This window comes from Okeania sp. SIO2B3, assembly GCF_010672525.1.
GTDB lineage: Bacteria > Cyanobacteriota > Cyanobacteriia > Cyanobacteriales > Microcoleaceae > Okeania.
Genome location: NZ_JAAHGH010000007.1, coordinates 44691 through 102361 on the forward strand (window position 1 = coordinate 44691; position 57671 = coordinate 102361).

General features: G+C 37.2%; 35 protein-coding genes (1 of these 35 only partly in view). 14 read left to right on the forward strand and 21 right to left on the reverse strand.

Features of this window, described 5'->3' with window-relative positions:
* The 3 genes from F6K15_RS08605 to F6K15_RS08615 form a co-directional block, all read right to left on the reverse strand.
* The coding region (locus tag F6K15_RS08605; RefSeq protein WP_293059778.1) for an SdrD B-like domain-containing protein at nt 1–1021 on the reverse strand (1021 nt) is incomplete at its 3' end.
* A 1873-nt stretch (nt 1022–2894) separates the two neighbouring features.
* Nucleotides 2895–4556, reverse strand: a complete 1662-nt coding sequence (locus F6K15_RS08610; protein WP_293059781.1) for a bifunctional UDP-sugar hydrolase/5'-nucleotidase — start codon at nt 4554–4556, stop codon at nt 2895–2897.
* A gap of 418 nt (nt 4557–4974) precedes the next feature.
* Nucleotides 4975–6333, reverse strand: coding sequence for a cytochrome P450 (locus tag F6K15_RS08615; protein ID WP_293059784.1), 1359 nt, complete (start codon nt 6331–6333; stop codon nt 4975–4977).
* A gap of 1176 nt (nt 6334–7509) precedes the next feature.
* Between F6K15_RS08615 and F6K15_RS08620 the strand changes: the two genes are divergently transcribed.
* Together F6K15_RS08620 and F6K15_RS08625 are read left to right on the forward strand one after the other, a co-directional pair.
* Nucleotides 7510–10050 carry a glycogen/starch/alpha-glucan phosphorylase gene (locus F6K15_RS08620; protein WP_293059787.1) on the forward strand — a complete coding sequence of 847 codons (2541 nt, stop codon included), beginning with the start codon at nt 7510–7512 and terminating at the stop codon, nt 10048–10050.
* A gap of 461 nt (nt 10051–10511) precedes the next feature.
* Nucleotides 10512–11312 carry a class I SAM-dependent methyltransferase gene (locus F6K15_RS08625; RefSeq protein ID WP_293059790.1) on the forward strand — a complete coding sequence of 267 codons (801 nt, stop codon included), beginning with the start codon at nt 10512–10514 and terminating at the stop codon, nt 11310–11312.
* Between the two features lie 365 nt (nt 11313–11677).
* Here the strand turns inward: F6K15_RS08625 and F6K15_RS08630 are convergent, their stop codons facing one another.
* Together F6K15_RS08630 and F6K15_RS08635 are read right to left on the reverse strand one after the other, a co-directional pair.
* A complete protein-coding gene (locus F6K15_RS08630) occupies nt 11678–15376 on the reverse strand; it encodes an AAA-like domain-containing protein (RefSeq protein ID WP_293059793.1) in 3699 nt (1232 codons plus the stop codon).
* 230 nt (nt 15377–15606) lie between these two features.
* The gene (locus F6K15_RS08635) at nt 15607–18996 is read right to left on the reverse strand and encodes an AAA-like domain-containing protein (protein ID WP_293059796.1); all 3390 of its coding nucleotides are present in this window, start codon (nt 18994–18996) and stop codon (nt 15607–15609) included.
* Nucleotides 18997–19548: 552 nt separating this feature from the next.
* On the opposite strand from F6K15_RS08635, the gene F6K15_RS08640 reads away from it, so the two are divergent.
* Together F6K15_RS08640 and F6K15_RS08645 are read left to right on the forward strand one after the other, a co-directional pair.
* Nucleotides 19549–19815 (forward strand): hypothetical protein, encoded by a 267-nt coding sequence (locus F6K15_RS08640; protein ID WP_293059799.1) that lies wholly within the window; start codon nt 19549–19551, stop codon nt 19813–19815.
* A gap of 81 nt (nt 19816–19896) precedes the next feature.
* Nucleotides 19897–20148 (forward strand): DUF2059 domain-containing protein, encoded by a 252-nt coding sequence (locus F6K15_RS08645; RefSeq protein WP_293059802.1) that lies wholly within the window; start codon nt 19897–19899, stop codon nt 20146–20148.
* Between the two features lie 582 nt (nt 20149–20730).
* On the opposite strand, the gene F6K15_RS08650 is transcribed toward F6K15_RS08645, so the two are convergent.
* Both F6K15_RS08650 and F6K15_RS08655 read right to left on the reverse strand, forming a co-directional pair.
* Nucleotides 20731–22704 carry an AAA-like domain-containing protein gene (locus tag F6K15_RS08650; protein ID WP_293059805.1) on the reverse strand — a complete coding sequence of 658 codons (1974 nt, stop codon included), beginning with the start codon at nt 22702–22704 and terminating at the stop codon, nt 20731–20733.
* Nucleotides 22705–23692: 988 nt separating this feature from the next.
* Nucleotides 23693–24220 carry a DUF4330 domain-containing protein gene (locus F6K15_RS08655; RefSeq protein ID WP_293059808.1) on the reverse strand — a complete coding sequence of 176 codons (528 nt, stop codon included), beginning with the start codon at nt 24218–24220 and terminating at the stop codon, nt 23693–23695.
* A gap of 1012 nt (nt 24221–25232) precedes the next feature.
* Here F6K15_RS08655 and F6K15_RS08660 point away from each other — a divergent pair.
* On the forward strand, nt 25233–26087 hold the full coding sequence (locus F6K15_RS08660) for a M48 family metallopeptidase (protein WP_293059811.1): 855 nt from the start codon (nt 25233–25235) through the stop codon (nt 26085–26087).
* A gap of 414 nt (nt 26088–26501) precedes the next feature.
* Here the strand turns inward: F6K15_RS08660 and F6K15_RS08665 are convergent, their stop codons facing one another.
* The 5 genes from F6K15_RS08665 to F6K15_RS08685 form a co-directional block, all read right to left on the reverse strand.
* A complete protein-coding gene (locus F6K15_RS08665; RefSeq protein ID WP_293059814.1) occupies nt 26502–27314 on the reverse strand; it encodes a DUF2063 domain-containing protein in 813 nt (270 codons plus the stop codon).
* Nucleotides 27315–27921: 607 nt separating this feature from the next.
* The gene (locus F6K15_RS08670) at nt 27922–28839 is read right to left on the reverse strand and encodes a DUF692 domain-containing protein (RefSeq protein WP_293059817.1); all 918 of its coding nucleotides are present in this window, start codon (nt 28837–28839) and stop codon (nt 27922–27924) included.
* Between the two features lie 647 nt (nt 28840–29486).
* Nucleotides 29487–29771: a DUF2282 domain-containing protein gene (locus tag F6K15_RS08675; RefSeq protein WP_293059820.1), complete on the reverse strand. Its 285-nt coding sequence runs from the start codon at nt 29769–29771 to the stop codon at nt 29487–29489.
* A gap of 476 nt (nt 29772–30247) precedes the next feature.
* Nucleotides 30248–31576: a Rieske 2Fe-2S domain-containing protein gene (locus tag F6K15_RS08680; protein WP_293059823.1), complete on the reverse strand. Its 1329-nt coding sequence runs from the start codon at nt 31574–31576 to the stop codon at nt 30248–30250.
* A gap of 221 nt (nt 31577–31797) precedes the next feature.
* Nucleotides 31798–32154, reverse strand: a complete 357-nt coding sequence (locus F6K15_RS08685) for a helix-turn-helix domain-containing protein (RefSeq protein ID WP_293059826.1) — start codon at nt 32152–32154, stop codon at nt 31798–31800.
* A gap of 575 nt (nt 32155–32729) precedes the next feature.
* Between F6K15_RS08685 and F6K15_RS08690 the strand changes: the two genes are divergently transcribed.
* From F6K15_RS08690 to F6K15_RS08725, 8 genes are all read left to right on the forward strand, one after another.
* Nucleotides 32730–33575, forward strand: a complete 846-nt coding sequence (locus tag F6K15_RS08690) for an enoyl-CoA hydratase/isomerase family protein (protein ID WP_293059829.1) — start codon at nt 32730–32732, stop codon at nt 33573–33575.
* Between the two features lie 32 nt (nt 33576–33607).
* A complete protein-coding gene (locus tag F6K15_RS08695) occupies nt 33608–33733 on the forward strand; it encodes a hypothetical protein (protein WP_293059831.1) in 126 nt (41 codons plus the stop codon).
* 97 nt (nt 33734–33830) lie between these two features.
* Nucleotides 33831–33983 carry a hypothetical protein gene (locus F6K15_RS08700; RefSeq protein WP_293059834.1) on the forward strand — a complete coding sequence of 51 codons (153 nt, stop codon included), beginning with the start codon at nt 33831–33833 and terminating at the stop codon, nt 33981–33983.
* Nucleotides 33984–34021: 38 nt separating this feature from the next.
* Nucleotides 34022–34990 carry an LLM class oxidoreductase gene (locus F6K15_RS08705; protein ID WP_293059837.1) on the forward strand — a complete coding sequence of 323 codons (969 nt, stop codon included), beginning with the start codon at nt 34022–34024 and terminating at the stop codon, nt 34988–34990.
* A gap of 13 nt (nt 34991–35003) precedes the next feature.
* Nucleotides 35004–35801 (forward strand): SDR family NAD(P)-dependent oxidoreductase, encoded by a 798-nt coding sequence (locus F6K15_RS08710; protein ID WP_293059840.1) that lies wholly within the window; start codon nt 35004–35006, stop codon nt 35799–35801.
* A 44-nt stretch (nt 35802–35845) separates the two neighbouring features.
* On the forward strand, nt 35846–36709 hold the full coding sequence (locus tag F6K15_RS08715) for a DUF4437 domain-containing protein (protein WP_293059843.1): 864 nt from the start codon (nt 35846–35848) through the stop codon (nt 36707–36709).
* A 309-nt stretch (nt 36710–37018) separates the two neighbouring features.
* On the forward strand, nt 37019–38038 hold the full coding sequence (locus tag F6K15_RS08720) for a zinc-binding alcohol dehydrogenase family protein (protein WP_293059845.1): 1020 nt from the start codon (nt 37019–37021) through the stop codon (nt 38036–38038).
* An 835-nt stretch (nt 38039–38873) separates the two neighbouring features.
* Nucleotides 38874–39728 carry a class I SAM-dependent methyltransferase gene (locus tag F6K15_RS08725; protein WP_293059848.1) on the forward strand — a complete coding sequence of 285 codons (855 nt, stop codon included), beginning with the start codon at nt 38874–38876 and terminating at the stop codon, nt 39726–39728.
* Nucleotides 39729–39888: 160 nt separating this feature from the next.
* Here F6K15_RS08725 and F6K15_RS08730 read toward each other — a convergent pair whose 3' ends face one another.
* The 3 genes from F6K15_RS08730 to F6K15_RS08740 all read right to left on the reverse strand — a co-directional run bounded on the left by F6K15_RS08730 (nt 39889) and on the right by F6K15_RS08740 (nt 44158).
* Entirely contained in the window at nt 39889–40833 is a 945-nt protein-coding gene (locus tag F6K15_RS08730; protein ID WP_293059851.1) for a Spy/CpxP family protein refolding chaperone, read from the reverse strand.
* A 528-nt stretch (nt 40834–41361) separates the two neighbouring features.
* On the reverse strand, nt 41362–42897 hold the full coding sequence (gene trpE, locus F6K15_RS08735) for an anthranilate synthase component I (RefSeq protein ID WP_293059854.1): 1536 nt from the start codon (nt 42895–42897) through the stop codon (nt 41362–41364).
* An 832-nt stretch (nt 42898–43729) separates the two neighbouring features.
* Nucleotides 43730–44158 carry a photosystem I reaction center subunit II PsaD gene (locus tag F6K15_RS08740; RefSeq protein ID WP_293059857.1) on the reverse strand — a complete coding sequence of 143 codons (429 nt, stop codon included), beginning with the start codon at nt 44156–44158 and terminating at the stop codon, nt 43730–43732.
* A 1320-nt stretch (nt 44159–45478) separates the two neighbouring features.
* On the opposite strand from F6K15_RS08740, the gene F6K15_RS08745 reads away from it, so the two are divergent.
* On the forward strand, nt 45479–45808 hold the full coding sequence (locus F6K15_RS08745) for an STAS domain-containing protein (protein ID WP_293059860.1): 330 nt from the start codon (nt 45479–45481) through the stop codon (nt 45806–45808).
* 16 nt (nt 45809–45824) lie between these two features.
* Here F6K15_RS08745 and F6K15_RS08750 read toward each other — a convergent pair whose 3' ends face one another.
* The 6 genes from F6K15_RS08750 to F6K15_RS08775 all read right to left on the reverse strand — a co-directional run.
* Nucleotides 45825–47903 carry a DICT sensory domain-containing protein gene (locus F6K15_RS08750; RefSeq protein WP_293059863.1) on the reverse strand — a complete coding sequence of 693 codons (2079 nt, stop codon included), beginning with the start codon at nt 47901–47903 and terminating at the stop codon, nt 45825–45827.
* Between the two features lie 602 nt (nt 47904–48505).
* Nucleotides 48506–48823 carry a DUF2973 domain-containing protein gene (locus tag F6K15_RS08755; RefSeq protein WP_293060176.1) on the reverse strand — a complete coding sequence of 106 codons (318 nt, stop codon included), beginning with the start codon at nt 48821–48823 and terminating at the stop codon, nt 48506–48508.
* Between the two features lie 258 nt (nt 48824–49081).
* Nucleotides 49082–49399, reverse strand: a complete 318-nt coding sequence (locus F6K15_RS08760; protein ID WP_202223823.1) for a DUF2605 domain-containing protein — start codon at nt 49397–49399, stop codon at nt 49082–49084.
* A 1134-nt stretch (nt 49400–50533) separates the two neighbouring features.
* Nucleotides 50534–51352: a sensor histidine kinase KdpD gene (locus F6K15_RS08765; RefSeq protein ID WP_293059874.1), complete on the reverse strand. Its 819-nt coding sequence runs from the start codon at nt 51350–51352 to the stop codon at nt 50534–50536.
* Between the two features lie 793 nt (nt 51353–52145).
* Complete coding sequence (locus tag F6K15_RS08770; protein WP_293059877.1) at nt 52146–53552, reverse strand: 1-acyl-sn-glycerol-3-phosphate acyltransferase; 1407 nt, start codon at nt 53550–53552, stop codon at nt 52146–52148.
* A gap of 851 nt (nt 53553–54403) precedes the next feature.
* On the reverse strand, nt 54404–57671 hold the 3' portion of the coding sequence (locus F6K15_RS08775; RefSeq protein WP_293059880.1) for a DUF2157 domain-containing protein. The gene runs 1034 nt beyond the window's last position; the window shows 3268 of its 4302 coding nt (coding positions 1035–4302); its start codon lies off the right edge, out of view — the gene reads right to left on this strand; its stop codon occupies nt 54404–54406.

Consider the following 57671-nt stretch of genomic DNA (forward strand, 5'->3'; position numbering starts at 1 on the left):
TGGCAAACGGAAACGGTTGGCTCAGATTATCAAGAACAAAACCGTCTTCTTCATAGTTAAACCCATGGTCTTGTGTATTTGCATCCTCATGTTTGAGGGATTCAAAGTCTATTATAACTGTTTCCCCATCTCCAGAACCAGGGTATGTTTGCTCCCATCCTGGTTGAAGTTCTTCTGCAATGGTGTAAGTTCCGGGGCTTAAATCATCAAAGCTATAGTAACCATCTCCATCGGTGACAGTGGACATTTCGCCATCATCGAGTTCACCATTATTGTTCTCGTCTATGTATATTGTCCACCCTTCGAGTCCCTGTTCATTGTCGTCCCAGATGCCATCGCCATCTAGGTCATTCCACTTGTAACCCGATATGGAACCCGGTTCTTGGTCTTCAGGTGTATAGACCAAGTCATCAATGACAAACTGTGAAAAAGATGAAAACTGGATTTCATCAACATTAATAAAATTGAAATCAAACAGAGTTGGACCGGAGGTACTGACATTAACAGTCTCGGAATACAACTGGACTCCATCGTTCAAACCTATTACCTCAATATTCATGCCATCTGTCCACGCTGAAGTCAAATAGGCACTGTTGAATGTAAAGTCTTCCTCTGAAGTAATGCTTACTGGGAGCGCACTCCAATTAAACCCAGTGTACGGTGGAGAAACGGTCCCATTCTCATATCCACTACCTGGGTGATGATCTCTATGAATAACTCCCCACGACTCACTCCAGAAAAAATCTCCAATTTGTTGGCCTCCAAATTGTTCTAGATCAAAAGTATCTGAGATTTCATCAAAATCAAATACCTGCTGTCCCTCAGCAAGTACAAGTGGCTCTACGGCGATCGGGGTATTATCGGCGGCGGGAAATTCATTTTCAATTTCCCCATTTACACCAATACCAGAAGGGTCTTGTATCGTTAACCCTGACACTTCTTCTATGTTGTTGTCCTCCAAGTCCATATCTAAAAGACTATCTGAGGTAATTACATCTGCTGCTGCTTCTATTTTGTCCATAACAATATTCCCCTGATTATGATTATTGCTATTTTTATGAATACCTAATGCAAGCTCTTGCTTTATAGCGTCGGTGATTAATTCTATTTCTACGAAGAACCTCGGTTATGCAGTTTTGAATTTAGATACTTACTAAATTTCTAAAATTTTTAAAGCAATGATGGACATCTAAAGTAGAGGGTACTGTTAACGATGTACCATACGATATTGCAATGCGCGCTGGCATATTTAGACACTACATCAATTACAATAATGTAGTATGAAGGCTGCTACATGAGGTACTTTTTTCACAAATTATCCGATCGCCAAACCTCAAAATTTTACAGCAATTCCCGATGTTATGAGGTACACATTTAGTGGTGCACGAATCTAGGCCACAAGAGTTTTACTATTCGCTCCTTGTGGCTCATTTCTCCGAAATATGCTGTATTTACTTTAAGTTTAGCTTTGAATATTTCAGGCAACTCAAAACTTATAGTTTCTTAATTTGGCGTTGCTGAAGAGCGTGTATAATATTAACTTTAATTACTTAGGAGTCAACCCACCCGCGCGCCCAACCCACCCCCGCCCCTCCCAGGAGGGAAAGTCAGGAGGGAAGAAAGAAGAAGAAAGATGAATAGAAGGAGAGGCGTTGCATATTTGTGGGATGAATTGTATGCTTGGACAAATAAAGAAGTATTAAGTATTAAGGATGAGATTTACCTGTTCAAAAAAGATTCATCCCGCCCCTCAGCAACGCCCTTAATTTTCAGCCCTCGTATCAAATCCGGCCAGTGTTTAATTTTAGATGTCTGAGGAGGAGGTACACTGATTAGCAGCCTTGATTCCAAATTATTGTAAAGTCTATACTTGCCTCAGTCTTTAGATATAAGGCTAGACGCGCTAGTACTAACAAATCCGCAAATCAGGATATGAAGTTAAATGATGCTTTACAAAAAAAAATGTAGATTGACCCTGAAAGCTATGAAGTGAAAGCGGATAAAAAGTTATTGAGCTGTGTATTTACTACAACTTTACGGATGGCGCAGCGATATTTTTAACTCTAGTAACATGAGGATTTTCTTGATACTAGGTAAGCATAGAGAATTTTATAATTGGACGCTACTTGGATTCTTTTCTATGGCTGATTCGCTACTTATAGCACTCATAATTTTCTTGAACGCAATGAGTAATATAGGAATGATTGTTAGTGCCACCATCGGACAAACAATACATGAACAGGATTCACAAGCACAATTCATTGCTATCATGTGTGTCATTTTGTTATTGTTTCTAAGTAATAGATTAGTCTACAATTATATAGTATTAAAAATATAACTGCAATATTTTTAATAATTTCTTAAGATCTATTAACTTATTCTATGTTCATGGTTGTAATACTCTTCTGTTTCTTTTTCGTTCACATTAAATACTAATACTAACTAAAGATTATATAATAGGGTTTGGGGGAATTTTTGCTACAAATATCTATTAAACCAATATCTACTCCTACAGCAGTTTTGATATTATCTGTAGGAATTAGGCTAGGAACTGTTTGATATTCTCAACTAAAGCTGACATAATAACCATCAGCTTTTTTAGTTATCGTTATGAGTTAATTAGGGTTTGCGCTTCACTAGTCTTATGGGTAAGGGTAGGAGACAGCTATACTAGAGACAACCCACCCCTAACCCCTCCGGTGGAGGGGAAGATAGGAGAAATGGGAATTATAGAGGAGGTAGGAGAAAGAATAATCACTTGATTATTCTGCCCAACTATGCGCCTAATATGCGCTCTTTTTTGAACCATTAAGACCATTAAGCTTGGACTTTTTTTAACTAAAAAATGCGCTCAACCAATATAAGTCAATGCTTTTAGATTTAATCAGCAAGCCCTAATTACCAAAATATTTTTGATATAAATCTGGAACTAATTGTAATCCTCCTGAAGTAATAGTATCCGATTCAATGATCCCTTTATTCTTGACATATTCAGCAATGAATTCACGAATTTCTGTAGAAGATTGCCAAATTATTTTTCCTTCTTTAAACATCAAATAACCACCACCACCATTAGCACGATAACTATTCATAGCAACTCGTAAAACTTGATTTTGTTCAATATTTTTTCCATCTAACTGTAACTTAGTAATTCGTTTTCCCACTGGTTGAGTAATATCAACTATGTAATCAATTCCACTATATAAATCCCAGTTATAACCAAGAGAATTTTCAGCTAAAACTTCTTCAGTAAGACAGGGTAAATCATCAATATTAACTTGTTTAAAATAAGCAGCATTTTTTTCTAATGCACAACGCAAAATATCCCCATTAATTTCTAGGACTAACAAATAATTATCGTAATTATAGACACTGTAAATATCTCTCCTAGTAATTTTTCCTGGAGTAATTTTACCAGTGTTATTAAAAATAGAAGTCAGAGAAATATTTACAGGATAACCTGCTGCTTCTGCCGCTTGTATTTGTACTTGATTGATTAAATTTGACAGCTTGCTCTGATGAAAACGTGCTTTCATGCCACCATAAAATTCAGTTTGTGCCACACCAATAGGTTGATTGATATAACGTAAAGTTTGCTGATGATATGGTAAAGAAAGTTGTAAGATTTTCTGTTCCGGTTTAATATCAGTAACATATAAATTAGTAGAATCTTTAGCAAGAACTTCCCACTTTTTACCCCGACGCTCTAATACTAAAGTATACTTACTTAAAGCTTTTCCCCAAAAAGAAGGTTCTGCAATTAAAACATTATTAACTATAGCTTTAGGAACATCGTGATGTGAATGTCCTGCCATAATTAGATCGATATCTTTTACCTGTTGCGCTAATTCTAAGGTGAGATTTGAACCAGGAATAGAGCCTGTTTCTTCCCACTCTTGAATATCGGTTAACCAAGCAGAAGCCAGCCTTTTATCTTTTGGTACTTTAGAAAAACCACTATGTTGAACAATAGTAATTACATCTGCACCATCATTTCGCATTTGAGGAATATATTTTTGAGCAGTATTTATGAGATTCTCAAAAGTTAATCCAGCTATATTTTCAGATGACACCCAGTTAGAAGTTGCAGTAGTAATAAAGCCAAGAATGCCAATTTTTATACCATCAACATTTTTAATGATATAAGGCTGAAAAGCAGGAGTGTCATCACTTTTTTGGATATTCGCACAAACTATGGGGAAATTAAGCTGACTTATCCAACGGGAAAGCACATTAGTACCATAGTCAAACTCATGGTTTCCTAAAGTAGCAGCATCAAATTTGAGAGCATTCATTGTTACTGCCATCGGATGCACCGCTTCTGTGTCAATTCGATTATAGTAATAAGTTAATGGTGTTCCTTGAATAGTATCGCCGGCATCAATAAGCAATAAATTAGGATTTTTAGCTCGTTCCTGTGCAATTAAATTAGCGACTTTTGCTAATCCCCATTCTGCGGGTTGGTTAGTATAGTAATCATAAGGCATAAGGTTGCCATGAAGATCGCTAGTTTCCAGAATGGTGATGGTTTTGGTTGGGGGTTTTGATGTTATCAAGGGAATAAATATTAATACGAGTGTAAATAACCAAGGAAGACAGAGGGCAAAAGGCAGAAGGCAGAAGGCAGAAGGGAAAGAATAAGGTGAAAAGGTACAAAGTTTTTCATCAACTAATTAATTGTCCGGATTCCATATGAGGCTTTTAGCAATTATTAATTTTTAATCTGAAAATACAGGTCTAGAGCACTGCTATATCTAGCGTTGGTGATGCGTGGCTATGATTGTGCTTTAATGGCTATTGCCTAACTATTAACTGAAAAGCATTTTATATTTTGCCAAATTTAGGTTTCATAGTTTGATTCACCAACGCCGGGTTTGAAGTCGCAGATAATAGATTCTGTCTCCTGTATTCTGTCTCCTGTATTCTGTCTCCTGACTCCTTTTTCAAATAAAATAGTGGGATAGGTTCATACATTTATTCAGCAACGCCAAATTTCTGTTTAACAACCATTCGCATATTTCCTGGTGGTGCCATAGTTAACCCTCTACGGACAGGTTGGATAGATTTATGGGAAACTAACTTGAGTTCGCACTTTGATAAAATAGTTGCCAAAACTAATTTCATTTCAAATAAAGCAAAAGCTGAACCGATACAACGACGACTTCCTCCTCCAAAAGGTAAATATTCATAAGGTGAAAATTGTCTTTCGAGAAAACGTTCTGGTTTAAATTTTTTAGGTTCTGGATAAATATCCTCTCTTTGATGAGTTAGATAAATAGAAGGAAGTACTACCATTCCTGGTTCAAGTTGATAACCCATAATTTCTACAGGTCTCTGGACAACTCTAGGAAAAGAAGTTATGACAATAGGATAGAGACGCAAAGTTTCTTGACAAACCGCACTGAGGTAGGGAAGTTTAGTAATGGCAACTTTTTCTGGGTTAGTGGGAAGAGTCGCTAATTCTGCTAATAGTTTTTCCCGCACCACCGGAATTTTATCGATCCAATATAATGCCCAAGCTAAAGCTGAAGCAGTAGTTTCGTGACCTGCAAAAAGCAAAGTCAGCAGTTCATCCTTAATTTCTTCGTCACTAATACGATCGCCTACTTCGTCACGCGCTTCTAGCAGTAAACTGAGGATATCATCACGATGATTTGCTTCTTCCCTAGCAGTTTCAATTTCTGCGAATATTAGCTCATCAACTTTTTGCCTTTTTCTTAAAAATTTACCCCAGGGACTCCAAGGACCCCAGTCTTTTTGCAAGAAACGGAAGAAAAGAAAAGTGGAGGTTAAGGGAGAACTAATGGAGTCGAGGACATCAGACAAAAGTATTCTCAGTTGTTCGTAACGTTCTCCTCGGTCTAAACCAAATACCGCCCCAAGGATAACTTTTAGGGATATTTCTTGAGTAGACCTACGGATGGGGAAAGGTTTGTTTATTTGCCACCGATCCATAACATTAGAGGTAATATTGTATATTAAGTCCCCATAAGTACGCATTCGATCGCCATGAAAAGGTGGCATTAATAATTTTCTTTGACGTTGATGGCGATCGCCGTTTTGCAGAAGTAGAGAATTTCTACCCACAAGGTATTGTAAAGCACCATTACCACCACCTGAGCTAAAGGTATTAGGGTCAGCAGTAAAAATTTGTTGAATAGCTTTAGGGTTACAGAAATAGATAAAAGGAGTCTTGGAGTTAGTATTAGTCCTGAAGATATCTCCGTATTGAGAATATCGCTCCTCTATTGTTTGTAAGGGACGAAAAATAAATTTCCAAGTCCGGAGTCTTCGTTGTAGAGGGGACAATGCTGGGCCATCAGGTAATACCATTTTTGCTTTGCTGATTATCTCAAAGTTACCTCATCTATTTTGATTCATTTGTAAGTGAGATGGGAGGGTTTATAGTGCTCCGCTCAAGTCAAAATTCAAAAGTCATCCCTGACGCCCGTTTGAGCCTTTATAAATTTCCGCGCCCTTTGTTTCGACTGCTACATATAGCAGGGAACAGGCAACAGTGGGAAAAGTATTTCTCTGTCTAAGGTTTATCTTCTTTGTCTAAGGTTCATCATCAATTTATGTCAAACACCAACTCGTTTCTTGCTATAGATCCCAAATGGGTTCTATTTAAAAATATAGGAGGAGGGTGGAGAGTAGGGGAGTGGGGGAATAGGGTCAATTTATTGTCACTAGAGCAAAATTGTATCCTTTTAAATTTCGTACATCTTACTAGAATTAGCGGGACTTTGATATTTTTTAGGCTGAAAATGGCTTCAAACTCAACGGTAGCAATGAAAACACGTTACTCTAGCTAAAAATGGCTCAAATCTAGATATATCAAGAAATAGGCTATTTTGACGTTAAAGCATTATACCGCAAGGGTTTAAAACTATTTTTAAGGCATTTTTTGCTAAAGTCCCGTTAGTTAACCAAAAATATAGGGTTGTCAATATTCTCTGATAACTAAAGAATTAGCCCTGCTGCCAGGAGGGGAATTTGGGGAGATGGGGAGATGGTGAAGAATGAGGCAAATTTCCACCTATTCCCCCTATTCTATTTCTCTAGCTCCCTACATGACTCCTGACTCCTGACTCCTGACTCCTGACTCCTGACTCTTGACTCTTGACTCTTGACTCTTGACTCTTGACTCTTGACTCCTGATTCTGTCATTAAGAAACAGTAGAAATTTTATCTATATGGTAAAGCTTGAATAACTATAAAAGCAGACAGTAGGCAAATATTATAGGAATCTAAAATTCCATTAGCTAGTCTCACTGGATGAAGAAGTTTCCTATAGAATATAGCAGTCGAAGCAAAGGGTGCGGACATTCCTAAATGCTCAAACCCAGTCATAGATTACTTCTGACTTCTGTACGGGTGAATGGCCATTCGCCCCTACTGACTGCTGACCTGCGCGTAGCGCTATAACTCCTATGTGGCAAAGCTAATTACCACCTTTGTCTTTACTAATACAGAAAAATTAATAACGGTTAAATTTATGGAGGAGTAATGAATCAATATATCAACCCTACTGCTGAAAATCAAATTCGGGTAGAAGACGATCGCACCGGAATGAGTGTTACTACTCTCAGACGTGCCCTAGCAGATAACCTGTTTTATTTGCAGGGGACCTATGAGTCCATGGCAAAACAAGATGATTTTTATCGTGCTCTGGCTTATACTATACGCGATCGCTTACTCCAACGCTTTCTTTCTACAATTCGTACTTATAATGAGAAAGATGTGAAGGTCGTATATTATCTCTCTGCCGAATTTCTCATGGGTCGTCACCTGGGTAATAGTTTGATTAACCTGGGAATTTATGAAAAAATTCGTCAAGCTATCACCGAATCTGGGTTAGATTTAGATGAACTACTGGAACAAGAAGACGACCCTGGTTTAGGAAATGGTGGTTTGGGTAGATTAGCAGCTTGTTTTCTGGACTCTTTAGCTACTTTAGAAATTCCGGCGGTGGGTCATGGTATTCGTTATGAATTTGGCATTTTTACCCAAACTGTACAAGATGGTTGGCAAGCAGAAATCCCTGATAAGTGGTTACGTTTCGGCAACCCTTGGGAAATAGCTCGTCCTGCTGAAAAGGTAGAAATAAAGTTTGGAGGTCATACAGAAGGATACCATGATGATAAAGGGAACTATCGAGTAACTTGGGTTCCGGATGAAACTGTAATTGGTATCCCCTATGATACCCCTGTTCCTGGCTATAAAGTAAATACTGTAAACCCTCTACGTTTGTGGCGAGCAGAAGCTAGTGTAGACTTTAAATTTGAAGAGTTCAATGCTGGAAACTATGACGGTGCGGTAGCAGATAAAATGAGTTCGGAGACGATCTCCAAAGTTCTCTATCCAAATGATAATACTCCTCAAGGTAAGGAACTCCGTCTGAAGCAACAATATTTCTTCGTTTCCTGTGCTTTACAGGACATCATCCGTAGGCATTTATTTCACAATAAAAATCTAGACAACTTATACGAGAAAGCAGCAATTCAACTTAATGATACTCACCCTGCTGTGGCGATCGCGGAGATGATGCGCTTGTTAATTGATGAGTACGATATGGACTGGGAGCGTGCTTGGCATATTACTCAAAATACTTTTGCCTACACTAACCATACTTTGCTACCTGAAGCGTTAGAGCGTTGGGCAATTAGTTTATTTGGTCGCCTTCTCCCTCGCCACCTAGAAATTATCTATGAAATTAATCGGCGCTTTTTAACTCAAGTGCAAACTTGGTTTCCTAAAAATCCAGAATTGCTTGCCCGGGTTTCTCTAATTGAAGAGGGAGCAGAAAAATCTGTGCGGATGGCTAATTTGGCTACTGTTGGTAGTCATGCTGTCAATGGAGTAGCAGCACTGCACACAGAATTGTTGAAAAAAGGTGTGCTTAAAGATTTTTACCAACTTTTCCCAGACAAATTCTTCAATAAGACTAATGGAGTGACTCCCCGTCGTTGGGTTTTACTGAGTAACCCCAAACTTTCTGCCCTATTCTCTGAGAAACTGGGAGGAGATAGTTGGTTGCGAGATTTTGACCAACTAAGGCAACTAGAAAAATATGTGAATGATGCAGAATTTAGGAATCGTTGGCGAGCAATAAAGCAAGAGAATAAGGCTAAGTTGGCAGAGCGCATTCTCAAGCATAATCGAATTGAGGTAGATATTAATTCTCTATTTGATATTCAAGTCAAACGTATTCATGAGTACAAACGCCAACATTTGGATGTATTCAACATCATTACGATGTATAATCGCATTAAGCAAAACCCTAGCATTAATGTTACACCCCGCACTTTTATTTTTGGTGGCAAAGCTGCTCCTGGTTACTATATGGCTAAGTTGATTATTAAATTGACTAATGCTGTTGCTGATGTGGTTAATAACGATCCGGATGTACGCGGTCGCCTAAAAGTTGTCTTCTTGGCCAACTTTAATGCTTCCCTTGGTCAGATTATTTATCCTGCTGCTGACTTATCTGAGCAAATTTCTACTGCTGGAAAAGAAGCATCCGGAACTGGTAATATGAAGTTTGCCATGAATGGAGCTATGACTATTGGCACTCTTGATGGAGCTAATATTGAGATCCGCGAAGAAGTTGGAGCAGAAAACTTTTTCTTATTTGGTATGACTGCTCAAGAAGTTTTCGATCTGAAAGCTAAGGGTTATAAACCTCTGGAATACTACAATACTAATGCTGAACTCAAAGCAGTAATTGACCGAATTGCTAGCGGTCACTTTAGTGAAGGTAATCCTAATTTGTTCAAACCTTTGATTGATTCTCTACTGTACAATGACCAATATATGCTACTAGCTGATTATCAAAGCTATATTGAATGTCAGGAGCGGGTTGGTCAGGTTTTCCAAGACCAAGAAAAATGGACGAAAATGTCTATCTATAATTCTGTTCGCATGGGTAAATTCTCTTCTGACCGAACAATTATGGAATATGCAAAGGAGATTTGGGGAGCACAACCAGTCAAGATCGACCAAGAAACTTATATTCAAGATAATGCTGGTTTGAAGGTAGATTCTTAATTTACTAGATGGGGCGGGTTCATCTCAACTTAATGTTGCGCAATTAATTTAATGTGGAACCCGCTCAATACTCTAGGTTGGGTTAAGCGGCAGCGCAACCCAACAAAAATTAAGTGTCTGTTGGGTTTATCCTACAGTTAACGAAGTCATAAGTCAGAAGTTATTTTTGTAACGGGGATTTGAGCAACTCTCCAAAAATATACTGAATTTTGCCCCCCTAACCCCCCAATTCTGGGGGGAACAAGAATCTATTAACTGGTAAAAGTCCCCCAATTTTGGGGGATGCGCGGGGGCGCGTGATGTAGCAAATTAGACTTTTCAGACAACCTCTTAAAAAGTGGGGTTTTAGACCCATATTATTTTGATAACCTGCGCTAACTTTCCTCAACCCAACCAGCAAAACTATAGAGCATTTATTATGCTATAATATACTTTATTTTTATTCTAAATTCCTGAAAAAAATGCAAGACAAAATACTAGAAAAAGAAAGACAATTCCACGATATCTGGGCATCAACTATTGATATAGAAGGTATCCGAGTAGTTGATTATTTTGAAAGTTGTACGGCTCCAGAAAATAGATTTATTCTCCAACAAATGGGGGATTTAACTAATAAATATTTGTTAGATTTAGGCTGTGGTGCTGGGGAAAATAGTGTTTATTTTGCTAAAAAAGGAGCGCGGTGTGTGGCGACAGATTATTCTCCAGGAATGGTGGATGTTGCTGTTAAGTTGGCAGAAACAAATGGGGTACAAATTGAGGGGAAAGTGATGGATGCAATGGCTTTAGAATTTCCTGATAATACTTTTGATTTTGTTTATGCTTCTAACTTACTTCATCACTTACCAAATCCTAAGTTAGCAATTAGAGAAATGCACCGCGTTCTTAAACCTGGTGGTAAAGCTTGTTTTTGGGATCCGTTGAAACATAATCCTGTGATTAATGTTTATCGACGCATTGCTACAAAGGTTAGAACTGAGGATGAAATGCCTCTGGATATTAATCTTGTGAATTTTATTAAATCTCTCTATTCAGAAACAGCTTACGATACATTTTGGTTAGCAACTTTGTGGATTTTTTTAAGGTTTTATTTGATTGAAAAAATCGATCCAAATAAAGAACGTTATTGGAAAAAAATTATTATTGAACATCAAAGATTAGAACCAATGTATCGGAAATTAGAAAGATTAGATGGGGTATTAAAAAAATTGCCTTTGATGAAAAGATTTGCTTGGAATTTAGCAGTAGTTGCAACTAAATAATGCAGAAGGAAGAAGGAAGAAGGAAGAAGGAAGAAGGCGTTTAGTTATCTAAGAAAGAAGGAAAAATATGGTTTTATCTGAGTTTTAAGCTTTCGATATGTCCGCGCCCTTTGCTTCGACTGCTATACTTAATAATAAAAACCTTAAACTTTGTAGGTTGGGTTGAGCCTGAGAAACCCAACAAATACTTATATCATGTCCGGATAATTAGTTATAAAAAAACTTTCTCCTTCAACTCCAGTTCTTCTTCTTTCTTCCCTCTTTCCTCCTGACTCGGTCCTTCCCCTCCACCGGAGGGGGAGGGGCGAGGGGTGGGTTAACTACTTCCTACTCCCTACTCCCTCTTTTCTGGAGATGTCTAATTGTCAACGTTCGGAGGATATTTTAGCAACATCATCACACAAACGCTTATCAGTTTCACTAACAGTGGGGTTATTTTCTAGGTAGTCGCGCATCCAGTCGCAGGCCCACTGATGGAGGCGATCGAACGACTCTATATTTCGCCACAATTTTACTGTTTTATCAGCACTGACAGTGGCAATAGTCTTTCCATCCGGGCTAAATGCTATACCATTAACCCAATTCTGATGCCCGGTGAGAGTCTGCAATAATTTCCCCTGTTGGTTCCACAATTTTACTGTTTTGTCAGCACTGGCAGTAGCAATAGTCTCTCCATCAGGACTAAATGCTATACCATTGACCCAATTCTGATGCCCGGTGAGAGTCTGCAATAATTTCCCCTGTTGGTTCCACAATTTTACTGTTTTGTCAGCACTGGCAGTAGCAATAATTTCTCCATCGGGACTAAATGCTATACCCAAGACTGAATTATTATGACCGATGAGAGTTTGCAATAATTTTCCCTGTTGGTTCCACAATTTTACTGTTTTGTCAGCACTGGCAGTAGCAATAATTTCTCCATCCGGACTAAAGACTACACCATTGACCGAATTATCATGGCCGATGAGAGTCTGCAATAATTTTCCTTGTTGGTTCCACAATTTGACTGTTTTGTCAGCACTGGCAGTGGCAATAGTCTCTCCATCGGGACTAAATGCTATACCATTGACTGTATCCTCATGGTCGGCAAGAGTCTGCAATAATTTTCCCTTTTGGTTCCACAATTTTCCTGTATTATCACCACTGGCAGTGGCAATAGTCTTTCCATCCGGACTAAACGCTATACCTCTGACCCAATTCTGATGACCGGTGAGAGTCTGCAATAATTTCCCCTGTTGGTTCCACAATTTTACTGTTTTGTCAGCACTGGCAGTGGCAATAGTCTCTCCATCCGGACTAAATGCTATACCATTGACCCAATTCTGATGCCCGGTGAGAGTCTGCAATAATTTTCCCTTTTGGTTCCACAATTTTACTGTCTTGTCGTCACTGGCAGTGGCAATAGTTTTTCCATCGGGGCTAAATGCTACACCCCAGACCCAATTTTGATGCCCGGAAAGAGTCTGCAATAATTTTCCTTTTTGGTTCCATAATTTGACTGTATTATCACTACTGGCAGTGGCAATAGTTTTTCCATCGGGGCTAAATGCTACACCCCAGACCCAATTTTGATGCCCGGAAAGAGTCTGCAATAATTTTCCTTTTTGGTTCCATAATTTGACTGTGTTATCACTACTGGCAGTGGCAATAGTTTCTCCATCAGGGCTAAAGACTACACCATTGACTGAATTATCATGGTCGGAAAGAGTCTGCAATAATTTTCCTTTTTGGTTCCATAATTTGACTGTGTTATCACTACTGGCAGTGGCAATAGTTTCTCCATCCGGACTAAAGACTACACCATTGACTGAATTATCATGGTCGGTGAGAGTCTGCAATAATTTTCCTTTTTGGTTCCACAATTTTACTGTTTTGTCAGCACTGGCAGTAGCAATAGTCTCTCCATCCGGACTAAATGCTACACCTCTAACCGTATCTTCATGGTCGGAAAGAGTCTGCAATAATTTTCCCTTTTGGCTCCACAATTTGACTGTATTGTCAGCACTGGCAGTAGCAATAGTCTTTCCATCAGGACTAAATGCTACACCTCTGACGTTATCCTCATGGCTGGTGAGAGTCTGCAACAGGTTTCCCTGACGGCTCCACAATTTGACTGTATTGTCAGCATGGCTGGTGAGAGTCTGCAACAGGTTTCCCTGACGGCTCCATAATTTGACTGTATTGTCAGCACTGGCAGTAGCAATAGTCTCTCCATCAGGACTAAATGTTACGCCAAAGACCCTATCCTCATGCCCCTGAAGGTAGTTAAGTTCTTGATACTTTCCATCATCTGTATACATGGCTTGACTCAGAGCATCTGTAATTTGTATTTTGCTCTCAACCTGGGGTTGGAATATTAAATTAGACTTTGGTAGTTGTTTTACTGCTCTTAAAGCTTGCAGTGTTGCTTCCCAATGTTTATTTGACTCAGATAATAATTTAGCAGTAATACTGTTTCGCACTGCTTTTGCTTCTGCTACTTTGAGACTTGCTCGCCAGACTGTGACTGCAGTAATAGTTGCTGCTATAAACGATATTACTAATACTGCAAAACTTATCCGCAGTCGCTTTTCTGCTTTCCGTTTCGCCTCATCCAATATTTGATTTGCCTTTGCCTGAGCATCCAATTTTATCTGTGCTTCCAACTTTTCCAGCTCGATCGCCTGTTTCTCCACTTCCTGAGCAGCAGCTAAAAATTGATAGTCGCGATCGCTCAGACTTTGATCTACCGACCACGCTAAAGCATCTGCTAATGCCTGACCCCGCAGCAGTCGTGACTTATCTTGACATTCGGACTCCACCCAAGCTGTAAATGCCTCTGAGTAGGGGCGCAATTTTGCTAACTCCTGCTCTACCCACTGGAGGTTAAATACTTCTTGATAAATACGGTTAGCAACTTGTAAGCGTCCTTCCTGTTTTATTACTAAACCTGTGAGGCGGAGTTCCATTTGTTCAGGGTTGTCATCTGCCTGGGTGTGGAACCCACCCCTTGCCCCTCCCAGGAGGGGAATATTGGGAGTGTGGGAGGTTTGGGGAGTATCACTTCTGACTTCTAAAGTGTGGAGAGTATCACTTCTGAGTTCTGAGTTCTGAGTTCTGACTTCTAAAGTGTGGGGGATTAAAACCTGCTGATACAGACCTAATAACCGACTCGCCCGTTTTTCATTGAATAAAAGGCGATCGCGAATTGTCTTTAAATGTTCTGGGTCATCATGTACTTGCCAATTGTCTATTATTCTCTGTCTCACCAAACCTGTGACCCATTTGGTCTCTTGGTCATCAGGTACAATTTCTGGACTATTTCTGATTAACTGACAAACTTTCTGAGTCAAAAATGGTTGACCTCCAGTCCAATCTAAAATTACCTCCATCAACTTATTAATATTGGTGGTTTTTTCTACTAAACCTTTTGCTAAGGGTTCTACTTCAGCTAACCGAAAACCTGTTAATTTTATGGGTTTACCAATATTAAAAGGAGTGTGTTTTTTCTCTTTAATTAAATCTGCTGGAGTTGCGACTCCTATCATGGCAAAAGTCAACCGTTGATAATCTGAATTATTTGCCCGTTTGTTATAACAATCTCGGACAACTGCAAAAAAGTCATCAGTATTAAAAGGTAGGCTAAGTATACTATCTATTTCATCTACAAAAATCACTATTTTCTCAGAAATTGTCGGCAATAAAATTTCACCAATAAATTTACTAAATCGTTTTACATTAGAAAGTTGACTATTATTTTCCCACAGTTCTTCAATATCAAAATCATCGTCTAAATTTAAGCCAGTCAAAATAGTATCAATAATACTGGCATACCATTCTGAAGGGGTAATATCATGAGCACCAATTTCTGTCATATCAATACTGACGCAGGCAATATTTTCCTGTTGTAAGCGTTGCATGGTTTTGACCCGCAAACTAGATTTTCCCATTTGTCGGGAGTTTAAAACATAGCAAAAATCTCCATTTTTTAAACCTTGATATAAATCGTTATCAGCTTGTCTTTTGACATAAGTTGTGGCGTGAAGTGGGAGACTACCACCAAGATAATATTCGTAATTATTCATAGTTAATATAATTAATATGTAAGCATTCAGCCGTCAGCTATCAGCACTTCAGCTATTTCTTTTAGTTTAGGATAAAAGCAATATTTAATTGTCTTACTAGAAAAGTTGATTCCCTTGCCCTTAAAGTCAGTTGTTAATTTAAACACTGTCCTATATAAGATAGTCTTTTTGCTGAAGTCCGCAGCCAGTGAAACAAACCTGATAATTGATAACTGTTCACTGAAATGACCTCACTCCCCAACACCATCACACAAATGGCGATCGCTTTCACTGACATTGGGGTTATTTTGCAGATAATCCCCTATCCATTCACAACCAAGTTTGATCAGACTTTCGAGATTCAAATTCCACAAAATTACTTTGCCATCTGTGCTTCCAGAGGCAATCATCTGACCATCTGGACTAAAACAAATACTATTGAGACCACGACGATACCCTTGAAAAGTATGTAACTTCCTGCCATTAAAATTCCAAAGCTTAATAGTTCTATCCATACTCGCAGAGGCAAGAATCTGACCATCAGGGCTAAAACAGAGGCTATAAATCCTACGACTATGCCCCTTAAAAGTTTGTAGTTTAATTCCCTCAAGACTCCAAAGTTTAATAGTATCATCATCACTAGCAGTAGCAAGTAGTTTCCCAGTAGGGTCGAAAGTAACTGCAATCACTGCATTTCCGTATTCTTGAAGAGTTTGTTCTTCCTTGTTATCCAAATGCCAAAGTTTGATACTACCATCCTTACTGACAGAAGCAATTATTCTGCCATCAGGACTAAAACTAACATTAAATACTACATCTCTATGTCCCTCAAAAGTTTGTATTTCTCCACTATCAATACTCCAAAGCTTCACAGTGCTGTCATAACTAACAGAAGCAAGGGTTTGACCGTCGGGGCTAAAACTAACATCATAAACTCGTTCTCTATGTCCCTGAAAAGTTTGCAGTTCCTTGCCATCTAGACTCCAGAGTTTAATAGTTTTATCTTCACTAGCGGAGGCAATAATTTTTTGAGTCGGGCTGAAACTCACACTATAAATTCTACCTGCATGACCATTAAGGGTTTTCAGTTTTTTACCCTGAATATTCCAAAGTTTAACAGTGCTGTCATAACTAGCGGAAGCAATAGTTTGACCGTCAGGGCTAAAACTGACACTACTAACCTCATCGCTATGACCATTGAAAATATTTCGTTCTCTGCTTTTAAGTCTCCAGAGTCTAATTGTATTGTCTCTAGAAGCAGAGGCAATAATTTGACCATCAGGGCTAAAACTGACGCTATAAATTCTATTACTATGTCCCTGAAAAGTTTGTAGTTCCTTGCCCTTAATATTCCATAATTTGATGATTTTGTCTGCACTAGCAGAAGCGATAGTTTGACCGTCAGGGCTAAAACTAACCCCATTTACCCAATCTCTGTTACCTCTAAAAGTTTTAAATTCTTTGCCATCTAAATTCCAGAGTTTGATAGTTGTGTCCGTACTTGCAGATGCAATAGTTTGACCATCAGGACTAAAACTGATGCTATTAACGTGATAAGTGTGCCCAATAAAGGTTTTCAGTTCCCTACCATCTAAACTCCAGAGTTTGATAGTTTTGTCAGCACTGGCAGATGCAAGAGTTTGAGCATCTGGACTAAAACTGATGCTAGAGACCCGATTTTTATGTCCAACCAGAGTTTGTAATTCCCTGCCATCTAAACTCCAAAGTTTAATAGTTTGATCAAAACTTCCAGAAGCAAGAGTTTGACCATCCGGACTGAAACTAACACTACTAACCAGATCGGTATGTCCTGTTGTAAAACTTTGTAATTCTGTTCCGTCAATACCCCAAAGTTTAATGGTGCTGTCAGAACCCGCAGATGCAAGTATCTGACCATCAGGATGGAAACAGATGCTATGGATGCGATCGCTATTTCCCGTAAAAGTTTTTAATTCTCTACCACTGAGACTCCAAAGTTTCAGAGAATTATCCCTACTACCAGAAGCAATCAAAGTACCACTAGGGTTGAAACAAACACTATTTACTCCATCTTTATGTCCTTCCAAGCGGTTACACTCTTTAACTCCATAGACTGCCTGATGCAATGCTGTTACCACCAGCATTTCAGCATCAGCTTTTGTTCTAATTGATTTGGATAATGATTGTAGAATTTTTGCTGCCCTCAATGCTTCTAATAATGCTTCAAACTCTTGACCTGCTAGAAATAGTGTTTTTGATGAGGCAGTTTTGAGTAATACTTCTAATATCTGATTTGCCTCAGTTAATATTTGAGCTGCTCGTCTTTCTGCTGCCAATGTCTGTTGCATTTCTCGTTTATCTAGTTCTTGACTTGCCGTTAAAAATTGATAGTCGCGATCGCTCAGACTTTTATCTACCGCCCACGCCAAAGCATCTGCCAATGCTTGACCCCGTAAAAGTCGCGACTCATCTTTACATCCGGACTCTTCCCAAGCACTAAACGCTTCAGAGTAGGGGCGCAACTTTCCCAACTCTTTTTCTACCCACTGCAAATTAAACACTTCTTGATAGATACGGTTCGCAACTTGTAACCGTCCTTCCTGTTTTACTACTAAACCTGTGAGACGTAACTCCATTTGTTCGGGGTTGTCATTTGCCTGGGTGTGGGAAGAGGGGGAAGAGGGGGGAGAGGGTGGAGAGGGGGAGGCAAGGGGGATTAAAATTTGCTGATATAGACCTAATAACCGACTTGCCCGTTTTTCATGGAATAAAAGGCGATCGCGAATGGTCTTTAAATGTTCTGGGTCATCATGTACTTGCCAATTGTCTATGATTTTCTGTCTGAGCAAATCGGCCACCCATTCGGCCTCCTGACCATCAGATACAATTTCTGGACTATCCTGAATTAATTTACAAACTTTCTGGGTCAAAAATGGTTGGCCTCCGGTCCAATCTAAAATTACCTCCATCAATTTATTAATATTGGCAGTTTTGTCAACTAAACCTTGTGCTAAGGGCTCTACTTCAGCTAACCGAAAACCTGTTAATTTTATCGCTCTACCAATATTAAAAGGAGTACGTTTTTTCTCTTTAATTAAATCTGCTGGAGTTGCGACTCCTATCATGGCAAAAGTTAACTTTTGATAATCGGAATTATCAGCTCTTTTGTTATAACAATCTCGGACAACTGCAAAAAAATCATCAATATTAAAAGGTAGGCTAATGGTACTGTCTATTTCATCAATAAAAATCACAATATTTTGAGAAATAGATGGCAATAAAATTTCACCAATAAATTTACTAAATCGCCTGACATTAGAAAGTTGACTATTAGCTTCCCATAATTCTTCAATATCAAAATCATCATCTAAATTTAAGCCTGTCAAAATAGTATCAATAATACTGGCATACCATTCTGAAGGGGTAATATCATGGGTGCCAATTTCTGTCATATCAATACTGACACAGGCGATACTTTCCTGTTGTAAACGTTGTATTGTTTTGACCCGCAAACTAGATTTACCCATTTGTCGGGAGTTTAAAACATAGCAAAATTCTCCGTTTTTTAAACCTTGATATAAGTCTTCATCAGCTTGTCTTTTGACATAAGTTGTGGCGTGAAGTGGAAGACTACCACCAAGATAATATTCATAGTTATTCATAGTTAATTTGAAGAAGGAAAAGGGAAGAAGCAAGAAGTAAGAAGTGGATGGAAATTCTAACTCCAAGCTGATAGCTCAAAGCTTTTATTTGACAGCGAGTTAAAGTATTAATCTTTAGATTTCTACCAACAGACTAAAGCATCATAGCAATATTGTATGAAATTGGTATAAGTTTAGCTTCGTCTCAATTTATTAGATATGATATTCATCAGTAAGATACATCTATTTTAATTCTTTCTATTTTTATTATTTTCTGTTTCCTAAAATATCGGTAATTAAGAGGTTGTCTGAGAAGTCTTATTTGCTACATCAAAGCCCCCTAAATCCCCCAATTTTGGGGTAATTTTAGCAGCTAATGGATTCTTGTTCCCCCCATAATTGAGGGGCTAGGGGGGCAAAATTCAGTATTAAAAACTTTTCAGATATCCTCTAAATCTTGCCAAAAAATTATTATGTTATAATTATTAGAATAAAGAACAAAGAAAATATTAGAGTTAAGGTTCCATTTTTGATTATACACCTACATCTAATCAACTTAACTTCATCTGACTCATGTTTAAACAAATATTGCTAATTAGTTTAACTTCATCATTGTTTTTCCTAAATTCTGAAGTTGCTAACTCTCAAATTTTTCCTAATTATTCTGAATCTAATCAGAGAATATCCCAGAAAATTTCTACAAAAAAACAACAACTGATCGATCAATATCTGGAACTTACAGGAGGAGAAAAAACATTTCAAGAAGTAATTCGAGCTATGTTGTCTCAGATGGAACAACAATTCAGTTCTATTTTTACTTCTGAGTTGCTTGAAAATTAACAAATTTCTCCCGAAAAAAGGCAACAAGTTACAAATAAATTTAACCAAGAAATAACCAGTATTGTCCAGAAATCTAATCAGATGTTTCTCGAACGTATTAGCTACGAACAAATTGTTGAAGAAGTTTACTATCCTATCTATGATAAGTATTTTACAGAAGAAGATTTGCAGGCATTAATTGAATTTTATCAAACTCCAACTGGCAGAAAAACTATTGAAGTTATGGCACAATTGTTTCAAGAATCTATGCAAAGAACAGCTCAGGTACTCAACTCAAAAATTAAGAGTGTTATGCAAGAGATTGTCGCTGAGGAATTACAGCGTATCAACTAATAAATTAAATTCCCATCATTAAGTTTGGACTTCCTATTCACTTTTAAGTTTATAAAATATTACTTTTTCCCTCTTCCTTCTTCCTTCTTCCCTCTTCCATAACTGGCAGAAAAACTATTGAATTTATGGCACAATTATTTCAAGAATCTATGCAAAGAACAGCTCAGGTAATCAACCCAAAAATTAAGAGTGTTATGCAAGAGATTATCCCTGAGGAGTTACAGCGTATCAACTAATAAATTAAAGTCCTATCATTAAGTTTTGACTTCCTATTCACTTTTAAGTTTATAAAATATTACTTTTTCCCTCTTCCTTCTTCCTTCTTTCCTCTTTCATAACTGGCAGAAAAACTATTGAATTTATGGCACAATTATTTCAAGAATCTATGCAAAGAACAGCTCAGGTAATCAACCCAAAAATTAAGAGTGTTATGCAAGAGATTATCCCTGAGGAGTTACAGCGTATCAACTAATAAATTAAAGTCCTATCATTAAGTTTTGACTTCCTATTCACTTTTAAGTTTATAAAATATTACTTTTTCCCTATTCCTTCTTCCTTCTTCCTTATTCCCTCTTCACTTCTTCAAACATGAACTCGAAAATATTCTCTATATAAACCACACAAAGGTATCACAGCATTTCCACGAAATTTAACTAATCCCATACTGCGTAATTTAAATCCTTCAATTGTACCAATTTCCACAGGAGTTTCTGCATTAACAACTTTTGTAATTGCTGTCTGCAAATTTTCATCTTTTTGCAAGTTCAACAAATGTCGATGCAAGTGATTATAGTAAGGTCCTTCATCCATTGGTGCCAGTTCTAAAAGTTGCTCTAAAGTCATTTTTCCACTAGCAATTTCATAGAGTGCTAGACGTACTAAATAAGGATGCCCTCCTAACATTTCCATTAGTCTTTCTATTTGTTCATCAGACCAGATTAAGCCATGTCTTTGTACTAAATCTTTTACCTGTTCTAAGTTAAATTCTGGTAACTCAATTCCTAATCCCACATTGAAGGGAGACTGATTAATATTCAGAGGAATATAAACCTCCTTAGAGTGAACAATTATTAATCGTAATCTTTGCCAATCAGGATTATTTTTTCCTTGTTCATGCCAAGCTCTTAATAAGGCAAAAAATTGTGTTGCTAAATCGGGATTTTGGAAAACTTGATCGACTTCATCTAACCCCAAAACTATCTGTTTCTTAATTTCAGTCAACAGATATTTCTCAAAATATTTAGTGCATCGCTTTTTGACTCCTAAAACTTTTTTCCAATATTTATCTAACTGTTCCTCTAAATTCAATTCATCACTAACATTCGCACAAAACCACTGCAGAAATTGGTCTAAATTTTCTATAAATTCTGGATCTATAGTTTGAAAATCTAAATAAACTGTCCGATAATCTTGTTGACTAGCATAATCTAAAATTCGGGATAATAAAGAACTTTTTCCCATTTGCCGAGAAGCTTTAATTCTAATTAAAGCATCTGGCTTCAGAATAGCTTGAAAACATTCCGATTCAATAGGCGTTCGCGACAGCGGAACGGAGTTATATCGCTCGATATAAAAATGAGAATTTAGAGGAACTTGACCTGAAGGTGTTTCTAATTGTGATTCGGGAGGCTGAGTAATATTATTACTACTAATATTGCTAATAATTGGAGGGTCTATTTTAATAGTTTCTGCCTGTTCTTGCTGATGTATTAATGATTCTAAGTTTGGTTTGATATTCAATAATTCTGCCAAAGCAACTTGAGCATTTGGGTAGCGCTGATGCCAGTTAACTTTTACCATTTTTATTAATATATTGGCTAGGTCATTATTAATACCAGAAAGTAGAGTTTCACATTCTATTTCTCCAGAAATATTTTGGGGAAATTTTTGAGGTGATTTTCCTACTAAAGCTTGAATAGCAGTTACTCCAACTGCATAGATATCGCTAGCAAATTGAGGTCTACCTTGTAGTTGTTCCACAGGTATATAACCAGGAGTTCCAATAGTAATAGTGCTAGTAGGTTGCCCATCATCACCAACTACTATTGTCCTCACTTCTTTCACAGCCCCAAAGTCAATTAATACTAATTTTCTATCACTTTTGCGCCTCATAATATTGCCAGGCTTAATATCACGATGAATCACATTATTCTCGTGAACAAAAATTAGTAATTCCAGAATTTCTGCTAAAAATTCTACGACTTTAGATTCACTCCAACCGCGATTTATTTCTTTAGTTAAATCCTCACCTTCTATAAGTTCTTGAACTAGGTAAAATTCATGGTCATCTTCAAAATAAGCATATAAAGTTGGGATTTGAGGATGGCTACCTAATTTATTTAAAGTTCGACCTTCTTGCTCAAATAACCTCTGAACTTCTAAACTTTTTTGTGTCGGTTTTAGCCTCTTAACAACACATTTTGGTTTAGGAATTTCCGGTATATCTAAATCTTCTGCAAGATAAGTTTCACCAAACCCACCACCTTTGCCTAATTTGTCGATAATTTGATAACGTTGACGTAGAATTTTTCCTATAAGAAAATTATTTTCAGACATGAGTAATATCAATTTGATAAATGTTTGCTACAAATAACTAGGGTATTTCTTAGAAGTCAGGAGTCAGGAGTCAGGAGTCATATCAAATCCGGTAGCATCGGTGTAATTAGATGGTGAGTAGGGGAGTAGGGGAGTAGGGGAGATAGAGAGATGGGGAGATCGAGAAATATTTGGTAATGGTTGAAGATGGAACATTTTTTTATACCGAATTAAACGGATTTGAGATCAGAATTAATGACTTCAATGCCAGTTTTTAGGCCGGAAATTCTCTTTTTTGTCAAAGGGACATCTTCTTTAAAGTCTTTTAATCATAGTTATTATTAGTAACATTCTTTTTTCAAAATGGTACAAAAATTTTATCAAAATTTTAATTATTTCAAGAAGGAAGAAGGAAGAAGGCGTTTAGTTATCTCGGAGATAAGGTGGATTATTAATATTTGATTATTTCTCCTGCGAAGTGCTAACCAAGCAGCTATTCCATAAGTTAAGAGTAGTCATAATGACTGCTATATATAAATATTATTCTGAGTTTTTTAGGTATGCTAGAAATTTGTTAATCAAGCGATCGCTTTCCTTTTCTTCCTTTTCTTCCTTTTCTCGGTTTCGGTCATTTTCCAGAAAATTTAGATGCCTTTTCTCTCTATTAATACCTCTTAATATCTCTATTCAATTTTTTAGCTTGCTTGTTCATTCCATCGAGACTTTAATTGTAGTGATTTTTGAATAGATAGACTACAGTGACCAAAGCATTTTCCTACTCCCTAACCTAGTAGTTTACTAAAATGAATTGCGCTGTAAAATAATCTTTTTATTTTGGATTTAATACCCCACCCTCTACAGGATATTGACAATTGGTTGGGGTTTATTTCCCATCAATTTTTTCTTCCTTCTTCCTTTTTCCTTCTTCCTTCTTCAAGGTGCATTTTGCACACGCCACATATTTTGCGGAGCAAAACACACCCTATTAAACTTCTATAAAATCAGTAAATTACTCTTGTACTCGTACGTCAATCACACTAGCATTAAAATTATAATCCGCACCCTCCAACTCAATTGTCATACCAATTTTTATTTTAATATTTCCCAATACAGGACCATCATCAGTCACTCTACCTTTACCTTCCAAAGTTAACAAAAGATTCCGACTAAAAAGTTCTTTCTCTCTAGGATCGGGTAAAGCTTTTACCGAGCCATCAGGCTGAGGAACTGCCACTTTTCGAGTCAAAAATTCCACAGACTTTAGGTCAACTTTTCCATAAGGTTGATTTCTAATAATTAATTGAGTTTTCTCTCCTTCCCTTAATAACTTTTCAGGGTTGCGCCCTTTTAAACCTAAAGCAATAGCATCTACTTCCATTGGTTTAGTAATAATATTACCCACTTGAGCAACAGAAGTTTTATTAGTACCAGGAACGATAAATATTCCTAGTAATACCATTAAAATTATTAACACAGCGCCCACATCTAAGACACTGACTTTACCAAATAATCGTCCTTGAGAATCCAGAATTTTCATAATTTCATCAACTAATAATTACAAGTGATATTGGGTATCATTATATTGCCATTCTTTTGTCGCTAACCAGGATGGTTAGGTAATATAGATAATTTTCATTCAGAAAATCTCTTCTTACAGATATTACCACTTAATATCATGTTTAGCAAAGCACCAATAATAGAGTTTTATAATTGTACATTTAACACAATAAATCTCATTAAAATTTGCTAGCGTAACTATAAATAAAGATTTGTCTATCGGTCATTAAATTGACTTTATTCACGTGGTAAATTGTAGATTTTAGGTGATACTTATATATTTTTTTCGACGATAATATTATTTTCAAAATAAGCTCAATGTAAGCATTTCCTGCGGAATGCTGCGCAAACAGCTATTAGATTTCAGCTCTCAGCAAAAGGAAGGGATTTTAATGAATATAGACTTTAAAGCCAACTTTTATAGTTAAGTATAAATTCTGCCTCAATTAATAAAGTTTTTATCTAAAACTAAAAGCAATAGCTGATTGCTGATTGCTGACGGCTGAATGCTTACAGTTCAATGGATGAAGATAAGGAGGTTTTTTATTAACTAAACTCCCTTATCTTCGGTAGTAAAATCAAATTTTAACTTTGCGGAAAAGCTATCAACAACTGTTGTAGTAAATGACAAGAACAAGCAAATATCATTCGCTAATTTATTTGTAATAGCAGTTGAAGGAAAAATTAGGACATATAGCAGTCGAAGGAAAGGTTAGGACAAATCAAAAGCTTAAAATTAAGACAAGGTATAGCACTGCGTGCAGGCAACAGGCAACAGGCAACAGGCAACAGGCAACAGCTCATCTGGGGGAATAAATTGCCGATAATATAAGATTTTAGCTCTCGGACACCTCCTGTAATTTGTAAATATGCCAGCGCACATTGCTATAAGATTTTTCCTTCTTCTTTCTTTCTTCTTCTTTCTTCCTTCTTCCTTCTTCCTTCCTTCTGCAATAAATCTAAAATCTAGTATCTTTATAATCTAAAAGCTTATGTTGAAAAAACTATCTCTAATCACTCGTTCTTCCTTTCGTCAAGCATCATACCCATTAATATCTGTAATGGTCGCTGCTGGTTTATGTGCAGGTACAGCATCTCCCAGTCAAGCTATCCCCTGGAGAGAATTAATTTTCCAGAGTATTCAGATGATTCAAATTTCTAACCTGTCTGACCGCCAAGAAGTTGAACTTGGTAAACAAATTAATCAACAATTATTAAAACAGAGAAATCTTAAAATTTATCGCGATCGCGCAGCTAACGAATATATTAATAGAATTGGCCAAAGATTGGCAGCAGCAAGTCCCCGTCCAGACATTCCTTATACTTTTCAAGTAGTAGAGGATGACAGTATAAATGCTTTTGCCACTATGGGAGGTTTTGTCTATATCAATACTGGTTTAATGAAAGCTGCAGAGAACGAAGCAGAATTAGCTAGTGTTGTTTCTCACGAAATTGCCCATATTGCTAGTCGTCATGCGGTCAAACAGTTACGTCAGACATTATTGGCCCAGGGTTTAGCTACTGCAGCAGGTGTGGATGATAGTGTTGCTGTCCAAGTTGGGGTAGAATTAGCATTACGGCGGCCTAACAGTAGGGAGGCAGAATTTGAAGCTGATGGAATAGGTATTGAAACATTAGGCAGAGCGGGATATGCTCAGTATGGTGCAATTACATTTATGGAAAAATTGCTAAAAAAAGGTTCTCCACCATCTTTTCTTAGCACCCATCCAGCAACATCGGCAAGGATCGAGCAAATGAAACAAATGATTGATCCGGAATTTGCTTACAATGGTGATGGGTTAGATGATAGACGTTATCAGGTTATTGTCAGTCAATTAATTCCGTAGTTAGGAGTTAGGGAGTGGGGGAGTAGGGGAGAAGAAAACATAAGGATAATGAATATTAAATCAGCTAAAATTCGCAAAAAAGTGATTTGGCTTCTGCTAATTAGTTGATAACTGAAGTATTGCGCTAAGTATAGTACAAATGCATGGGAATTGGTATGAGATAGTTATATCTATTTACCGAAAAATCGTGGTCTAAAGTCTCCCCTTTTAAGGGGATAAAAAAAAGAGAATTCCGTATTTCAAGCCTCCTTATTTCAGAGGTACTGATAACTGATAACTGAAATGACTTTTTATAGCAGTCGAAGGAAAGTTTAGGGCAGCTCAAAAGCTCAAAAGCTTAAAACTCAAACAACATAATATTTTTCCTTCTTTCTTCTTCCTTCTGCTATACCTATTTTTTTCTTCAATGTCTGTTTATTCTTCCTTCTTCCCTCTTCCTTCTTCCTTCTTGATACAAAAATTACTAATCCAACCTCGCTGTACAAATAATGGAAGTAATGAACCAACATCAACTTTAAGCTCCAGATCGGCGACTTTTTCACAAACAATTTCAAATGGATAATTCTCTTGAAAAATCTTTAGTAATTCCCATTCTTCATTGTTTGGTAAATCAATTCGCATATCATAACCCTGTCGCCACAAAAATATTTTTACTCCACCTTCATCTAGACTTACCATTTTATCCCCTTGATAATCAGGTTGATTTACTTGCCAAATCCTATGAATAGGATAAATAGACTCTAATAAAACACTATTTTTCGGTAAATACAAAATCAACTCTCCCCATTTTTCTTGAGGAACTTCACCCAAAGCTTGAAAATCTAAACCCTTTGTATCTTCACCACAAAAAACTCGATGCCAATGCCATTCTAAACGGGCAATATCTGGCAGATATGGTAAATGTTTTACTGGTTCAAAATCTGCCAGGAAATCTGCAAACTCCTCTCCATAATCTCCTAAATCAGGTGATAAACAAGGAAATTGATTAATAAACTTTAATGCAGTTGCTTCAAAAAATTTTTCTCCCACTAACTGACATAACACAGGATAAATTGACATTAATGTATTACTCAAATTCCCAACAACATTACCCCTGTAAATTGCCAAACCTTCCGCAGGTGTTAAATTATTTGGTGCCTTAATATGTTTACTTAATTCTTCTATACTAATACTGTCTTTTTCCCAAACAGCTTGGAGAAATAAATTTTGTAGAGTAATATTTTCCATTATCAAATAATTAATAATTAAATAATTCAGATTAAAAGCCTCCCCTTTCAAGGGGAAAAAATTAACGCGTGTCAGAAGTCAGAAGTTAACCTACCCCTAACCCAACCCCGCCCCTCTATGCTTTATAAACATCTTTCTTAACATAAAACTTGACAAAAATATCATTTAATGAATTAGAGTCTGAAAGCTCCTAGTGTCGTTGCGATCGCAACGACAAAAAACAACTTTTAGGAGTACACAAGTTAGTCAATTTGTCAAAGCTTGTAAAACCAACAAAATGCTCTTCATTAATTGATAATTGATAATTGATAATGGATAATTACCTCTGGTTAAAACCGTTCTTGATTGAACATAAGGAAATATTATTTCTTTATTTTCCCCTTGTAGAGCGACAGCTCGCGGCGCAGCCAAGGGGAGGCAGAGTAAGCTTACCTAATAATTAATAATGATTAATTATTAATTATTAGGTAAGCTTTTGATAATAAGCATTATCCACTTTTGTAAATAATTTTGCTTATAATGGATAGCTTTTAGGGAAAGGTAATTATCCATTATTCATTATTCATTATCCATTATTCATTATTCATTATTCATTATTCATTATTCATTATCCATTATCCATTAATGAACTGACCTTTTGCAACAATTTTTCAGCTTTATTTGCTTCTGCCATTAACACTTCAAAACTCGGAATATCTGTATCCCATTCTATTAAAGTAGGTATACTGCCAAATCTGACTAAAGCTTCTTCATACAACTCCCAAACTGGAGGATGAACTGGATAACCGTGAGTATCTAATAGATAATTTTCCTTTTCTTCATAACCTGCTAAATGAATTTGTTTAACCCTTGTTGGTGGAATACTATCCAGATATTTTAGAGGGTCAATTCCATTATTTATAGCATTAACATAAAGATTATTTATATCCAGAAGTAAGTAACAGTCAGCTTTTTTTACTAATCCCTCAATAAACTCCCATTCCGACATAGTTGAATCTGTAAAAGTTAAATATGGGGAAGGATTTTCAATTAAAATTTCCCTACCTAAAAACTCTTGTACTTGCAGAATACGGGATGCCACAAAATCCATCACCTTTTCTGTATAAACAAGCGGAATTAAATCGTTAAGATAGTGACCCTTAACAGATATCCAAGATAAATGATCGGATATTAGAGCAGGTTCAACTTTTGCTGCTAAATTTTTTAAGCGAGTTAAATAATCTAAATTTAATGGGTCTGTTGAACCCAAAGACATTCCTACTCCATGTAAAGTAACAGGATAATCTTGACGAATTTTTTCTAAATTAAATAGTGGCAAACCACCAGCACAAAAATAGTTATCTGATAAAACTTCAAACCAATTTACTTTCGGTTTTTCAGTCAGAATATATTGATAATGGAGCGAACGTAAGGCAATTCCTGAACCTTGAATTGATGATGACTGAATGTAGGGTAAATCTCCCTTACTTTGCCACTTTGGATTAACATCAAATTCTAGTTTTTGAGATTCTATTTTGGTTGTCATAAACTGTTTTTTATGAAGAAGAAAGAAGGAAGAAGGAAGAAGAAAAAACCGAATAACTGGAAAAGTAGATTTGGTCGAAAAGTTGTCTCTACACATCTACAAACCCCAATTGAGTGGATATTATATTTGTAAAAACACTTTTTTTCTATTCCTTATTATACCAATTCCCATGCATTAGTGCTATACTTGCGCAATACTTCAGTTATCAACTAATTAGCAGAAACAGAATCATTTTTTTGCTAATCTTAGCTAATTTAATATTCATTATTATTATGTTTTTTTCTCCCTGTACGGACACCCTTATGCAACGTCCCTACCCACTCCCCTATTTCCCCTCCTGGGAGGGGGAGGGGCTAGGGGTAGGTCCCCTGCTCAACAAAATGTAGAAAAGTTTTTGAGAAATGGTATTACCTATTCCCTATTCCCTAAAAGCAATAAATTTTTGGCTTTATTCACGCATTGAGATGTACCCATAAAAAAATATGGCATTCTTGAATTTTTATGTGATTTGATTCAACAGAGATAAATAGAGGAAAAGGTATCTATCTATAGAAAATTTTCCTCTGCTATACTCTATGAATCAAATCATGACTCTATTCAAAGATGCCACAAATTTTGTTATAATCACTGAAAATTTTAGTTGATATCTATTTAGATTCTGGAACATAAATTCTTGCACCAACAATTTTCTCGCAAGTACCCTCAGCAACATAAATCCACTCATTAGGATCTGAATCTTTTGCAGCCTTACCTGCACAGTCATGGCCATTAGCACCACAATCATTCATACCTTTTTTCACAATACCAGCACATTTTTCCATACCTTCTTTGCCAGCAAGAGCTTCCTGACTATTACCAAAAGTAGTAAGACCAACAGCTAAGACACCAGTTATTGCACTAGCTACAACTAACTTTTTGTTGATGTTTTTCATAATATTATTTTCTCCAATTAATTTAGTTCAACCTTACACTTATAAAGTATTTAGTATCGATATTAAGATAGTCTATGAAAAATCTGAGATTCACCTGAGAAAGTGGTAAAGAGTTAGTGAGTATTTTTTGCACTAAGGTCTGGTCATTCCTACAGAACTTCAGAACTTAGTTAAACCCTATTCCTCATCAGATAAAATTTGCTTAATTGATAAATAATTATTAGGTAATTTATTCTGATTTCTCCTCTACCTTCTATTCAACGACTATTCAAAAGAATGAAATTTTAGATGCTTGTTTTCAGTTAATCAAGTTGATGATATTAATTTAACTAATAAAACGAAGGTTTTCCTCAGCAGTTATATTTATGGAAATTCTATTTCATTAATTTATACCAAAAAAGATGGCAGTCATAACATAAGTACAAAACTATTAAATAATTTGTGACAACTGATAACTGAAATGACTATCCTAGCTTCTACTTCTTAGCATGGATATAATCAACAAAGTAAAATTGAGGAATTAACCACAATTTTAACCAACCATAAATTCCTATTCCTAAAACTGCTGTAATTACTAAAGGCAAACCTATTTTGATTCGCAAATTATCTGGAAAAATAGCTACTCCAGACACAATAATTATGAAATAAGTTAGAAGTAAAATTTGTAATCTTTGTAGATTTTTCAATGCCTGCCGACAACTACTACAATGCTGAGTATGTTGTTGATAACGATCCAATAAGAAGGCATGATTATTATTTATTAGATAACTATTGGAATCACTAATTCCGACTTCACTCCAAGGTAATTTACCATCACAATACTTATCAAACCAACTCCTAAATTGAATCACTAAACGGTCTGCACTTGTAGGTAACTTATAAGCTGTTTTCCAACTTTCACTTAGTTGCCTTTTTTGCAGTAAATGCTCTTGCTGGTTTAGTAGAATCATATCTCCATCTATAAGCAAATTTCGAGTTTTAATATGATCCCACCAACGGGGTTTAAACCTGTGAAGTGTTTTGCCAAAATTCCTAGCAGATTGAGCAATAATTCTAGATTTACCAGGAGATACTGGTATACAATAAGTAACAAGTGCCACTTTCTTACCACTATCACCAATAGTAGTTGCATATTCTAACCTACAAGGAGGTTCAAAAGTAATTTTTGTGAAGCCTTTTGAAATAGAAACTTCAACTAAATTAATTGTAGATTGCAGAATCTCCATAGGTATAGGTCTTGCTTTATCTCTACTACCCAGTACACCATGATGAGCAAAAGGAGCATGACTAGGATCTGCTAAATTTTCGACTAAAATTTCCCAACCATATTCCAGATCGCGGACATAAGAAGACCACACAAAACCTTTTTCAGCATCTATTTGTGGTGACAATGGTAGGGGTGTAGTAGCAGCTAGGTCTGCTGTTTTCGCATCAGGCCAAACCCAGAGTAAATCCTTTTCCTGACGCACTGGTAACGCAGTTACACAGAAATTTTGTTGATTTTTTGCTATAATTTGCTGATTTTCAGCTTGGGGAATATGAGTACAAATTCCTTGAGCATCAAATTGCCAACCATGATAACTACACATTAAATTACCAGTTTTCTCATCAACACGACCTTCACTTAATGGTGCTAAACGGTGAGGACATGAATCTAAAAATACCTGGTAATTCTCAGAATATCTTGGCTTCCAGATGACTAGACGTATTCCCAGCAGAGTTACCGGAACAGGTATTTCTGGATCGAGGTCTTCAATGGGAGAAAGAGGATACCAGTGCTGAAAAAAATTAAATTCGGTTTGCATTTTATTTTAGGTAGTAGTTTTTAGGTCAATTTGTCTCATCTATACCAATTTACTGTAAGGATGTCACAAATAGTCAGCAACTGATGATGTGGAATCATAGGCTGAAATTATTGTAAGCGTCAATACTTTAAGTCTATCAAATTTCACTTCGCCCATTCTGACTTCCATGAAATCATGTTTTTAGAGAGCTTAACGACTTTAACGAGTTAATTTTTATTACTTTACAAAGACGAGGACTCATCACATTTTACATTCATATGCTTGGCACCCCAATCTCTCATAGAAATCATAATTGGCTCCAGAGTACGACCATAATTTGTCAGGGAATATTCTACTCGTGGCGGCACTTCAGCATAGACTTTTCGCGCGACAATATTATCTTTTTCCAATTCGCGTAATTGATTAACAAGCATACGCTGCGTAACGCCTTGAATTTTTTTCTTCAATTCGCCCAAGCGTAAAACATCATTCTGCAAGAGATTAAAAATAATAACAGGTTTCCACCGCCCACCAATCACCGATAAAGTGGCTTCGACAGAACACCCATAGGGATGATCGTAATTATTTTTCTGCGTCATAATTCTCTAAACCTTTCAATAGTTACTTTTAACTCACTATATAAAAAAAATGTACGTACTTGTCATTATTTGCATTTTTATTATACTTTTAATCATATAACTCATAAACGAAGGCAGAGGGAAGAAGGAACAATTGGTTTTATTTCGCGGACACTTATGTAGCAATGAGCGCTGGTATATTTACAAATTGCAGGAGGGGCTAAATAGCTAAAATCTTATATTGTCAGCAATTTATTCCCCCAGATGAGCTGTTGCCAGATGAGCTGTTGCTTGCGCACAGCGCTATAACTGTTCTGCAATTGTTCCTTTGTGAGCTGAAGCTACGCAGTTTCCCAATTATCAAAATCATAAGGGTCGCGCAACCCCGCTTTTTAAGGCGCAATATTTTTGGAGCGAAGCTCAAATCCCCTACTTCCCCTCCTGGCTCCCCTCCTGGGAGGGGCGGGGGTGGGTTAACTTCTGTACGGGCGAATGGCCATTCGCCCCTACTGACTTCTGACTTTTGACTTCGTTATGTATCCCATGAGTAAACTTTTAGATGTTCAATTTTTAACAACTTGCAAAAGGAGATAGATATGACTTATGACAACTACACTACATTCAAGGCGACAAAAGATGGAGCAATCCTTACTGTTACTTTTGATTACCCTCCTGTGAATGTTCAAGGCATTCCTATGCTAGACGATCTAAATCTTTTGGCGGAAAATCTTGAAGGCGATCGCAGCATCAAAGTTGTTGTTTTCCAGTCTGCCCACCCAGAGATTTTTGTAGCTCATGCCGATACTAATTTCCTCAAAGATATGTCTACAACAGCAGTATCGCGCGACGAGGTAGAACTGCTCTATCTACAGACAACACTGGAGCGTATTAGTAAACTGCCACAGGCGACTATCGCTAAAATCGAAGGGTTCGCACGGGGTGGCGGCCATGAATTTGCACTAGCTTGTGATATGCGCTTTGCAGCTCGTGGTAAGGCAAAGTTCATGCAGATGGAAGTTGGTATGGGCATCCTGCCTTGTGGTGGTGGCGCATCACGCATGGCGCGTCAGGCAGGTTTGGGCCGGGCATTGGAAATTATTTTAAGTGCCCGTGATTTTGATGCGGACGAAGCAGAAGCCTATGGCACTATTAATAAAGCTCTCGATGCGGATAAAATTGGTGCTTATGTTGATGAGTTAGCAAAACGCATTGCCCATTTCCCCGCTGATTCGATTAATGCTTGTAAGCAGGCAGTCTATGCTTCAATTGATAAACCAATCGAAGAAGCGCTAAAGGAAGAAGCTTACTGGCTCTATCAGGCAACAAGCAAAACACCAGCAATTAAGCGTTTCCAAATCGCAGATGACACAAGCCTTCAAAATGATATAGAGAACCAGCGTAACTGGGAGCAAGGAGTTATTGCTATTCAGGAAATCGAATAATGAGCATAAACTCGAAAACAAAGGAGAAACTGATGTTTGAGAATATAGGATGGATAGTCGAAGCAAAAATCAAAGATGGTCATTTCAGTTATCAGTTATCAGTTATCAGTTATCAGTTATCAGTACCTCCAGCTTTAGTCGGAGGCTTGAAATACTGAAAAAGAAGGTACGTTAAACTATCAATATTACGTTTCTGATAACGGCGATGTTTTAGTCTACGAACGTTTCAACGATATTGAAGCCGCACATATTCATGTGGACACATGGGACCGCCATGCAGAGCGTTGGGTTGCGGCAGCAGAACCTACACGCATGGTACATCTGGGTGACCTACCGGAGAGCTTACGAGAACGTCACGCTGCTCTAAATCCACTTTTGCTCAAACCTTTTGGTGGTTTTGCGAAATAAGGCTAATGGCCAAAAGGCTATACTGACTGGAATTTAAAATGCTTGAGAAAACAAACAAGTTAGGATTTCAATCCATTAACAAGGGATACAATTCAGTATTTCGTTTGGGACGGCTGAGTGTTGGATTAGTGGTACCAATCGAGAATTACTCATCAGGGGCGGTGCCTTCCATGGTTCAACACATAGAACACATTCAATTGGCAGAAGAACTTGGATTTTCTGCTGTTTGGTTGCGTGATGTACCATTTAATGTGCCATCTTTTGGTGACGCTGGTCAAATCTATGACCCTTTTGTCTATTTAGGTTTGCTCGCTGGTCAAACTGAGCGAATTGCACTTGGTGTTGCTAGTATTATTTTACCATTGAGGCATCCAGCTCACGTTGCCAAAGCCGCTGCTAGCGCTGATGTATTGTCAGGTGGAAGACTCATTTTAGGCATTGCCTCTGGCGATCGACCACAAGAGTATCCAGCACTAAACTTACCTTTTGCCGATCGCGGAAAACGATTTCGTGAAAGCTATGACTATATTAGGTTCATGGGCGATAATGCACCTAGTTTTGAGAACACCTATGGTGGCACGAATGGCTCTATAGATATGTTGCCCAAGCCTAGTTCAAGAAAACTGCCACTGCTTATTACAGGAAATAGTCAGCAAAGCCATGAATGGATTGCACAAAATGGAGATGGCTGGATGCTCTATCCCCGTAATGCTGCATTGCAGGCACAAATAATCAAAGATTGGCAAAAGCTAGTTCGGAAAGTAGGAAGGTCTGCCCAACCCATTATGGAACCACTTTATATTGATTTGGTCGAATCACCTAATACCCCTCCCCAACCTATCCACTTAGGATTTCGCCTGGGAGTCAACTATCTTCGAGATTATTTGAAATCACGGGAAGATATCGGTGTAAATCATGTTGCACTGAACCTGCGCTTTAATAGAGCTGATATTGATACAACACTAAAACGTTTAGCATATGAGATCCTGCCAGAATTCAATGGATAAAGGAGACAAAGCCATGCAAAAAACTATTTTAATTACTGGCTCTACCGATGGTATTGGACTGGAAACAGCGAAGATGCTGACTTCACTGGGGCACCATGTGTTATTGCATGGTCGTAATCCAAAAAAGCTCGAACAAGTGCAAAAAACGCTTCTTGAACTCAAAGGTAGCGGACGTATTGAAATCTATGTGGCCGATCTGTCGATTATGGATAATGTCGAGGTGCTAGCGAAAACTGTGGCAGAAAAGCACTCTAAGCTTGATGTGCTAATCAATAATGCAGGTGTCTATAATGCGTCCGAGCCGATCACCCAGGATGGACTTGATGTACGCTTTGCTGTCAATACCATCGCTCCTTATTTGCTTACACAAAAGCTATTACCACTGCTCGGTACTTCAGGAAGGGTGATTAATCTTTCCTCCGCTGCTCAATCAACCGTTCAAGCAGAAGCACTGGCTGGACGAGTCAAGTTGTCCGACGGAGCAGCCTATGCACAAAGCAAACTAGCGCTTACAATGTGGTCGCGCAGTCTAGCAGTTTCCCTTGAGGGTAACGGTCCTATGATCGTCGCAATTAACCCTGGATCGATGCTTGGCAGCAAAATGGTAAAGCAGGCATTTGGAGTAGCTGGTGGCGATATCCGCATCGGAGCAGAAATACTGACTCGTGCAGCACTAACGGATGAGTTCAAAACTGCTTCAGGCAAGTATTTCGACAACGATTTAGGTCAGTTTGTCTCTCCCCATCCCGATGTACTTAATACACGGAAATGCCAAGATATTGTACGTGTTATTGAGATGGTTTTAGCTTAAACTTTAGTAGTACATTAAATAAGTGATTACCAAAAATTTTCCCCATGAAGAATATAAGAAGGTTTTTATTACTCGCACTTGCACTCTTCGTAACCGCTTTGGGTTGCGCGCAGGTAACATCCCAAAGCATCGAGCCGGAATTAGTAGCCAAGCCAACCTCTGAGGTCGTCTTGAGGTCCGAAGTCGAGTGGGGACCCCTCAACCCCGCCCGTGGCGACCAAAGCCCGAGGGCTGGTACTCTTTGGGGCGATCGCACTGGCTCCGGGCCGTCAGGCTTCCTCGTTCAGTTTGTGGACGGCTTCTCGTCCCCACCTCACATTCACAATATCACCTACCGTGGAGTGGCTATTAGTGGCACAGTTCACAACGATGACCCGAATGCGGAGAAGATGTGGCTGCCGACGGGTTCTTTCTGGACGCAGCCAGCCGGAGGTGTACACATTACTGCTGCCGAGGGTAGCAACAACCTGGCATACATAGAGATCGATGAAGGGCCGTATCTTGTCCTTCCCACTGAGGAGGCGTTTCCTAGCGATGATAAGCCGATTAACGTGGACCCATCGAACATTGTTTGGATTGACCAGCCCGGAATGCCAGCCTCTGCCAATGGACCAAAGGTAGCTTTTCTTTGGGGCAACCCGCAGGACAATCAATTATACGGGAGTTTTGTCAAGCTACCGGCTGGATTTACTGGTAAGATACTTAGCCACGGCTCGACATTCCACGCTGTGGTAATCCAAGGTCAACCACAGTACCAAGTGACGAGTGAGACCGATCTCAAGACCTTAGTGCCGGGCAGTTATTTCAGCTTGAAGGAAGAGTCGGTGCATCAAGTCTCGTCTAAAGCAACAGAGGAGAGCATCATCTATGTACGCACTAATGGTAAGTTTGATGTTATTCCTGCGTAGCCCAAGAAGTAATACCATTTCTCCAAAACTTTTCTACCTTTTATTGAGCAGGGGACCCACCCCTAACCCCTCCCAGGAGGGGAAATAGGGTAGTAGGTAGGGACGTTGTATGCAAAGTCCGTACAGGGAGAAGCAAACATCAGAGTAATTAACATTAACTTAGCTAAAATTAGCAAAAAAGTGATTTTGCTTGTACCGATTAGTTGACAACTGAAGTATTGCCCAAGTATAGCGCTAATGTATGGGAATTAGTATCATCTCGGCCGTTCCTAATAACCTAATAATATTTAAAATTTGGAGGTAAAATCGATGAAAGCAGTAGGTTTAACTCAATATTTACCCATTAACAACGAAAATAGTCTGTTAGACGTTGAAATCCCTAAACCCACAGCTAAGGGCAAAGATTTACTGGTACAGGTTAAAGCTATTTCTGTTAACCCAGTAGATTATAAAGTCCGCTCTCCTCAAGATAAGATTGAATCCGAACCCCGCATTCTTGGTTGGGATGCAGCAGGTGTAGTGGTAGAAGTTGGAGAAGCAGTAACAGAATTTCAAGCGGGAGATGAGGTTTATTATGCAGGAGATATTACTCGTCCTGGTAGCAACAGTGAATTTCATTTGGTGGATGCCAGAATTGTTGGTCGCAAACCCCAGAATTTAGATTTTGCTCATGCAGCAGCTTTTCCTCTTACTGGTATCACTGCTTGGGAAGCTCTTTTTGAAAGATTGAATATTGATAAAAAAGGAGCAGATGCAGGCAAATCAATTTTAATTATCAATGGTGCAGGGGGAGTGGGTTCTATTGCGATTCAAATAGCGAAAAAGTTAGCCAAACTTAATGTTATTGCTACAGCTTCTCGTCCTGAAACTATTGCTTGGTGTCAAAAAATGGGTGCCGATGAAGTGGTCAATCATCGCAATAATCTTGCGGAGGAAATCGAGAAAATTGGTTATCAAAATGTCGATTATATTCTGTGCTTGAATGACACTGATGGTCACTGGCAAGCTATGACTAAAGCTATTAAACCCCAAGGCACGATTTGTTCTATTGTGGAAAACGAACAACCCTTAGACATGGAAACTTTAAAGAGTAAGAGTGCTGGCTTTGTTTGGGAATTTATGTTCACTCGCTCCATGTATCAAACAAAAGATATGGTAGAGCAAGGTAATTTACTTAATGAGTTGAGTCAACTGATCGAAGATGGTGTAATTATTACAACTTGCAATGAGGTAGTCAAACCGATCAATGCTAAAAACTTACGGGATGTTCATCAACGTCTTGAAAAGGGTAGAAGTATCGGAAAAATTGTTTTAGCTGAATGGAATTAATCTTGAACAACTTATATCATGTCCGGTAGCATCGGTATTGTATAGAGAAGGTAAGGAAGAAGGAAGAAGCTTTAAGCCTACATTCCGCACGACAAAACGTAGCATAAAAATATAAGTCAAAAGTCAAAAGTCAAAAGTCAAGAAGTTAGGACTTACGCAGATACGCTATATATAGTACTCATAACTATTGTCCAATAGTTACTGGACTCTATACAAAGTGTCTTTGCGTAAGTCCTGTTATATCAAATCCGGTTAAATAACCTCACAATCAATAGACCTAGAAAAGAGGGAGTAGGGAGTAGGGAAGCCCTAACCCCTCCTGGGAGGGGAAGAATTGATAATTTATCTAGAACAATTGATTTTATTTTTTATTATTGGAGATGTCTAATAGCTTAAAATCCTGATTATGACGTTATTGGATCTATGTGCAATTAGGCGGATTTGATATTATATAGTCATTTCAAATAAGAATGATACAAAGATTTAGCTATGAAGGCTATCATCACAAGGCAGTAGGCATCTCACTTTAAATTGAAATGACTATACTAAAAATCTGATTAAATTTATTTAATATCTAAGCAATCGTTAATCTTTTAAGCATAAATCTAACAAAACATAAAAGTTTTTAACTAAACTTTTACATCTTTCTATCCAAGAATTATATCATGTCCGGATAATTAGTGATAAAAAAATTTTCTCCTTTTTCTTCTTTCTTCCCTCCTGACTCCTGACTCCTTAATCGTTTATTTATAACTGTTCAACCGAACATGATATTACTTCTCTCTAGAACCCATCTGTACTAAACCGAAACAAAACCTAAAGGTGTGATAAAATCATGTTTGATGAGATAAAAGAAATAAATTCTAAGCCTAAGCCATTTGAATTTTATACAGCCAATGAATTGTGGACGAATGAGCATACAGCTAATGTTATGCTGGAATATCATTTAAGTGAAGATATTGACCTTTCTTCTCGAAACAAGGCTTTTATAGATCGCTCCGCTAAATGGATAACTGAATATTTTAACATAGATGAGAACTGCTCTATTGCTGATTTTGGTTGTGGCCCTGGTTTGTATACAACAAGATTTGCCCAAAAAGGCGCATCAGTAACAGGAATTGATTTTTCAAAAAATTCTCTGAACTATGCTCAACAGGTAGCAAAAGAAAATAGTTTGAAAATCAATTATGTAAATACAAATTATTTAGACTTTCAAACATCTGAAAAATTTGATCTAATCACCATGATAATGTGTGATTTTTGTGCACTGAGTCCAGAACAAAGGAAAACACTACTTCAAAAATTTTCATCGCTATTAAAACAGAATGGTTCTCTTTTACTTGATGTCTATTCAATAAAAAGTTTCAACAAAAAACAAGAGTCAGCATTTTATGAACATAATCATCTAAATAATTTTTGGTCGTCAGAAGAATACTATTGTTTTGTAAATTTATTCATATATGAAATCGAAAAAGTAAGTTTAGACAAATACACAATCATTGAAAAAAACAAAAAACGTATTGTTTACAACTGGCTACAGTATTTCAGTACAGAAACACTAAAAAATGAATTAGAAAGTAATGGCTTTGTTGTTAATGAGTTTTTTGCAAATGTTGCCGGAGATAAATATGAATCTAATTTGCTTGAGTTTGCAATTACTGCCAAAAAATATAACAATACCAAATTTTGACACTCCACGCCCTGATTCCTTCTTCTGAGCTTTCGACGGTGAGGAGAAATTTAGGCATCCAAGAGTGCAGCACATCGATGGCTCAAATGCTGGGAATTAGAATATTTGTAGTGCGGGCATCTTGCCCGCGATTAATCACCAAAGTGGAATCCGCTGTAAATTACTGATTTTTTAGTAGTCGTATTTGTCTTTGTTGACGAAATTGCCCAAGTTGTTCTTCAGTGAAAATATTTGCAATTTGTTGGCGTGATGACTGCATGATTTCCCGGACTTGAGTTTTTTGCTCTCCAGAGAAATTTAACTGCTTAATTGCTTCTCGTCTTTGTTGAGCTTGTGAAGTTAAAGTTTGGAACTGTTCTTGCTGTTCGGGGGTGAGAATATTTTGAATTTGAGCTTTGGTTTGTGCCCTAATTTCTTCCCACTGAGTTTTCTGTTCAGGAGTCAGATTCAAATTTTCAATTTGGGCAAGAACTCTCAGGCGAAATTGCCCAAATTGTTCTTCAGTTAAAACATTTGCTATTTTTTGGCGTAATGACTGCATGATTTCGCGCATTTGAGTTTTTTGCTCTCCAGAAAGATTTAATTGCTTAATTGCTTCTCGTTTTCCTTGACCTTGTGAAGTTAAAGTTTGGAACTGTTCCTGCTGCTCGGGGGTGAGAATATTTTGAATTTGAGCTTTAGTTTGTACCCTGATTTCTTCTGACTGAGTTTTTTGTTCGGGAGTCAGATTCAAATTTTCACGTTGGGCAAGAACTTTCAGACGAAATTGCTCTAGTTGTTCTTCAGTTAAAACATTTCTCATTTGTGGGCGTGATGACTGTATGATTTCGCGTACTTGAGTTTTTTGCTCTTCAGAGAGATTTAACTGCTGAATTCCTTCTCGTCTTCGTTCACCTTGTGAAGTTAAAATTTGGAACTGTTCCTGCTGTTCGGGGGCTAGAATATTTTGAATTTGAGCTTTGGTTTGCGTCCTAATTTCTTCCCACTGAGTTTTTTGTTCGGGAGTCAGATTCAAATTTTGAGGTTGGGCAAGAACTTTCAAAGGATTAGCAAAAAGAATGATGGCAATAATGCCAAATAATATAGCCAAAGAACGACGTTTCATTGTGTTTATTCCCAATTAATTTTTTTGATTGAGTGTTTACTTATGTTCTATCCTACAAGTAGCGACTATTAAATAACCTGAGATCAAAGTCCTAAATTCTTCTAGGACTTTAGTCCTACAATTATCTGATTAGATGTTTATTTAGGGCTTGCTGATTAAATATCAAACTCTTTACATATAAATGTTTTAGCCTTTTTAAGTACTAATAAAATCCTAGCTTTTAGGTGGTAATGGTTCAAAAATCTAGGATTTTCAGCAACAGGACTTACGCAAAATACGAAATTATACACCATTTGTAGGGGCAAACGGCCGTTTGCCCCTACTATAGTTATGCGTAAGTCCTAAGCAAGATAGTGGAAGAAAACCAAGGGAAGATTTTTCTGGCTACCTCTTCTATAATTCTCATTACTCCTGTTTGTGGAGCATTCCGTAGGAAATTCTGGCTCCTCTCAAAGGGGAGCATCGGGAGAGCGCGGGTCTCCAACCAATCTTGAGATCAAGAGTGGAGCTAAATTTTTGGCAAAAATTTTAACTATTTTTCAAACACCTAATTGCCTCCAACAAACCTCTAGCTTTATTAATACTTTCCTCATACTCTGTTTCCGGCACAGAATCAGCAACCAAACCAGCTCCTGCTTGCACAGTTACCGTGTGTTTACCATCATTTTTCGGCCGAACAACCATAGTTCTAATCGTAATAGCACTATTCAACTGACCCTCAAAATCATAATGTCCATAAACCCCAGAATAAGCACCCCGGCGACAAGGTTCTAATTCATTAATAATTTCCATCGCCCGAATTTTCGGCGCACCGCTAACAGTACCCGCTGGAAAACAAGCCTTCAATAAATCCCAAGCAGTTTTATCATCTGCCAATTCTCCCACCACATTACTAACAATGTGCATCACATGAGAATAACGTTCAATTATCATTAACTCGTCAACTTTTACCGTTCCTACTCGGCAAACACGACCCAAATCATTCCGACCTAGATCGACTAACATAATATGTTCCGCTCTTTCTTTTGGGTCTTGCAACAACTCCTCAGCTAAAGCATTATCTTCTGCATAAGTTTTACCACGAGGACGAGTTCCGGCAATTGGTCTAACCGTAGCAAGACGTTTGCCATCAGGGGTATTTTCTGCTTTCACCATAACTTCCGGACTCGAACCAATGATTTGCCAATCACCAAAATTAAAATAAGCCATGTAGGGAGAAGGATTAATTAATCGTAGGGAACGATAAAGAGCAAATGGCTCCCCTGTATATTCCGTTGAAAGTTGTTGCGAGATAACTACTTGAAAAATATCTCCTGCTTTGATGTAGTCTTTAGCTTTTTCCACGTTGGCACAAAATTGTTCGCGGGGTGTATTACTACTATAAATGTCTCCAACTTCTCGACTTTTTCCACCTGGTGGTTGCCATTCTAGTAAAGTATCTTGTTGTGATAGAGGAGATTGCAATTTATCTACTAACTGAGAAACACGATCGCACGCTTGTTGATAAGCTGCCTCTAAATTTACCTCTGGAGAGCGGAGGTCTGCATAGGCGATCGCCCAAATCTTCCGTTTTACCTGGTCAAAAACCAAAAGATTATCAACCTGCATCCACAAACCATCAGGTAAATCATTTTCAGTAGATGGGTAAACAGTTACACGAGGTTCGATCCACCGAATCAACTCATAACCCCAAAAACCAAATAAGCCACCAATATCAGGTGGTAGTTGAGGTAGTTTGACAGGTTGATAGTTTCGCAGACAGTTATCTAGAGTATCAAATGGGTCGCCTTCAAAAATTTTTACCGTACCATCCCGGTAGGTTTGGGTAGTGCGATCGCCTCTTGCTTCCAATGTCCACAATGGGTCACAGCCAAGAAAACTATAGCGTCCGATTTTCTCCCCACCTTCAACTGATTCTAGTAAAAAACTGTATGGTTGACCCGCGCAGACACGATACCAAGCAGAAACAGGAGTATCGAGGTCTGCTACCCATTCTTGGTAGACAGGAACAAAGTTACCTTGTTTTGCTAGTTGGGAAAATTGGGAGAAGTCTGGGAATATCATAAATTTTGAAGTCTTAGATTTGAGATTCAGCAGCGACTCTGATAGAACCCATTTGGTATCTTTGTCAGCGATTCAGTTTCTTGCCCAGGAGTCAGAAGTCAGTCCTCAGGAGTCAGGAGGTAGAGGGTAGGCATAAGGAAAGAAGGTTGAAAAATACTCCCCTATTCCCCTACTACCCAACTCCGCAGCTCCCCAACTTCCCATCTCTTTTTAAATAGATCTCAAATGGGTTCTATAGCAGAAGGTAGCTATGCTGTTTGGGCAGCATGACCTAGGAAAAGCAGAAGGAAAAATCTGGCGTTGTCTGAGTTTTCAGCTTTTGATACAGCAGATTCGGTCGTATATTAAGTACAGATATTAACGAGAGAATGTTTGTAGTGCGGGCATCTTGCCCGCTGTACCTCACGTCTGATGGAATTTGCTGTATGTCCTCACCTTTCCTTCAACTGCTATAAAATTAAAACCTCAGCCTCAGATGAAATATCTGGAAGCCAAGGTGTTGATATTGAATTGATAGGAATTCACATTCTTACCGTTAAATCATGCAATTATAACGGAAGATTTTGTTTTGCTAACGCAACACTCCGCGGTATCAAACGCATAGCTAAACACAGATTCTTAAATAGATGCAAATAAGTTAGTATTAAACAAACTTACTCATATCCTTGCCCAACCTTCTTTACAAGCTTTCTTGCTCCGTCTTGATGCGGAGGAAACCTCAACGCAGGCGGTGGGTTTTATCTACTGGACATTTCCAGAAAAGGTTTTGAAATCCTGATAGGTGCTTCTCCAAAATTGGTATTTTTGGAGAGGTCTACTGATTAATTACAACTTATGGGTCGTATGATTTCTTACCAGTAAACTTGAGAGCAGCAGGTTCTGGGTTACTGCCAATGTTGCGGTCGATCTTACCTACATAAGGACGTCCTTCATTAACCTTTTCAGGGAAGACTCCATCTTTCGGATGTAGGTACTCGGTAGAACCATCAGGGAAAATCCGATAGATTTTGAAGTCCTCAATTTTGGGCTTAAATTTAGTCCTTAGTTGAGTGCCGAGGGCCAAGCATTGCTCTTTGCGAGCCAAGTATAGTAGGTTTTCACCTTCATTCATAATAGCTGCACCACCTGTAGGCATTTCAAATACCTGCTCTTTTGAGCTAGTCCAGGTAATAGCGTACTTTTCTTCAACTTCGGCCTTGGTCAGTAAGCCACCAGTACTGCCACCGAAAATAGGGGGTTGACCTGTTAGTTCGTCTGCCATAGATTTTTGATATGAACCTTTTTATGGAATCCTATCACCACAGTTACCCAGGTTTAAGAAATTGTAAGGTTCTGTTACAAAAGGATAATTTAGGACTCTGGCCACTCTACAGGCCATTAATATCATGTACCGAACATCATATAACTACTGGACTGACACACCTTAAATGGTGCATTAGGGAGTAGGGGAGCAGGGGAGTAGGGGAGTAGGGGACAACTAGAGACAAAAATCTATTAGACATCTCCAAAAGTCAAACATCAAATCAATTCTGATCCATAAATTATCAATTATTCCCCTCCTGGGAGGGGCGGGGGTGGGTTGGGTTAGGGGTGGGTCCCTGTTCCCAGCTCCGGTGTTCCCTATGCATGTAGGAGATGTCTATTGCACAGTTTTAGCTGTGGAGCGTCTACTACTAATTGCCATTGACTCAAGAGAGTATCATTCTTTTTTTTCGGTTATAGTTAAAGTAAAAAAAGAGGGTAATTGCAATAGTCCTCTTGAATTTTACTATGATTTAATTTTAGTCTAGATAAATAATTGAATAATAACACTATATTGTTAATTACTCTATTGAGAGTAATCCCAAATTATTTCTGATCAATTAACGACTTTTTACTCTTAGTTAAGCTGTTCTCTAAAGGTCTACAATATCTCACAACTCGTAAGCATTTCCTGCTGAATGCTGCGCAAACAGCTATTAATTGTCAGCTCTCAGCTCTCATGAGGAAAGTTTAAATAAATATAGACTGTTTCAGCCAGCTTTTGTAGTAAGTATAAATTCTGACTCAATTATTAAAGCTTTTATATAAAACTAAAAGCAATAGCTGAAGTCCGCAGTTCCTCCCCAGGAGGCTGGCTGAATGCTTACCACAACTCAAATTAAGATTGCTACATATAGCATTTTTTGAGGGCTTTGTTGCCTTTTGATTTTTTCAGAATATTTTGGCATAACCGAAAGATAATTGCTATAGATATTTTTGGTAGAATAAAAAACCGCAATATTTGTGTTTATTGGAAATACTATAGTAACTAATTTTTGGTGAAAGCTAATAATTACCGATTACACTTGATTAGCAATTTTTAATACTAGACATCTTGCATAAATCAATTGGAGGGAATAAATATCCTATTTCTTCTTTGTGATAAGCCTTTTTCTACGGCTTTCTTAGTGATTTTACCCAATAGTTAACGCTCTGATCGCCACCTCACAATGACATCTTAAGATCAAAAAAGTCGCGGGTTTTCCTAACTTATGCAAGAGAAGTTCTATAAAACGAAAAGCTATTTTTCACCTTCATTTATTTAATTACAACGGACTATATGAAAGCAATTTTATTTCGCCCTCAAGGCAACTTAGATTTCAAGAGAAGTCATCAACTAAAGCAAATAGTAGACAAACTAATCGACAAAACACGAAATTTCTACTGTATAATAGATATGGGGTTAGTCAACAAAATTAATAACTTTGGATTAACTACTTTAGTTATTATCCGCAAAATATCGGAAAAAAGAGGATGTTTATTATATCTATTCAATATCCAAGATGATATTCAATTAGTTTTTCAACTAACTGGATTAGACCAAGAATTTCATTTTTTAGAAGACAAATCATTTCTCTATTCATTAAAACCTAAACTACTACTTTGCTAGCTACTAAGTTGATGAATTAGGTTTGTTTCTTATTTTTTGATTTTCCTTCTCTATTTTGTTCACTATTACTAACAATTGGAATTGTAAAGTGAAACTGACTACCACGATTTTTCCCCTCTGACTTTGCCCAAATTTTTCCTCCCAAACGAGTAATAATCTGCCGACAAATAGCTAAACCTAAACCTGTACCACCAACACTTCGTCGTAAAGCACCTTCCTCTTGATAAAAACGATCAAATACAGCTTCTAGGCGCTTAGGTTCAATGCCACGGCCAGTATCAGAGACCGTCACTTCTAACATATTATTCCCGTTAGAAGTAGCTCCAATCATTACTGTTCCTTCAGACTGAGTAAACTTACAAGCATTATCCAGAAGTTTTGACAATACCTCCACTAACCATTCTCCATCAGCTAAGACTAAAGGTAGTTCTGTCGATACCTCAGTAGTAATATTCGGTAAATCTTTTTGTGAGTGATGGGCACGAATACTACTCAGAGCCAAATCAACACATTCTAATAGAGGCAGATATTCTACATTCCACTCAACCGTACCACTCTCTAAATGAGACAATGTTAAGAAATCTTGCACAAGATGACGCATTCTATCTGCATCTGCTAGGGCAGTTTCCAACATAACTTGACGTAACTCTGCAGGCATATCTGGTTCTTGACTCAAACTTTCAAGGCAAACTTGAATAGTGGATAAAGGTGTCCGTAGCTCATGGCCAGTAATTGCAATTAAATTACTACGAGTCCGGTCCAGAGCTTCTAATTGTTGATTTAATTCTTCCAAGTGGACATAAGTTTCCGCCTGGATCAAAGTTATACCTAATTGAGTAGCGATCGCTTGTACTAAATCTATTTTGTCATCAGACCAATTATGGGGATATGATCCACAGTGGTGTAGTTCCACCATACCTAACAGTCTTCCTTGATAAAGCAAAGGTACCATTAACCAGCTCTTAATTTCCCATTGAGATATTAATGTTTCGATACAGTTTTTGGCCTGAAATTTAGATCCTTGTGATGTTTCTGTCAAACAATAATTAGGTAGTAAGCTTGTATCTTCTACATAGACATACTCTTGAATTTGAACAACCTTTTGAAATAAAGGATTATCTTGTAAAGGCCATTCTTGATTAACCACAGATGTAACTGATGAACTTAAATATTCATGTGTAATAGTTGCTGTGGCATCTAAAGCTCGACATTGATAAATTAAACATCGGCAAGCTAAAAGTGCTTCTCCCAATTCTTGCACTGCTACTCTAATAATCTCATCAGGGTCTAGCGATCGCCTCATGGCATTAGAAATAATATTAATCAGGCGCTGTTTTTGTTCCTGAGCGGCGATCGAGCGATATGCTTTAAGTAACTTATATTGACTTGCCTGTAAATAAGTCACCAAACGTTGGGCAAAAGGATCGTGGAATTGAGGGTTTTGAGTAACTACTTTTGAGACTTTATTTTGGTAACGACGATTAGAGCTAGATTTGATTTTGCCAGATTTTCTTCCCATCCCTACATCAACATTGATGCCATAAATTTCTCGTGCTGCTTGTACTTTTTCTTCTAATTCTGGTCTATACTTAACAATTCTATTCAGTAAAAATATAGCAGCTTGGACACATACTTGACGGTCAAAAGTCCAGAGACCTTCAAACCGACGTGCCTGATCCATAGCAATTAACTTATATGTTTCATCATTGCCAGAATTAACACACTCATTACAAATCAAGCAACTTGAATACTGTTGACCAAGTACCAGTAAATTCCATTCCTTACTTAGAGTCTCTTGAGTACTGAAAGCTATTGTTTCGTAATACTCAGAAGAATTTTTAAATGCTGTTTCTGGTGCTGCTAGTACATATACTTGGGATGTTAGGTTAGCAATTCGTCGATAACGATGAGCTTCCTGACGATAAAAACGCTCTTGCTGAAAAGTTGCAATTACCAGAGGTTGATCAGAGCTTGCTAAGACCTGGTCTTCCATTGCATGAGATAGAGCAGTCAGGGATGTCTTAAAGTAAATTTGTGGTCTCAACTGCGGAATCTCTTGCACCAGTTCTGCCAATACGGATTTAGGGATGGTCATCTGGCGGTTAATCTTTACCCTACTGCACTACTATAGCGCTACGCGCATAGGGGAGCCGTCGGATTGGCGACGTACAGAAGTCAGAAGTAATCCCTGACACTCGTTTGAGCATTTATAAACGTCCTAACCTATTTGCGTAGTGCTATAATATCAAATATACATTGTTAATGTTAACACTGTAGAGTCTTTTATTCTTTAGTTTTATTCGATCCCTTGTTTATAGTCGGGCATTTTGTACAAGTATAAATTATTTTATCGCACTACGGATTTAGGTTAGAACACTACTAAACCCTGTTTGCGGAGCATTGACCTAGGAAAAACGAGCGTCAAAGATTACTTTTGACTTTTGAGTTTTGACTTCTAACTTGCGCGTAGCGCTATATCTCAAATATTTGGCATTTTAAAATTATAAAAATAACTTGCTATTATCAGTTTTTTTGAAACAAAGCAATAGCAAGTTTTTAAGTTTTTATCAATTTTCTGCTACATCAATTATCAATGTGATTGTACAAAAAATACATGATAACTAGATAATTAAGCGTTTTAGACTTTTGATGTATATCTTGGGATTTTTACAAATTTTGCATTGGTTGCTGTCGTTTTTATTGATCCTTCTCATCTCTAGTTTCACTACTAGATTCCAGCTCAGAATTATAAATAGCATCCAACTGTTGACGAGCTTCTTGTACATTAACGGAACGCATCACCAATAAAGGTTCATCAATAAAATTCCCAGATTCATCTAATAGTTCCGGATGTGGAATTCTACGAGACTGAGAATAAGAATCACCAGAAGACCATCCTCGGTTTGAGGGGGAAGATTGAGACTCAAGGCCCACAGTTAATAGACTACGGATTAAATTACGAACAGCCAAAACAGCAACAGTAGTAAAGGCTAGGATATAAAGCAGATGTAACATAGTTTTCTCCAGGGCCATATAGGCACTTAGCAAATTTTAAAAAAGTTTAAACAATTTTTCTTATTTTATCTCTACTTAACTCTAGATGAACTTGATGGCCATAAATTATCTGGGTCAGTCATCATCATTTCCAGAGAAGATAGTGCTTTTAGAATAAATTAACATTTATCAAATCATCAACTTTTATTGTTAAAAGTTAACTCAATCTGATTTCTTGGTTCAGGACTTGATACCTAAGTTTGAGTGTAATGAGCAATTCTATCTAGATTGTTCTTTGCGGAATCGCATTGAAACTTGCCAACATTCCGTTAGTAAGTGATGCCAAGGCATAAGCACTGTAGTTTCTACCCCAACTTGACCTTCAGTTGCATGAAAAAGAGTTTGTGCTGTACTCACTTCTTGTTGAGCTTGCTTAACTCTGTTAAGTAGGTCGAATTGTTCAGTGCTACTCAGAAAAGGAATTTTTTCTCTTTCCAATAACTGACGGGAACGCTCAAACCAATACTGAAAATCTTCTAACAAGGGTTGCAGTACTGCTTTAAGTAAATCTGGTTCAGGCAGTTTTGGATTTATCATTTTTCTAAATTAATTTCTTAGTTCTATCATCTTAATCTTAACACTCTTTACAATTTTTAATATTTTCCAGAATAGATGTTTTTCAAGGGAGCTTGAGACTTGAAAACTAAGGGAGTAAGAATTTTAGAGCCAAAGCCAGTCACCTTTGATAATCATTTTATCCCAAAAATATGATTAATTTATACAAATTAAAAGTATAAAAAATGCTATTGCTGACAAAAATTATTGTGAATTTCGTTACATACTACTTTTTGTCCCACACTTAGCAGCATAAAAAGTAGTATGTAAATCCGCAGCTTAGTAGGTATTTATACTATGCAAATCATCTCAATTACTTTTTTCGTTGATCAAATTCTGAGTCAAAAATTTACGCATAAATACTTGCTTAATTGATTACTCAATCACGGCAGCTATGATTTTCTTCAGAATTGCTGTCTCCTGTCTTCCCCTCCCCTCCTGGGAGCTATGCTTTATAAACATCTTTCTTAACATAAACGTAGACAAAAAAGACAAGTTATGGGTAAGTCTGGGAGCGGCTTTTTCGGGAGAAAATTGTATTGAAAAATACACTATAAGTGAGGACTGTAGACAAAATTCTTACTCCCCCCTCTTCCCCCTCTACTCTGACTAAATTAGGTCAAATAACAAAAATTCGTTAATTTACCTTCAAGGATAATTGATAAATTTGGCCGAAATCCTGACTATTTTTCCAAAATTTTCCTGTTATACCCATCTATCTATCTCCTCCTCTGTTTTTCGCGAGAATGAAACAGCCCTGCTCCCAGGAGGGGAGAAATGGGAATGAGCGAGAAAGTAGGAGTAAGAATTATCCCAAGATTGTTCTGCCCAACTATGAGCCTAAAATACGCTCCTTTTTGAGCGTTTTAGACGTGATACTAGGCACTTTTTAAAGACCCCAAAAAGGCACTTGTCTTTATATGTCAATGCTTTGAGATTTAATCAGCAAGCCCTATTTAAAGGAGAAAAAGCGGTCGAGGGATGGCGAGGTCTCCTCGCCATATCCAATCGACCAAGAGAAGAAAAAATTTTCCTTAAGCTTAAATCCTCTTCTTTTCAAGGAAAGGTAATTATTAATTATTAATTATTAATTATTAATTATTGAAAGTTCCCTACTTAATAAAGTGGCAGAGTTAAAATATATCGATAGCCTAATTCTGTAGAACCTTGAACCCAGAAAGAGCCACCATTTTGTTCAGCTAACTGACAACTTAATAATAATGCTAATAGATCGCGGGTAGGGTTAGCTGCAACATTTTCTCCTTGTGTTGACATTTTGCCAAAAACTATTGTTGTTAGCTCATCAAATGTTAGCTGTAATCTATTTAGCATTAAGCTAGACTGATTGTCCTGATTTTCAATTTCTGATAACTTTTGGTAATATAGTTGAGCATGAGGAAGATTATCTCCAAGAATAGGATGAGAAACCCACACTGCAATATTAAATTCTTCTTGCTTTTCAGACAAATGAATTTTTACTCCACTCCCTGAACCTGTAGATTTAATTACACTATAAATTAAGTTGTATAATGTTTGTTCTAAAATTATTTTATCAAAAAAACAAACCCGATCGCTAGACCCAGCTAATAACTGAACTTTTATCTGCTGATGAACTATTTCTGGCTCTAGGTCTCTTACTATCTGCTGACAGATATTTTTCACATCAACGGGAGTTTTTTCTGAAGTTTGGCCAGACTCATCTAGTTTTGTTAAGGCAATAATTTCTTCAACTAGCAATTGTAAATATCGACTTCTTTCATTAATAACTTCTACATATTTTCTCTGTTTATCAGTTAGAGAACCATAGATTTCTTGGTTGAGAACACTTGCCATCCCCATCACAGAAGTTAACGGAGTTAACATTTCTTGGGTCAAAAGACTGAGTAGCTTATTTTTAACTATATTAGAAGATTGAGTAATAGATTCTTTAGTCATTACAAAAAATTAAGTGGGAGATAGTTATTGTTAAGTTGTATTCGTGGCATTAATGCACTCAAATTATTTCACAAATAATTCAATATTTAATATGTGAAATAATTTGATAAATTTATTTTCAAAGAAAGCTTTTAGTCTATATATTCATGATTTTAATTTTTAACTTTTGATATCTGTATTAAGTAGTTATACCAAATTAATTGTATATTTTATAGTCTGGTTAAATAGGTAGGCAAAATTATTTTTACCGAAAAGCGAGCTTGAAAGCCCCCGTGTTTTAACCGGGGGATGAAAACAAGCGAGTCGTTTAGAATAGACAACTAAAGTTGTCCTGTGCTATTATCTTAATATAGAAATGTTTAGACAAAAGTAAACAGAAGGCTAGGGTTAAACTTAAGCCGACTGTGTAGGGGGCACAATTAAATTGTCCCCAAAGAGTTTATCTTTGGTCAGCTAAGAAAAAACGAAGCAACAAGGATTTATCCTGTTGCGCGGTATCAACTTAGAATCCCCTCGGCAACAGCTGCGGGGAGTAGTCAAAACTACTACTAAAGTATACAAGTATATTTTATTCTTGGTGGTGGTGCATTGTAATGGTGGTATATTGTCAGTATTTTGGTCAAGGACAAAAGTAGTGGGAGCATCTTACTCCTTTGCTCATATCTTGCTCCCATGAAGCACTGTTGTTCATCCCCATCTACCATTACGCGAGGATGACTCTTATGCTCTATTCCTTTTTTCCTACTAACAAATGTTAAATTAATTTTTTGTAAAAATTTTGCACAGATACCGATCATTTAATCGTTTCTTCTAGGGCTTTTTGCAAATCTTGAGTCAGTTCTGATATGGCTGTACGACGTTTAGTTTTGTAACTCTCCCAACGCTGGGAAACAGAAATTGGTTGTCCTACTGTCATGTATACTTTTTGTTTTCCTAGTATCGGACGCTTGAGAGGATTACCGCCCTTAATACGATTAATCATATCCCATATTAGTAGAGTTGTATCTGCAAACCTTTCTACTGTCGGTTTTTCGGTAATATATTTGCCACTAACCGCAACAAAACTTTCGACTAATCTCATGTGCCACATTCGCAGACTAGCTTCTTGTGCAAGTCGGTCAGCAAGACCTCTGTCTACAGGAGAAAGAGTGGCTAAATTTTCAATATCTTCTCTATATATACAATCCCAGCCTGCTTGTTCTAAACGACGACAACGATCTATAAAATTACCGTTGGCCTGAATTTGAAAATATTCTTCTGCCACTTCCAAAGCAACATTGAGAAGAGCATTGAGGCGAGTGGCGATCGTTTCATTAATTTGGTCATCTGTTAAAGATTGTTGGGAAGAACTTTCTTGAGTTGACTTGGGTAAGTCTCGGTGGTAATTTTTTCTATAAAATTCTTCCATTTTTTCTAATAAATGACCTCCTAATCTCAAAAGTCGTTGGTATAGTGCAGAAGGTGCTAGTTTTTGCTGATCGGGAAGATTTTCTGAACCTGAAAACAAACCACTATCTTTTTCCAGCTTAGTTAAAAGTTTCTCTACATTTTCCCATGGTTCGCCCAAGTACTTGTATTGAATACCTATTGGCACGATTAAAACTTCTTCAGAACGAGTGGCTTTATATATATCTTCAACACACCAAAATCCCATCTGGGCAATACCAGGCTCTAAGGGACTGACTCTTTCATTATGGCCATTAGTACTTCCTTCTGGAGCAGCCATCATAGGTAAACTGCCATTAGCAAATAATTCACGAGCTGATTTTAGTCCCTGACGGTCTATTTTTCCTCGGTGAATTGAACTTCCTCCCAAATATGAATACCATTTACCGACAAAATTACCTGCCCATAAAGGAATACCTCGGTCAAAGATAAAATGATAGTGGAGAAGAGATGGAAGGGTAATTCCTTGTTGTTTGGCAAATTTGGGCAATAGATACCAGATCATATATCCCAGACAGTAAGGATCGTTGGCATTAGGATGACGGAATGCCATTAGAAAGCGGTTTTTCCCCTGATGGAAGTTTTGATATAGTTGGGCTAGGGTTTCTAGGTTATCTGCTTGTATGTCGGCGACAGATATTCCGCACTTCAGCCACCAAGGTAACATTAGTTTTGTACCTGTTCTTACCAGGGGCTTAAAGTTGGGTGGAATAAATTTTAGGGGTGGTTGAACCTGGATAGTTGAGTTGGACATTAAAATTTATCAGTTAATTATGGGTTAAATTTGACACTCCCGTCGTTAAATCAAAAATTATGACGGGAGTCCTCTGGCAATATTTTTAGATAGATTGTCCTATGGGCTATTTGCTTATTGCCTACTTTCTAATACTTATATCCTTTTTTCTAGTAACAGAATTCTACAAATTTAGAGGTATACTATCTTTATTCTTAAGATGAAAATATCTCCTGTAATAATACAAAGAATTGACACATTAATTCTAGATCAAATGTTGTATACATAGGTATATTAGAATCGGTCCATCAGTCAAATCAAAAGTAATACAGCAATCCTTCAACAATTAATAATTAGGGTTTGCGTATGGAAAGTCTGTTGGTAGGGGTAGGAGACAAGAGACAGGAGACAGGAGACAGGAGAAATGGAAATCATAGAGGAGGTCGGAGTAAGAATTGTCTCTCAATTTTTCTGTCCGAAGGTTTGCCTTTTATGCTAAATTTTTGAGATTTTTAGACTAAAATAAGCGCACAAATTGGGAATCTAAGAAGGCTCAAACCTTTACTTTAAAATGGTTTTAAAATTGATCGGTAAGCCCTAATTAATAATTACCTCTCCTTGAAAAGAAGAGGATTGACTCAAAGGACAATTTTTGCTTGTTTCTCCTTTAAAAGAGAGGCTTTAAACCTTAATTATTTGGTAAATAGCTATTTATAAATTATTTATACACAAATATATATTTTTGATTTTTTTTCATATAGAATCTGCTCATATAATATATCTTTATAATTTTATAATTACTTCAATATTCAATCTCCCCATCCCCGCGTCCCCGCGTCTCCGTGTCCTCAAGAACCCGCGTCCCCGCGTCCCTACTCCCACTCTTCTAATTCTTCTATCCAATTTTGCAATAAGTTATTAATTTGTTCTCGTCGAGTTTCAAAACTTGCAGCTATCCAAATAAAGAAAATTCCTACTATTAGACCAATTATCCATTTGAAAAAAGAGTAAAGAAAGTTCAGGATAATTAGTTGGTTAAAAGCGTTGATTAAAAATGTGACTGTTCCTACATAAAGAAAAGCTCTAGTTTGTAATCCTAATCCTGCGAAAATGGCAATTACACTAATTATTCCTGGTAGTAAACCAGTCCATTGATTTTCTAATAAAGCGATAAAACAAATTATTCCACTGCCAAAAAGTCGTAAGTTATGCCGAAGATTTTTGTTTTTAGATAATTTCAGAATTGGATCGACTTTGGCGATATAAAGTAATGATAATCCGATGGGAGTAATGTAAATTAATGTCTGAAGAGATGCTCCTAAATTATTTAGCCAAATCACAAAAGCGCAATTCATTAAACCGACACTAATATAAGTTAATCGTATTTGCTGATTTACTTTGGCAATTACAATATAAAATCCTGAAGTTATGAGAATTGAAGCATACCAATACCAAGGTGGAGGGGTGTCTAATTTTAAGTTGGTAATAAATATAGTTGCTATTGGCATAATTACAGCAATTCGTCGCCAAGGTTGTAGTGGCCATCCCCAATTTTCCCAAGGTAATAAATAGATAAAGTAAGAAATTATGGCAGTTATTGCACTTAGCCAATATCGTAAAATTTCTGTGATGGAAAGTAGGTTAATTATATAGATGGCAACAGCATATCCTTCTAAAAATCCTACATAAATCCAGGTTTCTGCTTGTTGTAAATTGGAATTATTTTTGCCTTGCATAATTGCATAGCGAGTTAACAGTATTGCTGTGGTTAATCCTAATATTGGATTTGATTTGAGATTAGATATTACTAATAAAAGTAAGATTGAGCTGCTGGCTGCCCAATGTATATTGGCAATATTTTTAATTTCTGTTTCTCTGATTTTTAAGTAATCTAATAACCAAGGAGATAATAATCGATAACTATAAGTGATGGTTGTTCCAAGGCTGGCATAAGCAATTAATTTATCTGCTAATGGCAGGGAAGAAATTTGAGATAAAAGTATTTCGGCAGCAGCACAGGATATTCCGATAATTCCTAAGTACAATATTGGTTTTAATGTGGTTTTTCTCCTGCCTATTCCAATCAATATAAATGATAGAGCTAAGGAAGTTAAGCCAGTCCAATTTTCAAAAGTACCTACACGGAATAAAGCACCTAAAATACCATAAAGTAATGGCATGACTTGCCAGCATCTAGGCAAATTATTAATACCTGTTTTTCTTTGTAACCAATCTCCTAAAATTTGAGTTGATAATCCTAATCCAATATTAGCTATTGCTAGATTTATTGCTGATTTATCTACAAATCCTAAAGTTTCAACTATTAGTAATTCTAAAGCCCAACCAACACTATAAACTGTGGCGCTAGACTGAACAAAATTATGGAGACTAAATGTAATTGATGAGTTTTCTGTTGTTTGTTTAATTGAGCCTCGATAGCTAATGGCAAATAAGAGGAAAATAGTAGAAGTAATTACTGTGATTGAGGGATTAATAGTCTGCCAATAAATGCCGAAGGAGTGGATTGTTAAGAAGATTAATTCTAAACTACAGAGGATAATTGCCCAACCATCTATTGCTTGAGTATAAATATTAAATAACTGCCCTGGTAATCTAATTATTCGAGAGTACAAAAACCACAAAATTACTAAAAATATACTAATGGTTAATAACCACCCCGCTCCAGAAACAGGAGGCAAACCTAATACTCTTTCACCCAGGCAAAAACTTACGAAAATTAAGATGAAGCCTACTGTAATATTTGACGCTGTTTGAGTTAGTAAGTCTTTAGTATTAACTAACATTAAAGCTGTACCTAAACCCAAACCAATTAATCGAATTTCTGGCTGCCATAAGGTTAAAGTTTGTAGCATAATTACAGCCACCACACTTAAGCCACTTACTCTTTTTCTAAAAGATATTATTTGATTTTTTTCTTTTGGGTTTAATACCCCCTCGTCACCCGCTGTGTTTACAATTTGTTGGAGTTTGAGTCCCCACCCACTTTTTCCAACTTCGCTCCTTCCTCTCTTGGTGCGCATTCCCTTGCGTCTGTCGCCGACGCGGGGTCGCACCGCTTCTTCCTTCTTCCTTCTTCCTTCTTCAAGGGTTTGAGTCCCCATCGACTTTTTCCCACTTTGCTCCTGTTTCCTTCTTTCTTCTTCTTTCTTCCTTCTTCCTTCTTCACTAGCAATAATTGTTAGAGCTAGAGGGGTAATAAACCAAATAATTCCCCATTTTGCTGATAATTGGCAATTCATAACCATGCAAAAATCAGATGGGAAAATTTCTAATTTACTCAACCATAAAATATAACTAATAACTGCTAAAACTAAACCAAGATGCCAAGAACTTAAACAGAAACAATTTAATAGTGAAATAGAGGATATAGGTGTGACAATTGTTCTTTCTGCTGTTATCTTTGCCTGGAAACTAAATATTCCCCATTCAGCCACCATAATTACTGATAAAATTATTGCCCATATTTCTACACTTATACTGGGCAAGAAATAATTAATCCCAGAAAATATTGATAATAAACCAGTTATATGAGTTAGATAAACAAGCCTAACTTTGATAGGTTGACGACGAGAGGTAAAAATAACAAGAATAATAGTTGAACCTAAGAAATTTATAAATATAGCTAGAGGGTTTTGCCAAGATAATATATTTAAAAATACTCCAAAACCTAAGCAAATTTTCTCGCTAAACTTAGCTAGGTTAATTTGTTGACGATGATAAATCCAATCTGTCACCCAGACCATAAATACTAAGTAGGGAAACCAAGCTAAACTAAGCAATGATTCTGGTGAATTTTGGGCGTTTAAAATTTGGGTTGTTGTAGTAATTAACGTTTGTCGAGTGGCAATTGGAATTAATCGCCATCCTAACCAAGTTATTTGTAAACCCATCAGAAAAATTGCAGATAGGTTAATACCTCGCCAAGATTTTTGCAGATTTTCTGCTAATAAGAATAAACCAATAATACTAATGATGAATGCCTGCCAAGGTTGAGTAGCTACAGAAACTAACCACCCAATTAACAGTAAACTAATCCCAATCCAATTTTGTACAAATAATTTGCTTTTAATCTGATGATTCTTTAATAAAATCCATCCACTTATTCCTAAAGCTAATCCT

What these genes read in the sequence shown, in the direction of transcription:
- F6K15_RS08615 (WP_293059784.1), bottom strand. Translation starts at nt 6,333, where the DNA reads ATGGTATTACCTGATGGCCCAGCATTGTCCCCTCTACAACGAAGACTC.
- F6K15_RS08620 (WP_293059787.1), top strand. Translation starts at nt 7,510, where the DNA reads ATGAATCAATATATCAACCCTACTGCTGAAAATCAAATTCGGGTAGAA.
- F6K15_RS08625 (WP_293059790.1), top strand. Translation starts at nt 10,512, where the DNA reads ATGCAAGACAAAATACTAGAAAAAGAAAGACAATTCCACGATATCTGG.
- F6K15_RS08630 (WP_293059793.1), bottom strand. Translation starts at nt 15,376, where the DNA reads ATGAATAATTACGAATATTATCTTGGTGGTAGTCTCCCACTTCACGCC.
- F6K15_RS08635 (WP_293059796.1), bottom strand. Translation starts at nt 18,996, where the DNA reads ATGAATAACTATGAATATTATCTTGGTGGTAGTCTTCCACTTCACGCC.
- F6K15_RS08640 (WP_293059799.1), top strand. Translation starts at nt 19,549, where the DNA reads ATGTTTAAACAAATATTGCTAATTAGTTTAACTTCATCATTGTTTTTC.
- F6K15_RS08645 (WP_293059802.1), top strand. Translation starts at nt 19,897, where the DNA reads ATGTTTCTCGAACGTATTAGCTACGAACAAATTGTTGAAGAAGTTTAC.
- F6K15_RS08650 (WP_293059805.1), bottom strand. Translation starts at nt 22,704, where the DNA reads ATGTCTGAAAATAATTTTCTTATAGGAAAAATTCTACGTCAACGTTAT.
- F6K15_RS08655 (WP_293059808.1), bottom strand. Translation starts at nt 24,220, where the DNA reads ATGAAAATTCTGGATTCTCAAGGACGATTATTTGGTAAAGTCAGTGTC.
- F6K15_RS08660 (WP_293059811.1), top strand. Translation starts at nt 25,233, where the DNA reads ATGTTGAAAAAACTATCTCTAATCACTCGTTCTTCCTTTCGTCAAGCA.
- F6K15_RS08665 (WP_293059814.1), bottom strand. Translation starts at nt 27,314, where the DNA reads ATGGAAAATATTACTCTACAAAATTTATTTCTCCAAGCTGTTTGGGAA.
- F6K15_RS08670 (WP_293059817.1), bottom strand. Translation starts at nt 28,839, where the DNA reads ATGACAACCAAAATAGAATCTCAAAAACTAGAATTTGATGTTAATCCA.
- F6K15_RS08675 (WP_293059820.1), bottom strand. Translation starts at nt 29,771, where the DNA reads ATGAAAAACATCAACAAAAAGTTAGTTGTAGCTAGTGCAATAACTGGT.
- F6K15_RS08680 (WP_293059823.1), bottom strand. Translation starts at nt 31,576, where the DNA reads ATGCAAACCGAATTTAATTTTTTTCAGCACTGGTATCCTCTTTCTCCC.
- F6K15_RS08685 (WP_293059826.1), bottom strand. Translation starts at nt 32,154, where the DNA reads ATGACGCAGAAAAATAATTACGATCATCCCTATGGGTGTTCTGTCGAA.
- F6K15_RS08690 (WP_293059829.1), top strand. Translation starts at nt 32,730, where the DNA reads ATGACTTATGACAACTACACTACATTCAAGGCGACAAAAGATGGAGCA.
- F6K15_RS08695 (WP_293059831.1), top strand. Translation starts at nt 33,608, where the DNA reads ATGTTTGAGAATATAGGATGGATAGTCGAAGCAAAAATCAAAGATGGT.
- F6K15_RS08705 (WP_293059837.1), top strand. Translation starts at nt 34,022, where the DNA reads ATGCTTGAGAAAACAAACAAGTTAGGATTTCAATCCATTAACAAGGGA.
- F6K15_RS08710 (WP_293059840.1), top strand. Translation starts at nt 35,004, where the DNA reads ATGCAAAAAACTATTTTAATTACTGGCTCTACCGATGGTATTGGACTG.
- F6K15_RS08715 (WP_293059843.1), top strand. Translation starts at nt 35,846, where the DNA reads ATGAAGAATATAAGAAGGTTTTTATTACTCGCACTTGCACTCTTCGTA.
- F6K15_RS08720 (WP_293059845.1), top strand. Translation starts at nt 37,019, where the DNA reads ATGAAAGCAGTAGGTTTAACTCAATATTTACCCATTAACAACGAAAAT.
- F6K15_RS08725 (WP_293059848.1), top strand. Translation starts at nt 38,874, where the DNA reads ATGTTTGATGAGATAAAAGAAATAAATTCTAAGCCTAAGCCATTTGAA.
- F6K15_RS08730 (WP_293059851.1), bottom strand. Translation starts at nt 40,833, where the DNA reads ATGAAACGTCGTTCTTTGGCTATATTATTTGGCATTATTGCCATCATT.
- trpE (WP_293059854.1), bottom strand. Translation starts at nt 42,897, where the DNA reads ATGATATTCCCAGACTTCTCCCAATTTTCCCAACTAGCAAAACAAGGT.
- F6K15_RS08740 (WP_293059857.1), bottom strand. Translation starts at nt 44,158, where the DNA reads ATGGCAGACGAACTAACAGGTCAACCCCCTATTTTCGGTGGCAGTACT.
- F6K15_RS08745 (WP_293059860.1), top strand. Translation starts at nt 45,479, where the DNA reads ATGAAAGCAATTTTATTTCGCCCTCAAGGCAACTTAGATTTCAAGAGA.
- F6K15_RS08750 (WP_293059863.1), bottom strand. Translation starts at nt 47,903, where the DNA reads ATGACCATCCCTAAATCCGTATTGGCAGAACTGGTGCAAGAGATTCCG.
- F6K15_RS08755 (WP_293060176.1), bottom strand. Translation starts at nt 48,823, where the DNA reads ATGTTACATCTGCTTTATATCCTAGCCTTTACTACTGTTGCTGTTTTG.
- F6K15_RS08760 (WP_202223823.1), bottom strand. Translation starts at nt 49,399, where the DNA reads ATGATAAATCCAAAACTGCCTGAACCAGATTTACTTAAAGCAGTACTG.
- F6K15_RS08765 (WP_293059874.1), bottom strand. Translation starts at nt 51,352, where the DNA reads ATGACTAAAGAATCTATTACTCAATCTTCTAATATAGTTAAAAATAAG.
- F6K15_RS08770 (WP_293059877.1), bottom strand. Translation starts at nt 53,552, where the DNA reads ATGTCCAACTCAACTATCCAGGTTCAACCACCCCTAAAATTTATTCCA.